Here is a 57,671-nt window from a genome sequence, read left to right as displayed (position 1 = left end):
GACCAGGAAAAAAACGATAAGCGACCCACACTCGTTCTCGACTTCGTCAATCAACGCTATGAAAAGTATGCCCCACCCATGGACCCGGTGGTCGCCGCCGCTTGCATCGCCTTCGGCTTCGTCTACATTCACCCATTCATGGATGGCAACGGACGCATTCACCGCTACCTGATTCACGACACCTTGGCGAAAGCCGGGTTTACCCCGCGCGGCATCGTCCTGCCGGTATCCGCCGTGATCCTGGCCAACCTGGACGACTACATCGAGACGTTGGAACACTTCTCCAAGCCCCTGAATCGGTTCACCGACTACAACCCGGACACGCCAGACAGCCCGGCCACCGGCAACGACCCGGTGTATTTCCGCTACCCAGACCTGACCCGACAAACAGAATTCCTCTATCGCGCCCTGGAGCGGACTGTCGAACACGACCTTCAACAGGAAATCGACTTCCTGCTGGGCTTCGATCACGCCTGCCGGGCATTGAACGGACTACTGGATTGGCCGGATCACAGCCTGGAACTGTTTGTGCGGGTGGTCCGGAAAAACGACGGATTGCTTTCAGCCAACAAGCGAAAAAGTCATTTTGAATGGATGACAGAGGAAGAGATTTCTGAAGCAGAAAAGCTTGTCCGCGAAGCCTTCTCTCCGGATTCTGATTAAATAAAATTCAGTTAACGTGTAGCGACTTCGAGCAATGCCCTTACTCAGCCTTTAAGGGCACCCTTTTCCATTCGCTGAAACATGTCCCGGGATCCCAGCTCGGTCGGCCAGCTCCTGCGCCGTGATCTTTCGCGCCCTGCGGGCAACGCGAATCAGACCAGCCAACCAGCCGACAGCATGGAAATCCCCCATGATTCCTCCACCCAATCCCTTTATCATGGCCGACTTTATAGATGATTGATCTCCCGGAGGAACTGTGAGCGCGGACCTGAGCCAACATACGCCGATGATGCAGCAATACCTGCGTATCAAGGCCGAGCAGCCGGATCAGCTGGTGTTCTACCGCATGGGGGATTTCTACGAGTTGTTCTTAGGCGATGCCCAGAAAGCCGCCCGCCTGCTGGACATTACCCTGACCCAGCGCGGCCAGAGTGCCGGCAAACCCATTCCCATGGCGGGGATTCCCTACCATGCGGCGGAGAACTACCTGGCCAGGCTGGTTAAGCTGGGAGAATCCGTGGCGATTGCCGAGCAGATTGGTGACCCTGCATTGGCCAAGGGGCCGGTGGAACGCAAGGTGGTGCGCATCGTCACCCCCGGCACGGTCAGTGACGAAGCACTGCTGGAAGAACGTCGCGATAATCTGTTGTGCGCCGTCTTCGACCACAACAACCAGTACGGTTGCGCCAGCCTGGATCTGGCTGCCGGGCGCTTTGTAGTCACTCAGGTGGAAGGCGCCGAGCAATTACAGGCGCTGCTGGAGCGCTGGTCACCGGCGGAGCTGTTGCTGAGCGAAGAGCATGGCCTGCCAGGCCGGTGGGCCGAACGGCCCGGCACTCGCAAGCGCCCGGGCTGGGAGTTTGATGAGGACGCTGCGCGCCGCCAGTTGTGCCAGCAGTTTCAGGTGCAGGATCTGGCCGGTTTTGGCGAACCGTCGTCGGTGGCCGTGGCCGCCGCTGGCGCCTTGCTGGGTTATGCCAAGGAAACCCAGCGCGGCGAGCTTCCCCATATTACCTCTCTGGCGGTGGAAAGCTTTGACGATGCGGTGGCCATGGATGCGGCCACCCGCCGCAACCTGGAGCTGACGGAAACCCTGGATGGTCAGGAACAGAACACCCTGGCCTGGGTGCTGGACAGCACCGAGACCGCCATGGGCGCGCGCCTGCTCAAGCGCTGGGTGCACCAGCCCCTGCGCAACCGCACCACCCTCACCCAGCGCCAGGACCAGATCGATGCCCTGCGCCAGGGCTGGTGCTTCGAGTCCGCCCGCGATGTGCTCAATGACATCGGTGACATGGAACGGATTCTCGGTCGGGTGGCCCTGCGCTCCGCCCGGCCCCGTGACCTGACACGCCTGCACGCCAGCCTCAAGGCCCTGCCGCCTCTGATCGGCACCTTGCCCGCGGCAGACTGCTTCTACGAATTAATCGAGCGTATCGGCCAGTTTCCCAATCAGGTGGAATTACTGGGCACGGCGGTAATTGAAAACCCGCCCATGCTGATTCGCGACGGCGGCGTGATTGCACCGGGCTATAGCGAAGAGCTGGACGAGCTGCGCTCCATCAGCGAAAACGCCGGCGCCATTCTGGTGGACATTGAAACCCGCGAACGCGAACGCACCCAGCTGTCCACCCTGCGGGTGAAGTACAACCGGGTACATGGCTATTACATCGAGCTTTCACGGCGGGAATCGGACAAGGCGCCAGCGGATTATCAGCGCCGCCAGACACTGAAGAATGCAGAACGCTTTATTACCCCGGAACTGAAAGAGTTCGAAGACAAAGCGCTGTCTGCATCCAGCAAGGCACTGACGCTGGAAAAACGCCTTTACGAAGCCCTGCTGGAAAAAGTGGCCGCCGACCTGCACGCCCTGCAGCGCAGCGCAGCCGCCGTGGCCGAGCTGGATGTGCTGGCGTCTCTGGCCGAGCGCGCCGAAGCGCTTAACTGGGTGCGCCCACAGCTGGTCGACGACGATGCCATTATCGAAATCGTCGATGGCCGCCACCCGGTGGTGGAGCAAGTGCTGGATGACGCTTTCGTGCCCAACAGCCTGCACCTGGATGATGCCCGCCGCATGGTGATCATTACCGGCCCGAACATGGGCGGTAAGTCCACTTACATGCGCCAGACCGCGTTGATCGCCCTGCTCGCCCATCTGGGTAGCTGTGTGCCCGCGGCCAGCGCTCGCATCGGCAGCCTGGACCGGATCTTCACCCGTATCGGCTCCTCCGATGATCTGGCCGGCGGGCGCTCCACCTTTATGGTGGAAATGTCCGAAACCGCCAACATCCTTAACAATGCCACCGCCCAGAGCCTGGTATTGATGGACGAAATCGGCCGGGGCACCAGCACCTTTGATGGCCTGAGCCTGGCTTGGGCCGCTGCCGAACACCTGGCGCGCAACCTCAAGGCATTCACCCTGTTCGCCACCCACTATTTCGAGCTGACCCAGCTCCCGGAGCAACTGCCCGGCATCTATAACGCCCACCTCACCGCCAGCGAGCACGATAACCGCATCGTGTTCCTGCACCGGGTGCAGGAAGGCCCGGCCAGCCGCAGCTATGGCTTGCAGGTGGCCCAGCTGGCCGGGGTGCCACAGAGCGTGATCCATCAGGCAGGGGAAAAGCTGCGCGAGCTGGAAGCCGGTAAACCACTGGCACCCGCAGACCGTTCAACCCCAGCTGCCGCCACACCGTCAGCGGCCCCTGCCCAGGCCAGCCTGTTCGCCGAGCCCAGCGCCGTGGAGCATGCCCTCAAGGAACTGGATCCGGACGATCTGACACCGAAGCAGGCGCTGGAGGCGCTGTACAAGCTGAGAGGACTGCTGTAGCGCTGCAGGAGCGGCTGGCGGTGCGATTTCAAATGTCGAAAAGAACAGGCATTCACCACAGAGGCACGAAAATCATCGCGAAAACCGGTTTTACCTCTGTGTGCTCTGTGCCCTCTGTGGTGAAAACGCTTCTGATCCTGGCCCGGTATCGCGCCTCGAGAGGCGCTCCTACAGAAGATGGCGTGTCCCCGTTGTCTTCTCCGGCCACTGTAGGTTATTACCTTATATCAAGGCTTTGTTTGCCTGCCTTTGGTCATGTCGCTAGACTAGCGCCACCCCAAGCGAGACAGGTCCTGCGCTGCTATAATCGGCAGTCTGACGCTGTACAAAGATCAAGACACCTGGCGAGGACAGGCTATGACGTTCGTAGTAGGTGAGAACTGCATTAACTGCAAGCACACCGATTGTGTAGAAGTATGCCCGGTAGACTGTTTCTACGAAGGCCCCAACTTCCTGGTTATCCACCCGGACGAGTGTATCGACTGTGCACTGTGTGAGCCGGAGTGCCCGGTTAACGCCATTTTCTCCGAGGATGAGCTGCCTGAGGGCGAGCAGGAATTCCTTGAGATCAATGCGGACCTGGCCGAGAAGTGGCCGAACATTACCGAAATGAAAGATGCACCGGACGATGCGGAAGAGTGGGACGGTGTACCCAACAAGCGCGAGAAGCTGGTTAAACAATGGGAAGGCTAAGGCTTTCCCGGCGAACCCGGTAAGCCGTCTACCCCGGCTTTACTTATTCGCAGACAAAGAAAAAGGGCGGCATCCTGCCGCCCTTTTTTGCGTCGAGTCATCCTGACTCTTTTGCGCTCACCGCAACATCCTTGTGTGCTGTCCTTGCTTATCCCTGTGCCCATATCCCTGAACACAAATCCACTATATCAACGGCTCCCGGCCGTTTGGGTAAAATAAATATTAAAAGTCTGCCCAAAAACCACCCAAAATAAATAAAATCCCTGAAAATCAAAAACTTATATTTATTTTTTCGCTTCAGAAGCACCAAAAGCGACAGAAAAAGACTGCTTTTTCCTACAGCTTTGTAAGAGATCTCTTACAAGTCAGCGCCGCCCTTCACCCGATTCATGAACAACAGCCTCTTAAACGAAACATGAGGATGCCAAAACGCGCCCATGCTTTTACATTTTCTCACCCGTTTTTACAGCACCGCCAAGCGGTTACGGTTAGGATTGTGTCCATGAAGTGAAGGGTCTCAGGCCCTTGAGCACTTCAATCAGTATCCCCCCAAGGCGCTAGAAATAGCGCTCACAACCCCCCTCTTCCACCCCCCAAATTCGGAAGAGGGTTTTTTTTGTCTGAAATTTGCTAAACCGCGGGCAAATCAGATCTGGCGCAAGGCGTCACAGGCCTGGTCGAAGGCATCACGCAGCCGTGCCAGCAAGTCGGAAACCTGTCCCAACTCTCCTTCCCTGGCCAGACTCTCCAGCTGCATGCACAGGTCGAAAACCCGCACCGCACCCAGATTACCGCTGCTTCCCTTGAAGCTATGTGCCTGGCGGCACAGAGTTTCCTTATCGCCCGCGGTATACGCGGCCTCCAGTGCCTGAAGACGTTGTTCTCCATCGCGGTGAAAGGAACCGACCAGCATGGGGAAATCCTGGCCCATTACGTCCTGTAGTTCTGTAACGACCTCATCGTCGAGAATCGCTGAATCTTGCATACCGGCTCCGTCTTCCTTTACGGGGGTAACCCTAACCATTAATCATGAAATCTTATGTGGAATATCTCGAAAATCCAGAAAAAATTAGTAGCGGGGCGTCAAATGAGACTTTGCGTGCTCGAGAGATCTGAAACCTGCAGGGAGCTATTCCGCCTGGAGCACGGGCAACAAACCGCAGGACTGCGCGCGTATCACGTCATCACGGGTATCCACGTCCCATAGGACCGGTAGACGAACCACCCGTTCCGCAGGAAAACAAGCCACACTGTCGGCCAGGGCCTGTTCGCCGCCGAAACGAACACCCCGGAAACGCTGGGGGTGCCATAGAGCCTGCCGGGAGCTGCCGATCAACACATAGCCGCCATCTTCGCTGGGACCAAATACCACCGGCGCCTTGTCCAGCCCCTGCAGGGCCTGCTCAAAGTAGTCCTGGTCCAGTACCGCACAGTCACTGCCAACCAGTAACACCTGATCGGCCTGCGCCAGGCCGCTATTCAGGGCCTGGGCCATTTTTTGCCCCAGGTCTTCGCCCTGTTGCAGGTGGCAGGACCAGCCATTGCGCTCCGCCAGTGCCTCCAGCTCCGTATCGGCTTGATCCAGCCAAAGCTGCACCCGACCTGGAAAATCACAGGCCGCGGCAATGGTGCGAGTCAGCAGCAATCGGTACAGCGTGAGGGCACCCGCTTCGCCGAAATGGGGGATCAGTCGGGTTTTCACCCGGCCGGCCTGCAGTGCCCGGGCAAAGACGATCAACAACGGCTGCGACGGGCCTTCAGTGCTCGCCATAATAATCCCGGTACAGTTCCTCTGGCTGGACACCACGCCAATAGCGGTAGCGCAGGGACCACATCAGCCAGATGGTCGGCCAGGCCCCCTTGACCTCCCAGCGACGACTACTGGTAGTCAGCGCCGGGCGCAAACAACAGGGTCGTCCCTGCTGCTGCTTCAGCCGCCGGCTCAGGGCAATGTCTTCCATCAAGGGTTGGTCTGGGTAGCCTTCCAGTGCAGTAAAGATATCGCGGCGCACAAAGATGCCCTGGTCGCCGGTGGCAATGCCGGAAAATCGGGAGCGCAGATTGATCATGGCGCCGATGACCCGGAACAGAAAACGCTGGCCACTCAGGCGCACATCAAAACGGCCCCATCGGGCATCCGTCGGCAAACGCGTCAGTTGCTGCCGGTGGGAGCCATCAAGCTGGCTATCCGCATGGACAAACCACAGCCAGTCGCCACTGGCCTGGCGGGCGCCGGCGTTCATTTGCCGAGCACGACCCGGGGCACTGAGAACCACCCGATCTGCCAGCTCACGGGCAATCTCCACACTGCCATCTGTACTGCCGCCATCCACCACCACCAACTCATCACCCGCTTGCAGGGCATCACGGAGCATGGCCAGGGTAGCGGCCAGATTACCGGCTTCGTTACGCACCGGCACGATCACACTGACAGTGGAATCGCTCACCCCAGGGCACCGCTGCAACTACTGCCGGCACCGGCGGTACAGCCGAAACAATGGTCCGCTACGTAGATGGGCTCGCCTTCCAGATCGTGATCCAGTAGCCCGGACAAGTGCGGGTGGCCCTCATGGTGCCCCAGGGGCATATCCAGCATCTGGTTGAAGTCACAATCGTACAGGTAGCCCTGATAATCCACGCTCACCGTGGCCCGGCACATCACCGCCGGCAGGGTGTCGCGGTTGAAGCTGTCGCGCAGCAGCTGCATGTAATCGTTGAACTGGTTATGGGCCAACAGCACCGCACCGAAACGACTGATAGGCATATTGGTGATGGTCAGCAGACTGTTAAAACGCAGCCCGAAGCGTTCATCCAGTTCACGCTTGTAGTCCGCTTCCAGCACCGCCTGGGGTGGTGGCAGGGACGGCCCGGTGGGGTTATAGACCAGATCCAGCAACAGCCCGTCACTGCCATAGCCCTTGGCATTAAGCCGGCGAATGGCCTCGATACTGCCCTGGTACACACCCTTGCCGCGCTGCGCGTTCACATTCTCTTCCAGATAACAGGGCAGTGATGCCACCACATGCACCCGATTATCAGCCAGAAACTGCGGCAAATCTTCGTAACCCGGCTCCAGCAGAATGGTGAGATTGCAGCGGTCGATGACTTCCACATCCATAGCCCTGGCCTGTTCCACCAGGTAGCGGAAATGGGGATTCATCTCCGGCGCACCGCCGGTAAGATCCAGCACCCGGATGTCGCGAAGCCGAATCACCTCAAGCACCATGTCCACGGTTTCCCGGTCCATCAATTCAGTGCGCGTGGGGCCCGCGTTCACATGGCAGTGAACGCAACTCAGATTGCACAGATACCCCAGGTTCACCTGCAATATGGAAGTGGCATGGCGGCGCAGCGGCGGGAAGTCGGTGCTGCTGCGTACCAGTAAATCGTGGGTGTCCTGCATACGTCACCTGTTTCAGTTTCCTCAATGCTAGCAATTGGATGCAGGCTTGTCGCAAAGGTTACGTGAAAGCTGCAAGCAAGATGGTGGCGGCCCACGGTCGTTAAGCAAGTATCGGGAGTATTTTTTTGCGGCAACGCCATCGCAAGGAAACAGAGACAGGGGCCAGCATGGTTTGAGTGGGCAATTCAGTTTGCCGAATTGCCCACACACTTCTCGTACCCTGAATCGCCTGAAAATTAGCCGCTCGCATGGTGGAAACTGGCACCGCGATCAAAAGTCCTTACAATCATCACTTCTTCAGCCCGGTAGCTCAGTTGGGTGAGGTCGGGAGTTTCCAAAGCGTGCTTTGGCCGAACGAACGCGAAGCGGATACCGCCGCTTTGCCGGTGCCCGCAGGGCGAGAAAGCGCCGACAAAATAGTCGCTTGCTCCCGGAAACTGGCACCGCGACTAAAAGTCCTTACAATCGTCACTTCTTCAGCCCCGGTAGCTCAGTTGGATAGAGCAAGCGCCTCCTAAGCGCTAGGTCACAGGTTCGACTCCTGTTCGGGGCGCCATTTCTTTTCTGTATCCGTGTTACATCGCCACGTCTTGTCCTGCCAGCAAGCTGCACCTTGAAAAATGAACCATATTCAATAACACTTGCCGCCCCACGCTCAGGAGGCGCCATGGCTGCTCAGGACCCGAACACCGCACTCAGCCGCTCGCTGGTCTTTCTGATGGCGGCCACCACCGGCCTGGTGGTAGCGAGCAACTACTACGCTCAGCCATTGCTGCATACCATTGCCGACCGACTGGACCTGTCCTACGCCGGGGCCGGGATTATCGTCACCACCGCCCAGGCCAGTTATGCGGCGGGGCTGATTCTGCTGGTGCCGCTCGGCGATCTGCTCGAGCGCCGCCGGCTGATTGTCACCATGATGCTGTGTGCCACCGCCGGTCTGCTGGTCAGTGCCAGCGCCACCTCCCTGCCCATACTGTTGGTCGGCACCGCCATTACCGGCGCCTTTTCCGTGGTGGCCCAGGTGCTGGTGCCCTTTGCAGCCACCCTGTCGCCGGTGGCCAACCGGGGCAAGGTGGTGGGCACGGTGATGAGCGGACTGCTGCTGGGCATTCTGCTGGCACGCACCGTGGCTGGCGCCCTATCGACACTGGGCGACTGGCATACGGTGTACCGGGTGGCGGCGGCCCTGATGTTGGTGAACACCCTGGCGCTGTGGCGCCTGTTGCCCCGTTACCGGCAGGACACCCGTCTGCACTATGGGCAGCTGATCGGCTCCATTGCCGGGCTGTTTGTGCGTTACCCGCTGTTCCGTCGCCGCGCCTTGCTCGGTTTTCTGATCTTTGCCATGTTCAGCGTGCTGTGGACCTCGCTGGCCTTCCTGCTGTCTGCACAGCCCTGGACCTTCAACGATGCCACCATCGGCCTGTTTGGCCTGGCCGGTGCCGCCGGCGCCCTGGCAGCCCGCCCCGCCGGCGGCATGACCGACCGGGGATACGGTGGCCGGTTGACCATAATCGGCGTGTTCGCCTTGCTGCTGTCCTGGGGGCTGCTCGGGTTGGGCGGTTTTTCCCTGATTTCCCTGGTGGCCGGTATCGTGCTGTTGGATCTGGCGTTGCAGGCGGTTCACATCACCAATATGAATCTTATCCTGGTGCTGGATGAGAGCGCCCGCAACCGCCTCAACTCCGGCTACATGTTTCTGTACTTCCTGGGCGGCGCCGGCGGCTCGCTGGCGTCGGCGGCGGCCTACGATCACTTCGGCTGGAACGGCGTGGTGGCACTGGGCGCAGGCCTGGGACTGGTCGCCCTACTCTACGGCTGGCGAATTCTGGCAACGGAATCCGTCAGCGCCACCGCTGCGGAAAGTGGATAGCTCAGGGCAGGAGAAAAACGCCCACGGCGTCATCAGACCTTCTTTTACATATCAGTGATTTACCCGATGGAGCGGCTGCTCTAGATTGAAGATTCCATTCGGGTACAAGAAGGATCTTGCTGATGAAAATCCTGGGACTGCTACAACTTGCCCTGGCGATCTATGCCATTGTGATGATCATTCAGTCCGGCGCGGAAACCCTGCACAAGGTGCTGTGGGTGCTGCTGGTGCTGGTATTACCGCTTGTCGGGCTGATTATCTGGGGGCTGATGGGGCCGGGCTCGCCGCTGAAGCGTTAGCAACCTCCTGCGACTGCTTTTCCTGTGGCTTCTGCCAGGTCTCCGGGGTCTGGTAGTAGCCGTGGGAGATCCCCTGGAAACGCGGCAGGTTCACCACCCGGCGCAGTCGACGCAGTGAGAAATAGGGAATATCCCGCAAAATGATATTGGCCAGCCAGGCCGGCACCGCGCCACCCGGGTCCAGTATCACCTCAATGGTTACCTTCACCTCGCCCGGCGACAAGGGCTCGAACCGGTAATAGCCTTCCATCTGCGGCATGCGCACATAATCAGGCTGCTCGGGAAATACCGGCGGATTCAACGAAAACGGCATCACCAGATCGTAGCTGTCCGGCTCCTGGAAGAACGTCACACGCAAAGGCGCATCCCGATCCTTCACCGGCCATGGCAGGCGAGTGGTGACATAGACGTCACGCTGATACGGGGAGGCCCGGTGCAGGTCGCGAATTTCAGAGACCATGTGCATAAAAGACGCCACTGCCCCGTAGTCGTCCATCAGAGCACCAATGGCATTAAAGTCCGCCACCGGTACCACGCCCACACCACGAAAGGTTTTCAGCCGGGAGCTGTCGTCATCCTGGCGATAGACCTGGATATCATCCCGGTCCGTGACCAGCACCCATTTTGACGAGTCGGCCGTGGACAGGGCTGAGCCGCCCAGCAGGATCAGGCCGAGTAAAAGTCGTTTTATTATCATTCTGTTTTCCTGACGCATCCCCATCGCCGCACCCGAGACAGTCCGGCGAGTGATCACTTTATAACCTGCCTGACAGCGCCAGACCTGCCTGACGGAGAAAAATGTGACACAGACAACCCGAAAATGCGACTTGTCGCACAGCCGGTGCGCTCGAATCCCCGCTGACCGGTACGTCATGGCGGCAACCGACGTCACGGGTTCAGATCAAAGATAGGGTTCCATCAGATGCGAGAGGGCGTTGCGCAAACGACGCCAGGGGGCCATGTCGCGGAAATGCTCCGACTCCATGCGGGTAGACAGCAGGATATGGCGATCCAGCATCTTATCCACCCGGGTGGTGAGGGTGGCGCTGTAACACTCCAGATCAAATTCGAAATTCAGGCGCAGGCTGCGGGCATCCCAGTTACCGGACCCGAGCATCAGCCAGTGCTGATCCACCGTCATTATCTTGCTGTGATCGAACGGCGGTGGCGACAGGTAGAGCTCGGCGCCCTCCCCCACCAGCCAGCGCAACGCATGCAGACTCGCCCAGTTCACCATGCGCAGATTGCTCTTGCGGGGTATCACGATCTGCACTCGCACGCCCTTCAAAATAGCCATCTGCAAGGTAGCCATGAGAGTCAGATCCGGCACGAAATAGGGAGTGACAATCCGGATACGGTGCTCGGCACTGCCAATGGCGGCCAGCAGGGTGAGCCGGCGTTTATCAAAATCCGCATCCGGGCCAGCGCTGATGCCCCGCGCCTGTACCTCCCCGACCAGGGCCGGGCCGCGATAACTGGTTTCCAGCACTTCCCCGCAGGTGAATACCCAGTCGGCCGCGAAACTGCGCAGCAACTGGCCCACCACCGGCCCTTCTACCCGAGCATGCAGATCCGTGGTACGGGCCGGTTTGTGCAAATAACCGGCGCGTATATTCATGCCCCCGGTAAAGCCCAAGGAGCGATCCACGATCATGATCTTGCGGTGGTTTCGCAGGTTGATATAGGGCATGCGCCAGGGCGCCAGGGAGTAGAGAAAACGCTGCACCGGCACCCCGCGACGGCGCAGACGCCAGACCACGGACGGCAGGGAATAGTGGGCGCCCATGCCATCAATCAGCACCCTCACCTTGACGCCCCGTTTGACTGCAGCCGCCAGGGCATCCACCAGCGGCTTGCCGGCAGCGTCATTGCCAAAAATATAGGTCACCAGATAGATGCTCTCACTGGCGCCGTTAATCGCGTCCAGCATGGCCTGATAGGTCTGCGGCGCATCCAGCAGTGCCAGCTCGTTGCCATCCGTGAGCGGCAAATGGGTCAGGCGCCCTACCAGCCGGCTGAGCACCTGCAGGTGCGGCACCGTAGGCACCGCTTCTGCCGCCACCCGCCAGCCATCATCACTGTCGATCAGCCCGCCGGTGAGCTGTCGGGCGCGACGCTGGATACGGTTGACCCCCAACATGAAATACAGTACCGCGCCGACCACCGGCACCAGCCACACCAGCCCGGTCCAGGCCGCTGCCGCCCGCGCATCGCGCTTGTTCTGGGCCACATGGGCAGTCACATAGATCGCCAGGGAAAGACTGATGGCAGCGGCAATATAGGGCCAGAACGGCTCCAGCACTGCCAGCCCCTGCTGATAACGGCTTTTCCAGAATGTCAGATCCAAAGGTTTTCCGCTCCTTGCCTACCCTTGGCCTGGCAACCCAAACCGCCCCAGGCCGACAATAATGGATCAACATAGCATATCCCCTACAGCCCCGTGGATTGCCACAAAAACCAGTCAGATCAACGGCTTTGCGCTTTGCAGCCCAAGTCACTAAAATACGCCCTCTTTTTTTGGGACAACCACAGCCGCCACGCGCTGTACGTCCTCCCCGACAAGGCTGGGAGACGTGGGTCCCGGGTCCTCAGCGCCGACCATGATCGGCGCACGTTAACGGGCATTAGGCCCAACTCAGCGTCAGCTGCCGCTGGCCATCTGTAGTACCGAATACAAATCCCGCTGGTGTAGGCAACCAGTGTACCGGTATTGGCGATTCCGTCGTCATGCCGGCGCATGATGAGGAGCGATACCATGCCCGAAACCAATGCCGTCATTCCGCTGCATCAGAGCACGGAACCGCAGTTTGATGAACCGCGCCGTTTTAAGGTATTCACCGCGCGTCAGCTCGACAAGATCGAGCCACTCAAACGGCTGGACGACGAGACCCGCTTTGCCATGGAAGTCGTTGCCAATGTGCTGCCTTTCCGGGTCAACGAATACGTCATCGACGAACTGATCGACTGGGACAAGGTGCCCAACGATCCCATCTACCAGCTCACCTTCCCGCAGAAAGGTATGCTGGCCCCGGAACACTTCGACAAGGTGGCCGAGGCCATGCGCGGTGGCGACAAGGCGGAAATCAAGGCCGCCATCGCCGAGGTTCGTGAAGCCCTGAACCCACACCCCGCTGGGCAGATGGAACACAACATGCCGGAAGTGGACGGCGAGAAGATCGACGGCGTCCAGCACAAGTACAACGAAACCGTGCTGTTCTTCCCCAGCCAGGGGCAGGTGTGCCACAGCTACTGCACCTTCTGCTTCCGCTGGGCCCAGTTCATTGGTGACAACGATCTGAAGATTGCCACCAAGGAGGCCGGCCAGCTCAAGAAGTACATCCAGGCGCACCCGGAAATCACCGATGTGTTGATCACCGGCGGCGACCCGCTGGTGATGAAGACCAAGAACCTGCGCGCCCATATCGAACCGCTGCTGGAACTGGAACAGATCCGCACCATTCGCATCGGTTCCAAGGCGCTGACCTTCTGGCCGCAGCGTGTCGTGTCCGACGACGATGCCCAGGACCTGCTGGACCTGTTTCAGGAAGTGCAGACCAGTGGCAAACACCTGGCACTGATGGCGCATTACAACCACTGGCAGGAACTGGAAACGGACATCGCCCGGGAAGCCGTGCGCCGTGTGCGTGCCACCGGCGCCGTGATCCGTGCTCAGGGGCCGCTGTTGGCCCACATCAACGACAACGCCGACGACTGGGCTCGCCTGTGGCAGACCCAGGTAGAGCTGGGCATCATCCCCTACTACATGTTTGTGGAACGGGACACCGGTGCACGTCGTTACTTTGAAGTGCCGCTGGCCAAGGCCTGGAACATCTACCGCGATGCCATGAAACAGGTATCCGGTATCGCCCGTACCGCCCGTGGCCCGAGCATGTCCAGCCACCCAGGCAAGGTGGAAATCCAGGGCGTCACTGAAATCAACGGCGAGAAAGTGTTTGCCCTGCGCTTCATCCAGGGGCGTAACCATGACTGGGTACAGCGCCCCTTCTTCGCCAAGTACAACGAAGAGGCCACCTGGCTCAACCATCTGGAACCGGCCTTCGGCGAAGACAAGTTCTTCTTCGAAGACGAGCTGGCGGAAATGGAAAGCGAGTGAATCCAGTGAATAGTTAACAATAAACAGTTAACAGCTCGCGAAACTGGCTTTCCTGTTTTGCAACGCAAGAGGCCGCGCCCGATGTCCGGGCGCGGCCTCTTGCGTTTACAACAGCACGACACTCCAACCGCGTCGCTATTCACTGTTAACTCTTAACTGTTCACTGCGTGTGGACCGGCACCAACCCGATCAGCAAGGAAGGCGCCAAGGTAGCCGGCACAACCGAGACCGTGACCGACGGGCTGGGCAATGAAGCCGAACTGACCTACAACGCAGACGGCTCCATCACCGTGGTGGCCGCCCAGGAAAGCTACACCCTGATCAAGCAGGGTGATCAGGTCATCAAAGTGCAGGACGACAAACGCGAAGTGCTTGGCTCCGTGATGATGTAACCCTAGCCCAAGCGACATCGCAGAGGGCATGAAAACCCGGGTTGCGAGTTACGAGTCGCGAGAAGCGAAATGCAAAACCGATTTTGTCTTCTCGCTTCTCGCTTCTCGCTTCTCGCTTCTCGCTTCTCGTAACTCGTAACTCGTAACTCGTAACTCGTAACTCGTAACTCGTAACCACAAGTGACCTTCCATTCCACCGCTACAACAACCGCGACAAGGTCACCAGTGCCTGCTCCACCCGGTTATCCCACTTCACCGCGCAGTTCAGCCGCAAACAGTTGGCGAATTTTCCGGAGGCGGAAAACAGCGAGCCCGGAGCAAAACTCACCCCGGCTTCCAGCGCTTTTTCCATCAGCTCGGTGGTATCCACTTCCCCCGGCAACTCCACCCACAACACGAACCCACCCGCAGGCCGGCTCACCCGGGTCTGTTGCGGAAACAACTGCGTCACCCGCTCGGTCATTCTTGCCACACCCCGGGCGTGCTCACCGCACAGCTGACGCAGGAACCGGTCGTAATGGCCACGCTCCAGATAACGGGCCAGCACCAGCTGTGATGGCGTGGCCACCGATACCGTATTGATGAATTGCAGATACTGGGCCTTTTCCCGATGACGCTCCGGGGTCACCAACCAGCCCACCCGCAAACCCGCAGACAGGGTTTTCGACGAGGACGAGCAGTAATACACCAGACCATTGCGATCCCAGCTTTTCACTGGCCGTGGTCGCGGCCCGCTCAGCGGCAAATCCCCGTAGATATCATCTTCTACCAGCGGCACCTTGTGCTTTGACAACAGTGCCAGTAGCGCCTGTTTGCGCGTATCGGAAAGCTGCACCCCGAGTGGGTTGGAAAAATTCGACACCACCACGCAGGCCGATACTTTCCAGCGATCCAGCGCCAGGGTCAGGGCCTCCAGGGAAATCCCCTCCTCGGGATCGGTGGGGATTTCCAATGCCTTGAGGCCCAGCGAATCGATCACCTGCAACAGGCCATAATAGGTCGGCGACTCAATCGCCACGGTGTCGCCGGGTTGGGTGGTCAGCTTGAGCGCGATGGCCACGGATTCCTGGCAGCTATTGGTAATCAGCACATCTTCCGGGCTGACCTCGCACTGCAACCCCGCCAGCCGCCGGGCAACCTGGGTACACAACTCCGGGGCCCCGGGCGGGAAAGCGTAGCCAACGCAGCGCCGGCGTTCCTCACGCAGCACGCTGTGAAACATCCTTTCCATGGTTGCCACCGGCATATACTCCGGCGCCGGCACCGCCGCCCCCAGGTTCACCACCGACGGGTTATTCACATTCTGCAGTATCTGCAGCACCCGCTCCTGACCGGTAATCCGGCGTGGGCGCCGGCTTGCCGTGGTCACCCGGGGAGCCTCGCGCACCACCGGCGGCTGTCGTACGTAGTAACCGGATCGGGGGCGCGCTTCCAGCACGCCGCGCTGCTCCAGTTCCCGACAGGCATTCACCGCCGTGGACACACTGACCTGCTGCTGCTCCGCCAGCACCCGCACCCCGGGCAGACGACTGCCCACCGGATACACCTGATCACGAATCAGGACCTGCAGGCGGTCAGCCAGACTTTGATACAAGGTCATGGGAAGGAATCCGATACAGTTTTTAGCATAACAAACGGTACAGATTACCATTCTTACAATCTGTACCGCTTCAATTTAATATTGTTATATCTGTATCGATAAAGCCTGTCCACCTAGTCTACCCAGAGGCTCCTTCGCGTCATGCACAAAACCTGGGGTAACGGACATGCACATCGCCATACTGACCTTTCAAGGCTTCAACGAACTGGACTCTCTGGTAGCACTAGCCGTGCTAAACCGCATTCGAAAATCGGATTGGCACGTCACGCTTTGCAGCCCTGAACGCAGTGTCACCTCAATGAATGGCGTGACGGTGCAGGGGCAATCAACACTCGACCAAATCCCTGGTGCTGACGCAGTCATCGTCGGCAGTGGCGTCAAAACGCGCGAGATCGCCAACGACCCAGCCATCATCTCGACATTGCGCCTGGACCCTACCCGACAGCTGATCGCCGCACAGTGCTCTGGCGCGCTAATTCTCGCCCGGCTCGGTCTGCTCGCCAACGTGCCGGCCTGCACCGACCTCACCAGTAAACCCTGGGTTCAGGACGCTGGCGTGGAGGTACTCGACCAGCCTTTTTACGCCTCCGGCAACATCGCCACCGCAGGGGGCTGCCTCGCATCGCCCTATCTTGCCGCCTGGATTATCGCCCGCACCGAGGGCGAAGACGCTGCAAGAAACGCACTGCACTACGTTGCTCCGGTTGGCGAAAAAGATGAGTACGTTGCCAGGGCCATAAACAACATCGCACCGTATTTGCCGAAAAAAAATACCGCCCCGGAACCCACTTGCGAGAAAGGACTATCATCATGGTAACGGAACAGTTGGTGGCACTTATCGGCTTTGTCGCCGTGATGACCGGCACCCCCGGCCCCAACAACCTGATGCTTATGGCGTCCGGTGCCAACGCAGGTTTCCGCCGCTCCCTGCCCCACATTCTGGGCATCGCCATCGGCTGTCAGGTAATACTGCTATGCGTAGCGCTGGGACTCGGCCAGCTACTCACCCGCTTCCCGCAAGCCGTCACCGCACTGCGCGTGGGCGGTGCCTTGTACCTGCTTTATCTGGCCTGGCAGCTGGTTCGCACCCGCAACCTGAAAAGTGATCGCTACAACGCCAAACCGCTGACCTTCATACAGGCCGCCCTGTTTCAGTGGGTCAATCCCAAGGCATGGATGATGATTCTCACTGGTGTGGCCACCTTTACCCAGCCACAGAACTTTACCCTTAGCGCGGCAATCGTTGCTGGTACCTTTCTGATCGTCGGGTTGCCGCTGATCAGTAGCTGGAACCTGTTTGGTGCGGCCCTGAAAAACTGGCTGCAGGAAGGGCAACGCCTTCGAGGGTTCAACCGTGCCATGGCTATTCTGCTAGTGGCGTCCCTGTATCCCACCTTCGGTATCCAGCCCAGCCTGGCCGGCGAAGCCGAATCCAGACCCGCGCAGGAAAAGCCGCAAGCACCCCCGAAGCGGGAACGCCTGAACTGGTGGATGAGTGTGCTGTAACGGGGAAAACGAATAATCAATATCGAGTCGCGAGGTTCGAGAAGCGAAAGTCAAAATCCATAACGGTCCCGGTTTTCGCAACTCGCGTCTTTCAACGCTCCCTTGTCGTGCCGGCCCTTCCTCCATCCCCCCGTCTCCCTTAGTCTTACCCCTTGGTATTCAACCCCAGGGATTTTTCATGCAAAACGGGCTGATGGTGCTGCACGGCAACCGTCTGGAAACTCTCACCGAGCTGGTGGCCGACTGGCTGCAGCGCGAGCCGCTGTCACCACTGGAAACGGAAACCTTTCTGGTGCAGTCCAACGGCATGGCCCAGTGGCTGAAACTGCAACTGGCGGATGCGTTGGGGATCAGCGCCGGCTTCCAGTTCCAGATGCCGGCCCGGTTCCTGTGGGGGGCCTACCGCACCGTGCTCGGCGAAGACCAAGTACCGCGTACTTCACCATTCGACAAATCCCGCTTGCTATGGCGGCTGTACCGGCTGCTGCCAGCCTTGCTCAATCACGAGCACTTCGGTCCCCTGCGCCACTTTCTGGCCGACGATGTGGATGGCCGCAAACGTCACCAGCTGGCCGAACGACTGGCAGATCTGTTCGATGCCTACCAAATGTATCGGGCAGACTGGCTGGCGGATTGGGAAAGCGGTAACGATCGCCTGCGCAAAGCGCAGGATCGCGACGCCTTTGACGATTTCCCCACCAGCCAGTTATGGCAGGCACATCTGTGGCGCGCCCTGCTGGCGGACATGGATGACAACAAACAAGGCCTCAGCCGCAGCGCCATCCACTGGGATTTCATGGCCGCACTCACTCTACAACAGGAACAGGGCACGCCACCGCCAGGCCTGCCACGCCGGCTGATCATCTTCGGCATCAGCGCGCTGCCCCAACAGGCCCTGGAAGCCTTGGCCGCGCTCAGCCAGCACTGCCAGATTCTGATGCTGGTTCAGAACCCCTGCCAGCATTACTGGGCGGATATCGTCGAAGACAAACAGCTACTGCGCCGCCAGCTGGACAACCGCAAACGCCACCTGACCGCCCTGCCGGAAAACCGCGTTAACCCGCTGCTCGCCGCCTGGGGCAAACAGGGGCGGGACTTTATTGGCCTGCTCTACGACCATGACGACCCGGACAGTTATCGCAGCGCCTTCCAGAACCAGATCGATCTGTTTGAGCCCATCCACGGGCAAAGCCTGCTGCAACAGTTGCAGCAGGACATTCTCGATCTGGAACCTCTCCCAGCACCGGACCAGCGTCCGCCCCTGGAAGTGGACAGCTCCCTGCATTTTCGCATCGGCCACAGCGCCCAGCGGGAAGTGGAAATTCTCCAGGATGAACTGCTGGATCGTTTCAGTAACGACCCAAGCCTGCAGCCGCGCGATGTAATCGTGATGGTGCCGGACATTGAAGCCTATGCGCCGCACATCGATGCCGTGTTCGGTCGGCTGGAACGGGACGACCCGCGCTATCTGCCCTACACCCTCAGCGACCGCAGTGCCGGTGCCGCCTCCCCCCTGGCTCAGGCAGTGGAATCCCTGCTGCACCTACCCCAGTGGCGCTTCACCGCCACCGACATTCTCGACCTGCTGGATGTGCCCGCCGTGCGCGAACGCTTCGGCATCGACGAAGGCGACCTGCCGCAACTGGCCCGCTGGATCGACCAGGCGCGCATTCGCTGGGGCCTCAACAGCCAGCAACGCAAGACCCTGGACGTGCCCGGTTTCGAACAGAACAGCTGGGCCTTCGGCCTGAAACGGATGCTGGCCGGCTACCTGCTCGGCGACGGCCCGGCCTGGATGGGCATCGAACCCCTGGACGAAGTAGCCGGCCTGGGCGCAGAGCTGGCCGGGCGACTGTCCCGTCTCCTCGACACCCTGGAACATCACTGGCAGCAAAGCCGTGAGGACGTCAGCGCCAGGGAGTGGCAACAACGCTTCACCCAGTTACTGGATGATCTATTCGCCCCGGTGGACGAAACGGACCAAACCCTGGATGCGGGCCTGCGCGACGCCCTTAACGACTGGCTGGCCGCCTGCGCCGAAGCCGACTTCGACAGCCCCTTGCCACTCACCGTGGCCCGCCGCCCCCTGCTCGATGCCCTCAACGCGGAAAGCCTGTCGCAACGGTTCATGGCCGGGCGTATCAACGTCTGCACCCTGATGCCCATGCGTGCCATCCCCTTCCGCCATGTCTGCCTGCTAGGCATGAAGGACGGCGACTACCCGCGTCAGCAGCAGCCCATGGATTTCGATTTGATGCGCCAGTGGGGTAACTATCGTCCCGGCGACCGATCCCGCCGCGACGACGATCGTTACCTGTTTCTGGAAGCCCTACTCAGTGCCCGCGACAGCCTCTACATCAGCTGGACCGGCCGCAACGTGCGCGACAACAGCGAACGTCCGCCCTCGGTGCTGGTGGCGCAACTGCGCGACCATATCAACCAGCGCTGGCACGCCGACCAGGGCGAACCGGTGGATGCCCTCACCGTGGCCCACCCGCTGCAACCGTTCAGCGCCCGCTACTTCTTCCACCCTGAGCAGGATGCAGCCAACGACATCCAGCTAAACGAGTCCCTACACACCTATGCCAACGAATGGCGCGCCCTCCACGATGGCCTGGCGCACAAGGTCAGCAATGACCAACCCCTGCCGCCACTGGAAAACGATGAGCCGATTACCTGCGCCGCTCTAGGCCGCTTTCTCAAGCAACCGGTGGCGCATTTTTTCGAGCAACGCCTAAAGGCCCGCCTGAAACAGCAACGCCAGGTACTGGACGACAGCGAACCCTTTTCCTTCGATGGCCTGCAACGTTTCCAGTTACAGGACCAGTTGCTCAGTGAAGCCCTGCGCGCCGGTCCCGAGCATGCTGGCGACGCCATGGCCCACACTCTGGATCGCCTGGCCGGCAGCGGCGATCTGCCCCTGGCACCCTTTGACGAAGGCAGCCGCGACAGCCTGCTGATGCCCCTGTCGCAGCCACTGGAGCAGTACTTTGCCCTGCTGGCCGAGTGCGGCGCCCCGCAACCGCAACAGGAAATCCGCCTTAACGCCGGCCCGCTGCAGATCGAAGACTGGCTCACCGACCTGCGTGGCTCCGTAGCGAATAGCCAGCGCCTGGTGCTGCACACCGGCAAGCTGAAGGAGCGCTTCGACAAACTCACCCGGGACTGGACCCTGCATCTGGCCGCCTGCGCCGCCGGGCATCCGCTGACCACGCATATCCAGGGTCAGGATGGCCGCATCACTCTGCCGCACCTGAACCGCAGCGACGCTCAGCACTGCCTGGACCAACTGGGCCATGCCTGGCAACAGGCCCTGTGCGAACCGTTACCCATCGCCTGCGCCACCGCCTTCGCCTGGCTGAAAGGGGAGGAAAAAGACAACGGCGACAACGAGGCCCGCAAGGTGTTCGAATCCGGTTTCATGCACACCGGCGAACAGGACAAGGAACCGGCCATTGCCCGCGCCTGGGCCAACTTCGATGACATGCTGGCTTTCCGACACGGCGACGACAGCGCCTTCGCCTACTGGACCGAGCAACTCTATGCCCCGCTCTATCAACATGCGCAATGGAGAGAACATGGTGATAGTTAGCCTTTTATTACTTACGTTTCGGCGTTCTTTTGGCACAGAGTCCGGGCGAATTGAGCCTTCTGTGCTTACGCTGCTTCGTAGCTTCACCCTCTCCCTGTCCCTTACTCGCTCTGCTCGCCCTTTCGGGCCAGCCTGCGGCTGTTCTGCGTTGCACTGGTCCCCTCAAGGGAGAGGGGACCGTTCAGAAAGACCTGGAGTAACGTCCGTGTTCTCAGTCCTGAGAAGCGCTCTCTATTGGGTCCCCTCTCCCCTTGCGGGAGAGGGACAGGGAGAGGGGGGCATTGCATGACCGATACTCGTCCGCTCCCGATCACCTTTCCGCTGCACGGCACCCGGCTGATCGAAGCCAGCGCCGGCACTGGCAAGACCTTTACCCTGGCCGCGCTTTATCTGCGTCTGGTGCTCGGTCATGGCGACGACAATGCCTTCTCGCGCCCGCTGCTGCCGCCGGAAATTCTGGTGGTGACCTTCACCGAAGCGGCCACGGAAGAACTGCGCGAACGAATCCGCGACCGCCTGGCCGATGCCGCGCGCGTCTTTGCCGATGCCAATGCCGACGCCGACGACCCGGTGCTGGCCGAATTGCTCCATGACTACAGCGACCCGGACGACCGGGCCCGTTGCGCCCAGCGTCTGGATGCCGCCGCCCAGTGGATGGACGAAGCCGCCATCTACACCATCCACGGCTTCTGTAATCGCATGCTCAAACAGCATGCCTTCGATTCCGGCAGCCTGTTCAGCCTGGAATTGCAGGAAGACGCCAGCGACGAACAGCAGATGGCAGCGCGGGATTACTGGCGCTCGGTGATTGCCACTTTCCCGGTCAGCGCCGCCAATGCCCTGCAAAGCGACAACCTGGGCAACCCGGACGCCCTGCTGGACGCCTGCCGCCCTCTGCTCGGTTTGAAAGAAGCCGACCCGGAGGCACTCCCGCAAAGCGTCAAACACTGGCTCACACAAACCGGCCCGCAAGCCGACAAGGATCAACAAGCCCGCCAGCAACTGGCCGACGAACTGCCGGACTTTCTCGAATGGGTGCGCGCCGCCCGCGACAATAAATGGCTTAACGGCAATAGCTACCGCACCACCAGCCTGCCCGGCATGTTGCAGACCCTGCAGCGCTACGCCAACGGCGAACGACTCAACGACAAGGCCTACGACACCCTGGCGAAGTTTTCCCATGAAGGCATGAAGCTCACCAAGGCCGGCCTGGATCACCGCCCGGACTTTGCCTTCTGCCAGCAGCTGGATGCAGTCATGGAAGGCCGGGCAAACACGCAATTGCCCCGCACCGATCTGCTAGCCCATGCCGCCGCCTGGATCGACCGGCGCGTGGACCAGGTCCGTCGCCAGACCGCCACCATGGGCTTCGACGACATGCTCAGCCGCCTGCACGATGCCTTGAAAGGCGGCAACGGCGAACGCCTGGCCCAGGTTATCCGTGACCAGTTTCCAGTGGCGCTGATTGACGAATTCCAGGATACCGACCCCACCCAGTACGGGATTTTTTCCGCACTTTACGAAGGGCAAAAAGACACTGGCTGGTTCATGATCGGTGACCCCAAGCAGGCCATCTATGCCTTCCGTGGCGCCGACGTTTTCACCTACCTGAAAGCCCGTCGGGCCACCGCAGGCAACCACTACACCCTGGATAAAAACTTCCGCAGCGCCGACGCCATGGTCAACGCGGTGAACCATCTGTTCACCTACAGCCAGAATACCTTTGGCGATGTGTTCATGATGGACAACGCCATTCCCTTTGAAGCGGTTAAGGCCAACGGCCGCAAGGACATTCTGTTAGTCGATAAGAAAGAAAAGTCCGGCATTACCCTGTGGGTGGACGAACAGGAAAAACCGGTGAGCGCAGGCCAATACCGGGACGAGCAGGCGGCACGCTGCGCCAGTGAAATTGCCCATCTACTGAACGGTGCCGTCAACGGCGTCACCGGTTTCCAGAAAGCCGACACCTTCCGGCCCCTGCATCCCAACGATATTGCCATCCTGGTACGCGATCGCACCGAAGCCAAAGCCATCCGCGATGCACTGATGGAACGCCGAGTACGCAGCGTTTATCTGTCCGATCAGGATTCCGTGTTTGCCCAGTCCGAAGCCCATGACCTGCTGCTGATCCTGCACGCCTGCGCCACCCCGGAATCCGATACCCGCGTGCGTAGCGCTCTGGCCTGCGCAGTGCTGGACCTGGCCTACGCGGAACTGGATGCCCTCAATCAGGATGAAGTGCGCTGGGAAGAAACCGTGGAGCAGTTTCACGGTTATCGCCAGCAATGGCAGACCCAGGGCGTGCTGCCCATGTTGCGCAGCCTGCTGATGGATTTTCATGTACCCGCCCGCCTCAGCCAGAGCCTGGACGGCGAACGCGCCCTGACCAACCTGCTGCACCTGGCCGAACTGTTGCAGCAGGCCGCCACCCAATTGGATGGCGAACAGTCATTGATCCGTTATCTGGAAGACACGGTTGAGCAAGGCCGCGGCAGCAGCAAGGAAAGTATCCTGCGCCTGGAAAGTGACGACGACCGGGTCAAAGTGATCACTATCCACAAATCCAAGGGGCTGGAATACCCGCTGGTGTACCTGCCCTTTATCTGCAGCTTCCGCCCGGCGGACAAGAACAAGCCGCCGCTGCGCTACCACGAGAACGATCATCTCAATGTGTCGCTGGAACCGGACGACAACGTGGAGAACAAGGCGGATCACGAACGGCTCGCCGAAGACATGCGCCTGCTCTATGTGGCCCTGACCCGCGCCTGCCACACCTGCACCCTGGGGCTGGCCCCCTACATCAAGGGCCGAGGCAAACAGAACCAGTTAGAGAAAAGCGCCATCGGCCGTTTGCTGTTCGGCACTGGTGTGGCCAACGACGGCCTGCGTACCGCGCTGACTCCGGTGGCCAACGATGCGGTCAACATCATTCAGGCACCAGACAGCAACGCGGAATGCTATCAACCCAAAGCCGAAGCGCGGAACCTGCGTACGCCGCTGATTCCTGTGGCGCGACAACGGCAACCCTGGTGGATTGCCAGCTACAGTGCGCTCAAACAGGTACAGGAAACCCTGGCCCCGGCGGACCCGCGCGGCGATCAACTGGCCGAGCAGCAGGACGACACTGTTATCGATAACGCCGAACCGCTGCCGGATACCATCCACGCTTTTCCCCGTGGCGCCGCACCCGGCACCCTGCTCCACGATGTACTCGAGCAGGCCGCCAACCAGCGCTTCACTGAGACCCTGGCCGACCCCGCCGAGTTTGAAACCAGCGTGGACGAAAAACTGCAGGCCCGGGGCTGGCAGGAGTACACCGAGGTGATCCGTCACTGGTGGAAGCAGGCGGTCACCACTGCCCTGCCGCTGAAACACGACCAGATCGCCCTCAATACCCTGCACACCTATGTGCCGGAACTGGAATTTCTGTTCCCCGCCCACCAGGTGAAAGTGGCAGAGATGGACACCCTGATCCGCCAGCACATTCACCCACAGCATCCGCGCCCGCGACTGGAAGCCGATACCCTCAACGGCATGCTCAAGGGCTTTATCGATCTGGTGTTCGAACACGACGGCAAATACTACGTGCTCGACTACAAATCCAATTGGCTGGGCGTGGATGACAGCGCCTACACCCTGGACGCCATGACCGATGCGGTGCTGGAAAAACGCTATGAAGTGCAATACGTCCTTTACCTGCTGGCCCTGCACCGCCTGCTGAAAAGCCGCCTGCCGGACTATGATCCCGACCAGCACCTGGGCGGCGCCGTCTATGTGTTCCTGCGCGGCTTGCAAGGCCCAGCGGCAGGAACGGTGTTTGATCGACCGGATACAGGGTTGATTGAAACGCTGGATGCGATGTTTGGGGGAAAGATATGAGCTATGAGCTGCGAGCCACTAGCTGCGAGACGCGTGACAGGCAATCTTTTAGGAGTAGGTCGTGCTCGCGAAACAACATTGCTGAATCACTACAGCCCCCTTTGTTCTATGGCCTCTTTTTTCTCAGGTTTTCATCTGGCAGCTCGCAGCTAGTAGCTCGAAGCTGCCCTTCCCGGAGGGCTTCTCATGCAATCTGACCTGTTCTCCGCCCTCACCTGGGAAGACGCTCTTATCCTGCTGCGCGACAACAATCTGCTGCGCGATCTGGACGTGGCCATTGCCCGCTTCCTCAACCAGCAATGCCCACAGGCAAGCTACGAAGTGCTTCTGCTCGCCGCCTTCACCAGCAACCAACAGGCCAGCGGCCACCTTTGTCTGGATCTGAAAAACCGGGAACTGGCCACCCAGCTGTGGGGTACCAGCCCACCGCCGGAGCTGGTCACCCTACTGTCCGGCAAGCCCGACGACTGGCTGCATGATCTGCAACAGAGTCCACTGGTCAGTCAGAATGGCAGCACGCCGCTGGTGCTGGACGGTAGCCGCCTTTACCTGCGCCGCAACTGGGCCCGGGAAGTGTCTGTCGCCGAGGCCATCGGCCAGCGACTGGCCACTGTCAGCCCGCTGCCCGACGAGGGCCTGCGCGACGCCCTGGCCCGATTATTCCCCGGCGCCGACGGTCAGACCGACTGGCAACAGGTGGCCTGCGCCCTGGCCAGCCGCAGCGGTATCGGCATCATCACCGGCGGCCCCGGCACCGGCAAAACCACCACCGTGGTACGCCTGCTGGGGCTGCTGCAAAGCCTGGCCATGGCGAGCAACCAGCGCCTGCGTATTCGTCTCGCCGCGCCCACCGGCAAGGCGGCGGCGCGGCTCACCGAATCCATCGGCGAACAGGTGCAACAACTCGACGTGCAAACCGCGGTACGCGATGCCATCCCCACGGAAGTCACCACCCTGCACCGCCTGCTCGGCACCCGCCCGGACAGCCGTCACTTCCGTCACCACGCTGACAATCCGCTCCACGCGGATCTGGTGGTGGTGGACGAAGCCAGCATGATCGACATGGACATGATGGCCAGCCTGCTGGAAGCCCTGAGTCCGCACACCCGGCTGATTCTTCTCGGCGACAAGGACCAGCTGGCCAGCGTGGAAGCCGGCGCAGTGATGGGCGATTTGTGTCGCCATGCTCACCAAGGTCGCTATCAGCAAGGCACCATCGATTTCGTCAAAGACACCTGCGGCGCCGACATCAGCGATTACCGGGAAACCGAGCAAACCCCGGGCAACGCCCTGGCCCAGCAGACCGCCATGCTGCGTACCAACTGGCGCTCCAAGGACAGCCCCGGCATCGGCGAACTGGCCCGAGCGGTGAACGAGGAAAACCTGCCGCAGGTACGCAAGGCGTTTCAACAATACGGCGACAGTCTGCATCGGCACCCCCTGCGCAGCGATGGCCAGCAACTGGAAACCCTGCTGCTCAACGGCAGTGGCGATCACCCGGGTTTACGTGCGCTCTTTCAAGCGGTGGCAACGCCACCGGCACAACGGCAACAGTTCGATGCCTGGGCCACCGGACTGCTCAAGCAGCTCACCCATCAGCAACTGCTTAGCGGTCTGCGCAGCGGGCCGTTTGGGGTGGAACAACTGAACCAGCGCATCACTCGCCACCTGCAACAACAGGACCTGGCTCCAGAACGGGAATGGTATCCGGGCCGGCCGGTGATGATGACCCGCAACGATTATCAGCTGGGGTTAATGAACGGCGATGTGGGGCTGACCCTTCCATTACTTGAGGAAAAAAAGCGGGAAGACCGTAATGGCAAACAGGCGTTGCTGCTGCGCGTCGCCTTCCAGTTGCCGGACGGTCGCATCAAGTGGGTATTGCCCAGCCGCCTGGACGGGGTGGAAACCGTCTATGCCATGACGGTGCACAAGTCCCAGGGCTCGGAATTCCGGCATACCCTGCTGGTGCTACCGGACGCCCCCCATCCGCTACTCACCCGGGAACTGATCTACACCGCCGTCACCCGCGCCCGTGACCGTTTCACCCTGCTGGAATTCGGCAAACCGGCGGTGCTAGACAGCGCCGTCAAGAAACGCACCTGGCGGGCATCGGGGTTGGCAGAGCGGCTTTTTAAATAGATTGTAGGAGCTATGCTTGCATGGCGAACCGCGAAGCGGGGGGGCTGATAACATCAGACGTCGCTAGTGCCTTTGGCGAAATCGGGAGAATATTGCGCCGTTTTTTTCCTCGCTAAGGCTCGGTTCGCATGTCGTAGATCCCCTGGGGGGACAAGCATAGCTCCTACGAAAAAATCGCTTAGTGGAAAAGTGGGAAGTAAAATTCACCAACGACCATAAAAAAACGGGATGCCGAAGCATCCCGTTTTTTGTTTCCCGAATCGCGCGGTTATTTGAACTGCGCTTCTTTCTCTTCGGTTTCCACGATGATATCCGCACGGCGGTTCTTGGCGCGGCCTTCGCGGGTACTGTTGTCCGCTACCGGCTTGCTCTCACCAAAGCCTTCCGTGCTGATCCGCTCACCGCTGACTTTGAAATCTTTCATCAGACGGTCCTTCACGGACTGGGCACGACGCTCGGACAAGCCTTGGTTGTACTCCGCCGGGCCGGTGCTGTCAGCATGGCCTTCCACACGGATATGGCCTTGCTCACCGCCGTTCAGTCGCTCAGCCACGCCACGGATTTCATCAGAGAATTGACCCTGAATGGTGTCGCGGTCGAAGCCAAAGTAGATCACCGAGGTTTCTCGCTGCTCCAGGCTTTCATAAACCTGACAGCCATCCGCATCGACAACCGCACCAGACGCGGTGTTCGGGCAACGATCGCGGTCGTCATTGACGCCGTCACCATCGCTGTCACCGGTTACCACTTCCGCCGGGGTTGCCGGCACCACTTCCTCTTCGGCACTGTCATCGCTGTCGTTGCTGATACCGAACGCCAGGTTCAGGCCCGCATAGACTTGGCCTTCCCAGTACTCGCGGTCAGTGCTGTAAGCCTGGCGGGTACCCAGATCCAGAATCACATGCTTGAAGAACGCGCGCTGAACACCCAGCTCGACACCGGTCATCAACTCATCGTTTTCATCACTGTTGGTGTTGTTCAGGCTTTCGATCAGCTGCTCGCCCACATTGATACCCGCGTAGGGTTCAAAGCCGAGAATGCCGGTATCGTTGAAATGATAACGACCACTGACGAAATAGTTGGTCATGTCCAGACGACGACCGGAGTCGTATTTGCTCTCCGCATCGCCTTCCACTTCGTCATACCACCCCTGGACAGACCAGTTGGGGTGAAAACGCCAGCCGAGCTGACCGCCATAAAAAGGGACATCATCCAGGCCATCGGAGCCATTACCGATCACATCGTTGTCGTAAAAATTGTAATAGCTGGCATGGCCACCAATATAGCCATAACGATCCGGAACATTTTCTCCGGCCATGGCGAGGGGGGAGATAAACAGCGGAATAGCCGCAGTAACGCGCAAAATAGTTTTCATGGCAGAGATCCTTTCCTGTTGCCCAGTAATTCTGTGGATTTAACCACCGGGACAAGGAACAAACAGCCACTATGCCGCGCTGACATGCGCAAATTTACTGAAATTTAACGACTCCCAGACCAAGGGTTTACATATAATTAAGTAATAACTATCAGTTGGAACGAAAGCTCCAATACTCTTCCTATAGAAATTTATTTTTATAAAAAACAGTGTGCCGGAATAGGTTTTTCGACACCTCTTCACGCCCTTTCGGTCGGGTGGATCAACTGCAGGTATTATCCACCAGCCCAGATCGACTCAAAATCCATCATAGTCACTTTGGTGGATTACACCTGCGGCTAATCCACCCAACGTCGACCCATCATTATTTGGTGACCCACTGGCCGTCCGGGGTTCTTACATAATCACCGGCATCGGTTTTATCGATGGCTTTCTGGCCGGCCAGGCGTGCGACCTGATCCAGGGTAATACCGTTCTGTTTGGCGATACGTTCATAGGCATCACGGCGTTTCTGGTTGATATCTGCCACCAGCTCCACCGCAGCCGGGGTCGCCTTGACCACACCCAGATAACCGTCCGGTTGTTCACCCACCATGCCCTGGCTTTTCGCCGCATCCAGATCCAGCGCAAACGCTGCCATGCTCAGCAGCAAGGTCAGGGTGGCAATCATGGTTTTTACTATCTTCATCGTTCCTACTCCTAAAACAGGTCGCTGTCTTCACTGAACAACTGATCGATATCTTTTTCCACCTTGAGGCGGATTTCATGATCGATCTTCACGTTCAGGTTGATGGTGATGGGCTCTTCCGGTGCTTTGAGTGCCACCGTCGGTGTGCAGGCGGGTAAAGTTACCGCCACCAGCAACAAACCCGGCGCGAGTGTTTTCATTGTGCTCTCTCCGTGCGCAGTTTCTCGGTGATGTCATCGCCAATGCGCAGGCTGCGCATCAGCACCAGCATGTTTTCCCGATGAGTATAGTTAAACACCACCGGCAGATTATTTCTTTGCGGATTGATGCCTTTAATGGTCACCGCTGCCTCCAGCCAACCGTCTTTGTCCATATTCATCCGGGCCTGGAAATCCGGGATGGTCAACACACTGAGACTTTCCAGGGCCAGTTTCACAGCCTGGTTGGAACTGGCCATGGACTGCACACTGGACGAGGGAGGAATACGCAATGACAGGGTTTCCTCATTGGCCAACCGTGCGCCTTCCACCACCAGAAAATCCCTGCCCAGTTGCAGGGGCACATAGCCACCAACGCGCCCATCCAGAAACACCGCCGGGGGTTTCTGCAGGGCAGCCACCTGCTCCAGATCAATACGGGTAATCACCACCGGCTGAGGGCGGGGTGACGGCCAGTCCAGTGCCGGCGCCCGCAGGGAACCACCGAGCAGATCGGCCTTGATATCGGAGAGCTGCCAGCGGGCCAGATCGCTGTCCACCCGCAGGGACAGGCCGGTGATCGGCGTGCCGATATCCAGAACCTTGGCCGTTACCGGTCCCTGACTCTTTAGAGACACCGCGCCATCACGATAGTGCCCTTCCATGGTTCCCTGAATACCCCGAGCCGTTACGCTGCCCCAGTCCACCCCGGTATCCGCCAGACTGAGCGTTCCCCGGGCAGACACGGTATCGCGCCACTGCCAGTTCCCCTTGCCGCTCAGGGTGCCCTGCTGTGGCGTCATCGCCAGGCCTTGCCCCATGGCCGGCATCAGCTGGCTGTCGAGGTGAAAACTGCCATGGAGAGCCTCCCCGCTCAGGGACGCGTCCGCCGTAAATTCGCTTTGCCAGTCGACAATCGTCAGCGTCGCCGTGGCCTTTTTGCCGGACAATCGCGCGCTGCCTTCCACCACCGGCAACCGCCAGCGGGCTGCCAGCAACCCGCCACTGTGCATTTTCACTCGCCCATTGGCTCCGGCGCTGCTCACCGTTACCGGCCCCCTGGCCGTCACAGTGAGCGGGCGCAGCAGCACCTGTTTCACCAGCCCTTCGCTAATGGTCAATCGACTGCCATCCGCCAGCACCACGGCACTATCTTTCAGGCGCCATGGCACCTGCAGGGAGGCATCGCCGCCCCGGTCATAGTCAGGGATAGAAGAAGTGGCAGACAACATGCCCTGCCAACCGTTGTCTGCCTGGCGGAAAGACAGGCTGCCATTGAGTGGATAACCGGCATAGCGACCTTTCACCGTGGCCTTGCCGCCGTAGGGTGCCCGGTGCAGCGAATCCAGCGGCAACCGAAAAGCCAGGTGATCGTCGCCATTACGAGCATCGAGGGTAATCGGCTTTCCCTCCAGCCCATCGCTGGCGGCCTGGCCCTGCCAGTGGCCATCCAGCCGGTACCCTTGCCAACGGCCCTGCAACGCCAACGCTCCCTGCCATTGCCAATGTTTGCCCTGCCACTGGAGCCGGCTGGGGCTGGCTTGCAGGCGCAGGTCTTGATAGCCCAGCACCACCGGCAACGCCGTGGCGCCTTCCAGCGTCATGGGCACGCTCAGAGGTTGCTGCCAACGGGCGGAAAGCTTTTCCGGCAACGTCAGGCTTGCCGGCGACAGGGTCAGCACGCGGTCCTGCCAGTGAAAGTCCACTTGCCCGTCCAGCTGCGGACCCTGCAGCGTCACCTGCCCGGCACCCTGCTCTACAGTGCTGTCATTACTGCTGGCAGAAACATGGACCTGCCCCTGTGGCCCTTGCAGTTGTAACTGTCCCCGAGCTTGCGACAGGGCGATGCCCTGCCCTTGCAACGATAACGGCTCCGGGATTGCCAGTTGCCATTGCCCATTGAGCGTCAACGGCTCCGTCAGGCTCATATCTGCCTGCCACTGCGCACCAGTGAAACTGGCCGTCATTGCCAGATCGGCTTTTTGCAGCTGAGATTGCAGGCCCGCGTCCTGCAGGGTTGCGCTCAGGGCGCCAGCGGGTTGTCCCTGCCACACACCATCGCCTTCAAGCTGCCATGTGCCCTGCCAGTCCGTGAGCCATTCATTCAACCCACCGTTGCCGTGCAACGACCACTGCCCGTCATCACGCTCATATTCCGCCTGCAGATGGCTTGCTGTGCTCTCCACCTTTACCGACCAGTGCTGTTGTTGCTGCCGGGCCGTTACCTGCAACGGTGGTGGCGTTACCTCACCCATGCCAGGCAACAGCAAGGTATCGATGGAAAGAGCAAAAGGGGGCGTCCACGGCAGGGAGTCCGGCATCACAACACTGTCATCGTCCGCGCCGCTGTCACAGGCCGTGACAGTGACCGTGCGCGTGTGGACGGTGAGAGGAAACAGATCGCGCAGAACCAGATCGTCACCGGCCAGGGGCGCACAATCGTCCGGCTGCCAGCGCCAATGGGCCAGGGTCAGGCCGTTGTCCCAGCCCGGTTTGCCCACACGCAGGCCCTGGCTATAAAGCCAGCCCGCGACCACCAGTGCCACAAGCAACACCAGCAGCAACGCATAACCAAGGCCTCGAAAAACAGGCGGAAAAAATCGAACCATAACGGTTAGAGCCAGCGCAGCGACAATGGTTCGATAGTGGTGGCTTGGCGGGGTTCTGGCAACTATCCGTTATTGCTAATAGCCCGGCTGCTGGGCGCTTTCTCGCAAAGCTAGGAGGCGTAGAGCAGCCGAAGGATCTCGCTTTGTAAACAACGGTCAAGTTTTTTGTGGGAAGTCATGCTTGCATGACGAATACGGCGGTAGCTGCAAGCAAAACCCTTCGTGATGCAAGCATCATCTCCCACAAAGAAACCGAACCAAAACCAGCTGTTGGACTCGCAAACCAACATAGAACCACCAGCGGGTAGCACTGGTTATCGGGAAGGCAATCCATCCATCACCGCCTGATGCAGCACCAGCGCCATGGCCGCCACGCGGCTGGTGGCGTCCACGGACAGGGTGGCGCCAGTGATGCCATCCACGTCGCCAGACAAGGTATCGTCATCCCTGAGCGTCATGCCCCGATACTGACGACGAAAAAATGCCTGATGCACTTCGCCGCCGCGGGGTTCCCGGTAGACCAGGATTTCCAGATCCACAATTCCTTCCGGCCCCACGGCCACGCCCACCGTCATGGGCATGTCCTTGCTTTTCTCGTCGATGATCCAGGCGCTGGTATCGTCAGTATGCCAATAGCGCAGGCGCAGGCCCCGGTAGGGGTGACCCAGCACCTTTGTCACTCGCTCGCGCAATTCGCCACGCAAGGGCAGCAACCCCGGTTGCGGTTCCTTGTCGGCGAATACCTGCTGCAGAAAATCCGGCTGACTGAGGTGGCGAATCTGCACCTCATAGGCCGGCAGCGTTGCGGCCAGCCCGAGCATCATCAGCAGTGCCATGACTCTTTTCATCAGTTAACCAACCGCTCCTTGTCCAGCAGCGCCTCGATCAGAAACTGGTTATAGGCCCCCACCCGCTCCCCTTCCAGGCGGGCATTGGCCTCATGATAAAGCGGGTTGCGCTCCAGCGTCTTGGGCAGCATCCACTGCGTCACCTTGGCGCCACTCATGATCCAGGCATTGTTGAACTTCTGCCACCAGCCATATTTCATTTCGAATTCATCACGAATACGCGGCGGCAAATTGGCGGCGGTAACCTGCTCCTGCACCCACAGCGGAAAGATCATCCAGATCGAACGCGGGTCGAACAGATCTTCCTTCAGACGAATGCCGTTTTCTTCCACGGTCAGCTGCGAGCTGGCCCACATGGCGCGGTTGTATGCCATGAAGGCGTTCCAGTCTTTCGGCAACGCCTGCTCCGGCACGCCGAACAGCATGGCGAACAGCTTGGTTTCTTCGTAGAACTGATCCTTCTCTGCCTGGGTCAGTTCGCCTTCCATCTTCTCGTACATGTAGGCCAGGGTTTCCCACAGGGTGGAATGCACCCAGATCATGGCCGATGCTTCGTTGGCCCGGTATTCACTGCCCCGTTTGAAGGCCCCGGAATCCACCGGCACTTCGCCTTCGATTTCTTCGTGGATATCGCGCACCTGATTGGCCGAAGTCATCACCTGAGGCATGCTGCCGAACACCATGGTGCCCACATGCTGGAAGGTGCGACGAGCGCGGCCCAACGGATCATCGCGCACCACCGAGTGTTCGTCGATACTGGCGGTCACCCAGGGGTGGGCCAGTTGCAGCAACAGGGCCCGGCCGGCACCGAAAGCACCGGGCATCGCCTCCCGCGACAGCTTCCACATCATCGAGTCCGGCCCGTACAGGCCCACTCGCGGGTCCGGCACCTTGCCGTGAACTTTTACCAGCTGTCGGCAGAATGCCGCCTTATCCACCCAGCGGGGAATAGGCGGGCTGCCATCGGCGGGGACCAGCAGGCGAACGGCATCCTGTGTCGCATTATCGGTTTCCGGCGCCGCCTCCAGCTCTGCGGCTGGCACAGACTGGCCACAGGGGTTGGTCAGGTAGGCGGTTTCCGCACGCACCATATCCAGCGTGAAGGACCCCTGCTCCCCTTTGAATTTCACTGTCTCTGGCAGCAGGTAATTCTGCACTGCCATATAGTCCTTGTAATCGATATCCCAACCGCCTTCCTCGATGCGATCCACCCGATCCAGGTCTTCCTGGTAGACCACCGCGTCAGCCGTGGCCGGCAGACCCCGCAGCCAGTAGGACAGATTGCCGGCACGAATATGCGCTTGCAGATGCTCGGCCACTTTCATGGCCTCCGCCCCACCGATCACATCCACGGTTTCACTGTCCAGCTCATAGACATTGCCATGAATGACGACCCGGGGTTCGCCCACCGGTTCATCCATGAGAATGGACAGGGCGTACTCCTCGCCGATCTGCCGGAAGGCAAAGTGGCTTTTGCTGACAGTACTGTCCGCCCGCAGAACAAAGCGCCCTTCCACTTGCCACTCGCGCATGTTTTCCGCCGATTCCGGCACGAAGTGGGAGGCCTTGAATGCCGAACAGCCCTGAAGCACCAGCAGCATGCCCAGCAGGATCATCGTGCTATGTTGTCGCGCTTTTACGGTCATGATCGTGACCCTTTATCGTTATTGGTATGGGTAAAAAATATCGCCAGCCTTTCCCGTAGGGTGCACTGAGCCTAAGGCGAACTGCACCACAAAGGCCTTGGATCGGTGCAGTTCGCCTTAGGCTCAGTGCACCCTACGTTTCAAGCTAGGCGGTTTGTCGTAACGCCTTCTTGTCGATCTTGCCCACCGAGGTGAGCGGAATGGCATCCAGGAAGAACACTTCTTTCGGCACCTTGTACGGCGACATGTTTTCCCGGCAGAAGCTGTCCAGTTCCGCCTTCAGATCGGTTTCGTTCTTGTCGCAATCCGCCGTGCGTTCCACGTAAAGCTGCACGATTTCGTTACCGGGCCGATTGCTGTCCGGACGACCCACCACGGCGCACATGCCCACCCAGGGCAGACTCTGCACCTTGCCTTCCACTTCCACGGAAAACACCTTGTAGCCACCGACAATCAACATGTCCTTGCTGCGATCACAGACGCGTACGAAGCCGTCTTCGTCCATGACACCGATATCACCAGTGTGCATCCAGCGCTTGCCGTCGATGTCCTGCAGGGCTTTTTCCGTGGCCTCCGGCATGGCCAGATAGCCCTGCATCACCTGGGGACCAGCCGCGATGATTTCGCCGGGTTCGCCCAGAGGCATTTCTTTACCCGTATCCACATCCACAATGCGCACCTCGGTACCCGGCAGCGGGATACCCACATGACCTTCCTTGAAGTGCGACGCCGGGTTCAGGGTGATTACCGGGCTGGTTTCGGTCATACCGTACACTTCACAAAACTTGCCTTTGCCGATGACACTTTCCAGCCGCTGCACTTCTTCTTTGGCAAACGGCGCCGCGCCGGAAATGGCCATGCGCAGGTCGCTGAAATCCAGGCCCTTGAAGGTCTCGTTGACACACAGCATCTGGTACAGCGCCGGCACTGCCGCCAGCACCGTTGGGGTGCGCGCTTTCATCTCGGCAACGAAGTGATCGATATCACGGGGGTCGGGAATCAGCAGAAACGTGGACGCCGTGCGCAGCGCATTGAACACCACTGCCGCGCCGCCGATATGAAACAGCGGAAACGCGGAAGCCACGGTTTCCTCGCCGATGCGATAGCCGTAAAAGACATTGGCCTGCAGGTTGTTCATGAACAGGTTGCGTGAGGTCAACCTGGCGCCCTTGGGCAGGCCGGTGGTGCCACCGGTGTACTGCAGGTACAGCACCTGGTCCATATCCACCCGCGTGTTCACCGGCTCCACGCTGGCCGGCAGGTGGTCGTGCAGGGAGATCACCTGCACGCCCTCGTGCGTCTCTTCCAGGGCCTCGCCCTGCCCGGTCATCAGATCCATGGGGCCGGACACGATCACCGTGCTCAAGCTATCCACCTTGCCCAGCACCGGCGGCACCGAGGTCTGCCAGAACGGCATCAACGTCAGCAGTATTTTTACCTGCGCATCATTAGCCTGATGGGTAATTTCCGGCGGCGTCATCAGCGGGGAAATGCTGGTGCTGACCATGCCCAGCCGGGCCGCCGCAATAAAGGCCACCACGTACTGGGGCGTGTTGGGCATCTGCAGGCCCAGCACATCGCCGGCGCTGGCTCCCTGAGCGGCAAACAGGCCGGCCATGCGATCAGCCAGATTATCCAGTTGCCGATAGGTGATCGCCTGGCCGAGAAACACCAGTGCTTCCCGTTCCGGAAATTGCTGCGCGAAGTCACGCACGTAGTCGGACAGGGTTTTCTCGGGCAAGTCCGGCAGGGAATGCCAGTCCACACCCAGAGAGGCATAAGTGGACAGCCAGGGGCGGTTATCCGATGTCATAGCGGGCACCTTCCGGAATCGTGCTGAGGTTATAGGCGTGGGGGTGACGCTCGGCGTCGCGGTAAGACTTGCGTGCCATGGGAATCAGCCGCAGCTTTTTCGGTGTCAGGGCGTGGAGAAAGCGATAGACACCACACCACGCACGGAACAGTCGCTGGTCGGTTTTACTCCAGGGGATATGGAATTTTTCCCGGAACTGATGCGGCAAGGTGGCGCGCAGGTTGAAACGCATAAAGCGGCCCATCACTGTCAGGATAAGACGCCAGGCCCCATCGGGAATGCGACTGCCCGGCGGCTTGGGGATTTCCAGATAATGTTCCGGGCGCATCAGGTCCTGAACCACCTCGCCCCACTCCAGGCGGTCGCGGATGATGCCGTGGAAATACGCCCAGTAGTCGCTTTCCGTGGCGGGCAGGTCTTGGTCGCGAATGCCCATCATCTTGCCCAGCTGCCGCCACTCCACAAACATGGCGCGACGCTGCTCTGCGGTGGGCGACTTGCCCAGCAATTCGTGCATGCGGATGGTGGCGTCGTAACCGGTGATATGCACCCAGCTATAGGCTTCCGGATCCAGGGCGAAGTACTTGTTGCCGTGCTTGTCCACGCCCTTGATGGTGCGGTGCAGGTCACGCAGCTTGATGCCCATTTCGATGGCTTTCTGCGGGCGCGCATAAACGATGGGCCAAAGCAGTTCGGTGGAACGCTTGGCGCGGCCCCAGGGGTCGGTCTTGTAGACCGAGTGCTCGCCCACCCCGGCGTCGATGATCGGGTGCGCCACCTGCAGCACGAAGGCCTGGGGGAGCATCAGATGAAACCGCCAGGAGCCAAAGTCCTGCCAGGTGTAGGAATCCGGCCCCAGGGGCTGGGGGATCTCGCGCTGTGTTTCGGTGGCCGTCTGTGTCATGGCAAATCCTGTCGATTGCATCCTCAATTGAGACAAATAGAAAAATACGTCTCAATAGGTCGGACAGACAAGAGCATCACACAGATTTCGCGTTTCTGTTTAGACCGTTTCGGTCAGGGCGAGGAAGAAAATGTCAGGGGGTCAGCAGCGGGCGCAGATAGTCATTGGCCCACTGGCGCACACCGGCCTCGTCGGCCGGGTTCATCACGCCATCCGGCGACAGCACCATGGACTGGGTCAGGCGCAGCATCAGCTCGGCCAAAGCCTCGGAAGATTGCTTGCGGATCGCGCCCTTCTCCTGCTCCTGATCCAGCATGCCGGCCATATATAACCGGAAAAACCCCATCATCTGCCACAGACGCTGGGTGAGAATCGGCAGAATGGTTTCCGGCTCGGAGGTAAGCAACCGCTGCAACAGCGGATGGTGATGGGCCCGGGTCACCGCCAGCACAAAGGATTCCAGCACCCGTTCCACGCCGTTGTCGATCTGTGCCAGTTCCTCTTCGATCCTGGCCAGCTGTAGCTGGCACTCACGCAGGATCACCACCTGGATCAACTGGTCCTTGTCGGCAAAACGGCGGTAGGCCGTGGCACGGCCAATACCCGCCTTGCTGGCCACATCTTCCATGGTGGTGCGGCGCAGGCCGAATTCCACGAACAGGGCCAGACCCGCATCGAGAATTTTCTCGTAGGTCTTGTCGCCTTCCGGCACCTGCAGGTTTTTCAGCAAGGTTTTCGACGCGGCCGCGTTACGTGACATTCAGACTCCCAGTGTGTCCCCGGTGGTGTTCATGGCTTATACCCCATGGCCACCGTGGTCGGCAAATTCATCGGCCCCGGTTGCTCCGTAGATGGTTTGTTCAAAATCCTTTTTTACCACAGAGGGCACAGAGTTCACTGAGGATGAACAGGCTTTCCTTTGCTGTGGGCGCCGGTCTGCGAATAGCGGTTTGCGCGGTTCGCTTGCGAGCAAGCTCCTACAACATGGCTAGAGCTGGTGTCAGAAGAAACCTTTTTTCTCAGTGTTCTCTGTGCCCTCTGTGGTCAAAATCCATTTACGCCGACCGGGCGATGGCCATCAGGTGCACATCCGAATTGCCGAACAGGCCATCCGCCGCCGTTACCCGCTTCACATAATGGCCCACGCCCAGCTCATCGGTCATGCCCATGCCGCCGTGAATCTGGATCGCTTCCTGGGCGATCTTGCGCCCGGCCCGGCCCAGCTGGGCCTTCATGGCATGCACAGCCTTGCCGGCATCATGGTGGCCTTCCACGGTTTTCAGGGTGGCGGCCAACAGCAGTGAGCGGGTCTGCTCCATGGCGATGAACATGTCCACCATACGGAACTGCAGCACCTGGAACTTGCCGATGGGCACGCCGAACTGCTGGCGGGTCTTGCTGTATTCCACCGTCTCGTTGAGCAACACGGACAGACTGCCCACGGACTCCGCCGACAGGGCCAGCAGGCCGTCATTAAGCACATCCCGGGCGATGGCATAGCCGCCGTTCAGTTCGCCAATGCGGGCAGCCTCCGGCAACGTGACCTGATGGAAACGGATCTCTGCCCCCTGGCGACCGTCCACGGTACGGTGTGGCACACGCTCCACGCCCGCCGCGTTGGCATCCACCAGAAACAGGCTCAGGCCATCCTGGTCACCGGGCTCACCGCCGGTGCGTGCCAGCACCACCAGCTGATCCGCCTGGTCACCATTCATGACGCAGCACTTGGTGCCGTTCAGCACCACCTCACTGCCTTGCACGTCCGCCTTCATGGCGGTGTTTTCCAGGGTGAATACCCGCTGGTACTCTTCCGCGGCAAAGGCCACCTGCAGCTTGCCTTCCAGCAAGGCCGGAATGGTTTGCGCCTGCTGGGCCGCGCTGGCCCGGCGCAGAAAGCCGCCGCCCAACACCACGGTGGCGATATAGGGCGCCATGATCAGGCCCTCACCCAGGGCTTCCAGCAACACCATGGTTTCCAGCGGCCCCATGCCCAAGCCGCCATGCTCTTCCTCAAACGGCACGGCCAGCCAGCCCAGATCGGCAAACTGCTGCCAGGTGGCCGCATCCAGTGGCATCAGTTTTTTATTCTGGCGATGTTTTTCCACATCACTGTTGTCGCGCACAAACCGCTTGGCGCTGTCCGCCAGCATTTGCTGTTCTTCACTCAACTGAAAATTCATCGTTGCTCTCCATTCCCGGGCAGCTGCCGGTTCTCACCGTTCAAGCCTTCACCATGCAAGCATGGTTTCCCACAAAACCTGACACCGCCGAGAGAGCTTGTGGGAAGTCATGCTCGCATGACGAATCCCGGCCCCTCGGTCACCCTCAAAGCCCCAACACGGCCTTGGCGATAATCCCGCGCTGCACTTCATTGGAGCCGCCATAAATGGAGCAGGCCCGCGAGTTCAGATAATGGGGCATGGCAGTGAGTGCATACTCCGGCCCGATCACAGGCTGTTCCTGGCCCGGCACCAGAGCCTGGGGCTGCCAGATGACACTCTGGCTACCCAGGGTTTCTATGCGCAACTCGGTAACGTTCTGCAGCAGCTCGGTGCCCAAGATCTTGCTCATGGACGACAGCGCGCCCGGGTCCTTACCCGCCGACAGGGCGGACTTGATACGCATCTCGGTGAATTCCAGTGCCAGCACATCCGCTTCCAGAGCGGCAAACTTGTGCTGCCATACCGGGTCTTTCGCCAGCGGGCCAAAGGCGGTCTGCTGCTTCTCGGCCATCAAGCGGATCTTTTCCAGCATCACGTTCAGGCCCGGCGCATATTCCTGGCCACCGCGCTCGAAGGTGAGCAGGTACTTGGCCACGGTCCAGCCATCATCTTCCTTACCCACCCGGTTCTTCTGCGGCACGCGCACATTGTCGAAGAACACCTGGCACTGCTCGCTGACTTCATCCAGGCCGACGATGGGCTCGATGGTGATACCCGGCAGATCCATGTCCAGCAGCAGAAAGGTGATGCCCTGCTGCGGTTTGCCATCGCGGTTGGTGCGCACCAACGCGAACATCTTGTTGGCGTAGTGGGCGTAGGTGGTCCAGATCTTGGTGCCGTTGAGGATGTAGTCGTCGCCATCCTTCTCGGCGAAGGTCTTCAGGGAGGCCAGGTCGGAACCGGCGCCGGGCTCGGAATAACCCTGGCACCAGAAGTGCTCGCCACTGAGAATCTTCGGCAGATACTCTTTCTGCTGTTCCTCGGTGCCACAGCCGATCAGGCAGGGGCCACACATGTGCAGGCCCATGGGAATCAGCGGCGGGGTTTCGGCCCGCACCAGTTCTTCAGCAAAGATGGCCCGCTGGGTCACGCTCCAGCCGGTGCCACCGAATTCCTTCGGCCAGTGCGGCGCCGCCCAGCCCTTGTCGTTGAGAATGCGCTGCCAAGCCATGGCTTCCTTCACCGGCGCAAACACCGAGGTCACCATCCTGCCCGCTTCCCGGATCTCCGGGGTCAGGCTCTCCTCCAGAAAGGTGCGCACCTCATCGCGAAACGCCTTCTCCTGCTCCGGCACCTGCAGATCCATACCCTACTCCGCTGTTATCAGACTCAGTGGAACCAGTGTACGGCAGGCCCAATGAGACAATAATGACGATTCGTATCATGCCTCTGGCGCAAAGCGTCAAAGGTCCGCCCCTGCTCCACTCCGTCTCCAAGCTACCTCAAGCCGTTGGAGCCTTGTTCACAAGGCGAAGCTTGATGCCGGCACGGGCTTTCGCCTTGTGAACAAGGCTCCAACAAACCAACTCAGCTATACTGCTCCGATATTCCATGCAGACAGGCAACACCCGCTTATGAGCATCAACTGGTTCCCCGGCCACATGAACAAAGCCACCCGCGAGATCCGCGAGATCCTGCCAAAGGTGGATCTGATCATCGAAATCGTCGACGCCCGCCTGCCCTACAGCAGCTCCAACCCGGTGATCGAGAATTTCCGTGCCGACAAGCCCTGTCTGAAACTGCTCAGCAAAAGCGATCTGGCCGACCCGGCCATCACCCAGCAATGGCTCGAGCACCTGCAAAAAGACCCCACCGTCCGCGCCCTGGCCATCACCACCCACCAGCCGGAACCGATGCGCAAACTGGCCGATATCTGCCAGCAGATGTTCCACAAAAAGCGGGATCGGGCCACCACCATCACCGCCCTGATCACCGGCATCCCCAACGTGGGAAAATCCACCTTCATCAACACCCTGGCCGGCCGCCAGGTGGCCAGAGCCGGCAACGAGCCGGCAGTGACCCAACGCCAGCAACGCATCGAACTGGGCGGCGGCCTGATCCTGATCGATTCCCCCGGCATCCTCTGGCCGAAAATCGAGAACCGTAACAGCGGCTACCGCCTGGCCCTCTCCGGCGCCATCAAGGCCACCGCCATGCAGGAAGACGACGTAGCCCTGTTCGCCGCCGAATACTTCATGCAGGCCTACCCGCAACAGATGAAAGAACGCTTCAAACTCGATGACCTGCCCGAAGAAGGCGTGCCCTTCCTGGAAACCATCGGCAAACAACGCGGCTGCCTGGGCAGCGGCGGCCACGTGGACTTCGACCGCGCCGCCACCCTGCTGATCAGCGAATACCGCGGCGGCAGACTCGGCCAGCTCACCCTGGAAACCCCGGCCATGGCGGAGAAGGAGCATGTGAAGGTGGCGGAGATCCGCAGACTGAAAGAAGAGGAGAAGGAGGCGAAGAAGAAGGCAAGGAAGGCGGCGTATAAGGCGAAGGGGCTGAAATAGGTTGCTGCCACCACGAAGGCCTTCCGCTTCAACCAATGCGACAACTACTAACTAATGGTCATCGTCGACGAAGCCTTCATGCACATGGACGAAAGCCGCTCCAAGAGTGTCATCAACTACTTGACCAAAACCCTGGGGCTACAACTCATCTTCATCATGCCCACCAGCAAGCCTGGTCCCTTCCTGGACCTGATCAGCAACCAGTTCGTGTTCAGCAAAATCCCCAGCCTGGTAACCGTGGGCGAAATCAACACCCGGGTACTAGTGGACAGACAACAACTCAACCAGGAACGAATCAGCGAATTGTGGGAGCAACAAAGAAGAGTGATCCGCAAGCAGGTCGCGCTGGATTTCATGGATGAGCTCAGCCCATGGCCATGCCCATCTGGCTCAAGGACGAGCCGTGGCTGTCTAAGTGGTTAGGCTGGTTTCTGGATAAGCTTTATAAACTTGAAAAAGCAAAGTATTAAACATGAAACAGCATCTTTCCCCCCACAATAATCTCAAAATCGGGGCTCTAGCGGGCCTTCTTCACCCATGCCAGCTCTAGCTTTCATCGAGCCATTTCTGCGTCACAAGGGGGGGGAGCCTGAGCCCTGGAAGCTCGGGATTGAGGCACTATCCGCCTCTCTGCGCTAACGAGAGAGAAGGTTGGGGTTGATGCCCAGCTCAAGCACCATTTGGCGGTAACTCACGCCGGGGTGGGGAGTCTGCTTTGCCGCTTCACGCTTGAATTCGAGGCTATACTTCTTTCGATTGCTCATAAACACTCCTTGGGCGCAGTGTGCCTCTTTTTAGAAGAGTCGGCAGTAATAAGGGCTAAACCCGGTCAGAAAATTTTCAATCAGGTATATTTCTTAGTTTCCACTTTCCAGACCGTCCAGAGCCAACACGCTGAAAAATGTCCCTTTTCCCTTGATAAGCCTCAACATCAGAAGAGTGATAATAAATAGTTCTTCTTACGGTAGAGTGCCACTTGGCAGATAATGACCTCATAGTATTCTTGCTAATATAATCGTAAAGCTCTCTTAGGGAAGCCTCCCCGCCAAGATCTTCAAATGCACCAACAACCTCATTGAGCCAATTTTCGTATTCCCCCTCAATAATTTCCAACTCCGTTTTAGATGATTCAGAAAGCTTAGATCCAAGAAATTTTTTGTAGGTATTTTCAAACTCGCTCAGAGTAAAGATATATATCGAAAAACCCGTTCTTTTATTGAACTCAGCAGCCAGATCCGGACGAATCTTCCTAGACTCTACCCAGTCATCCTTTTGATCCGACGTAATAAATATTATATTTTTCTCATTTTTAGCCGCCCAGGAAATAAGGTGCTCCCATATAATTAGATCGCCATATTTTGATTCAATTGGATCGCCAAAAAAATTAACGAAGTCGGATTTGGCATCATCAGCGAATCCGGGCGGTATCTTGCAGGAATACCTAACAGCGCCATTTTCAATTATTTTTCTTAAATCCTCGCCAGAAAATGGGCTTGACACTTTCCCGGAAAACATTTTTGAAAATCGTCCATACAGTGAATTAAAACTTGAGTTTCTTTTTATATCACTCGTTTTTGCCTCAATTGATTTATGAATTTCTTCTAGCGACTCTCTAACCTCTTTTGACAACTCATCGAAAGGAGTACTATATCCACCAGCTCTAGCATTTCCGTTTAAGCTTTTCTTGAATGACGAGAACTTTTGTTTAATATCGTTAATTTTTACCTCGGAATCTTTTTTAGCCATCTCCTTATTTTTGCTCACCTCGAAGGCCACATAATGTGTAACAAAATGGCCAACTCTGCGCTCAATCTTTTCAAACAAACTCAAAACCTCTTCTCTAGAATTGTCAGAAAGACGATATAAATCTAGTATCGTACTAGTGTCGTAACTAACTGAAAAACCATCCTTAAGATCAATATCTTTTCCATAATCCTCGCGATAGGTTTGGAAAATTCTATCCATCGACAATCTCCCAGAACGCCAGATCTTTAATCTTGGACACTTTCTTTTTTCCATCCACAGATAAGCTATGGTGCTTCTCTAACTTACGGATTTGTCCTATAAAGTATTCTTCATCATTCTTCGTCTGGGTGTTGAATATTGCTTTAATCTCCTGAGACTTGATATTCGCCACCTGATGAATCACCCAAGACAGAATCAGGGTCGAGTAGTCATTATCTCCGGTTTTGAAGTGTGTCAATTCTTGCGTCGACAAAATCGTCCCCACTCCGAACTCACGACCTTCTTTAAGAATCTTCTTTAAGCTCTCGAAGTCTTGCGACATAAAGTTATCCGCTTCGTCTACGAGAATCATTTTGGATATTTGGCGATAATCTCCATCAAGCTTTGAGCTGCCCTGTTGATGCATCTGGGTATAGAAGAGATCGAGCGTAAGAGCGACCACAAGATTCTGAATGCTCGGGTCGTATCCGGATAGATTGATTACTGTCACGCCGTCGACCAAATCATAGAGTGACTTCGTTTTACTGCTATCTGGCTCAAAAATTTCAAAGCCAATCAGATCATCTAGAGCCGCATATAGTGAGTCCTGCTCAATTTTTTCCTGAGCCTGAAATTCTGCCCACACGTCTGCAAGGGTCGGCGGCAGCCTGCTCCACGTGCTCTTATCATGAGGCAGAATACCTGCTGCTTCATAAGCATCCATTACCAAAGTTCGCGCTTTGTTTTGCTGCTTAGCCCCCAATCCAAATGCTTTAGACATAGTTGTTCTGAAGAGATTCGCCGTATGCATTGGCAGCATCGGCCTATCTCCGAATATGGCTAGTGGATTGAACGGCAGATGGTAAAGGTCATAGACCTTAGCTCCTGTTGCATCAACAAAATCTTCTTTAATGTAATCAGCTTTGTAATCGAAGATCAGAATGCCAATAGGAGTACCACAAACGTTGTTATGCTGATTACGAACCAACTGAGTAATCACAGACTTAGTAAACTGGGTCTTTCCAGTACCCATGGTGCCGATGATACCGGTGTTTGTATTAAACAACTTTTCGGTATTCGTAGGTTCCCAAAGAACCGGTTGATTATTGGATACATCCGCACCAAACTGAATAACTAAAGGCTTTGTTGGCCCATTAGATGCGTATCCGGAATTTGTAGATGAAGGCTCCCCCACTTCCTGATACTCAATATCTGGCTCAGAATAAGAAGTACTCACCCAAACTTTAGGTTCAGGTTTATCAGCCCCCTTCAGTTTTCCTTGATCGATGGATACAACACTAACAGAATCACCAAGAATATACTTATCCGGTACAGCCAACAGCCGACCGGCCTGAAGCTCATCTTTCAGCTTCTCGTATGGCTCATGCACTAAGCCAGGGAGCTTACTCATGGGGATATCAATTTCGAGAACCCCGTCGATCTCTTCGTAGCGTTCAGTGACACAAGAATCTGTATTCAGATGCGCAACGACGATCCCTGCAGGGTAGTTATTCAGTTGTGCTAATTCGTAAGTGCCTTCCAACCACTCTTCCCGTGCGGACAACAGCGCGTCAAAATAGTCATCGCTGAATACTTTATAGAGCTGATACTTCTCCACTTGTAGTAGGACCTGGCGGATAAACAAACCACGATACAAGCGGCCCGCCAAATTTTTCTGACCTAGCAACTCCTCCATGTACGCTTTTAGCTCACGAGCCTGCTTTCGGGCTTTTTCAAAATTCGGGCGCGCCCCGGCCTTAGACTCCACCGGTAGCAGGTATAGCTTGCCGTCTTTAAAGCCGGCAAATAGAACATCATCAGAAATCGCGCCCTGTTTAATACTGAAATTATGCCGGGAGAAATCTGAGTCGCTCATTGCCAGACCAATATTACCCGCAACCCTGATCATCTCGGCAACGGACAAGGGTACCCAGCAGATATCAGACTTAGACAACATCGCAGAAACAGCTTTGTATGAAGCAATAACACCTTCTTTGCCGAGCTTCTCTTTGTGAGGATCGTTAACCATTTGCAAGAGCCACTCGCCGTTGAAGGCGTTGAACTCACGAATTAGGCTCTCACCCGACACTCCAAGCACACTGCGATACAGCTGTGATTGCTTAGTTACTGTAATGGCATCATACCCAGCGGAACTGGTGTATTGATCTGAATAATGAATCAGTATGACGTCATCTGTCTTAGCGAAGAAGTCCAGAGTCACTTTCGGATCAACGATCGTGACCCAGACAGAGCTATCGTAAGACTTATCCAACAGGCGTTTAACCGAGTCACTCACAGCAAGGCTTATGGCCGAGTGCTCGTGATAGGAATCACTACTCAAGCGCGAAGGACGCCACATCGCCCCGAATAAGCGCGCAATTTTGAGGTGCGGCCTTTCTGTACAATCAACACCCTTCAGACCAAACGCTGTAAAGTAAGCATCGTTCTCGCTTCGGGATGATTCACCATTCAATAAGCCACCACATGCAATGCCAGAAAGATGCTCATCAATGTTGTTATCCCGCGCATCCACAACTTGATTGTTCTTAAAGAATGTCAGGTGCGCATATGCTTGATGTTCGTTTTTACTATTTAGAAATTTACTAAAGGTCAGACGGGTACGCAGGACATCGACAATAGTGTCGGTATTCCGCTTGGCCTTACCTTTGTCGAGGCCGTATCTATCCTTAATATCGTCATAGGTTGCCATCTCGGCGAAAATATCAAATTCTGTTTCAATCTCTTCGTCGTCATACAGGTTTACATGAATGTAACGACCTTCTTCTAGATGCTCCATATAGTAGGCCAGCAGGCCCCGAAATAACTCATGATTCTCAGCATTATTAACCGAATTAATCAGCATTGGCGCTGAGGAGACGGTATCGAAAAGCCTTGAAAAGGTCTCGGTAAATTCTTCGATTTTGTGTCTAACTAATTTACTTATGTAATCAAAGCTACTGTCTTCACGAGGCACTATCTCGAGCCAGAAAGCATTTTCATCGACTGTTTGTGTATAGCTGTACTTCTGGTCTATATCAAACAGGTGCGGTATTAAACCACGGGCATTCAAACGCTTAAGAGTCACGTCGGGAAGAGCGCGAAAGCTTAGGTCATCGCCGTCTGCTTCTATGCTCTCTATGAGATAGAGATAGTAAGAAAGAATCAGGGGATGAAAGGGCGTCAGGAAGCTCTTAACTAGACCCTCTTCAGTATCACGAATACTCGCGGTACCCAGCTTCATTAAAAACTTAGTACAAGACGATAAGGTCTTACCTCGCTCGACTGATTCGAGACACTCGAGATAATCCGCCACGTAATTCTTGGCAAGCTTCACCAGCGAAGGGCCCCACCCTTCCAGTGAAGGCAATGTGCGACGCTTACCTGCTTTGAAGTAGTGAAGAAACGCCATGTAGCTTTGGTACAGGCTTTTTAGCTCAGCAAAGCCTTCCATAAGGGACGCTTCCTCTCCTTTTTCTTTTGAAGCATCCCAACACACTAATTCTGATGCAATGATTTCCCACTCGGCATCAAGTAACTGCTTGCGCAGGAATAGCTGCTGAACTTCTTGGTTGTCTACGACAACAGCACCCTTCGTCTCTTTATATACGCCATAGTAATCGTCATTAAACATATGACGGGTGCGCCCTGTATCCATAAGAAGCGGTAGTGTAAGAGATTCCTTTGCTGATTCCCCCTCTATCTGAACAGGAAGTTCAGTCTCCCCACTTTTCAGAGTAAATCGAACCTCATCAGATTCATCGTAGATCTGCTGATAATCGATCTTTCCTACTGAAATAACGTCGATAATCTCATCATTATTGTTTAATGTGACCGACGTATCTAAGTTCGGATTAGCCTCCAATACCTGAACATCTGACTGAATGATGAGTGATTGGCCACGACCAGTCGCTTTTATCAGATACTTGTTAATGATGTCGTCGAAGTAGAACTTCTCCGCCGGCAGCACAAGGCATTGGAATTTGAACTGCTCGCTGGAAATCTCTCGCCTTGTCCTCACGGAAAAGAACAACGGCTCCTGTGTCAGCTCACCTGAAATTGTGAGGGTCGTATTGTTGCCACGGGGTTTGTGGCTGAGCTCTAGGAGCTTAGCCACCCTCTTAGGCTGTATATCAAACTCGCTCTTTTCAGTTCTAGCACCTGCGAACTTAATATCCATCTGGAAGGTATTATGATCTACGGGAACCTCTAAGAGAATGTTCTGATCCCGCTGTCCAGCTGTGGTTTCCTTCTTACTCCGGCGCTGAATATTTCCGCTAGCAGTAGCAACATCGACAAATTCTAAAGCTTGTTTTTTCTGCTTTTGGATTTCTGTGACAAATTCATCATAAGTTAGACTCTTCCAGTCTTCACTATTTATAAAGTTATCCTTTATGAACTTTTCACCAAACCTGTTTAATCTATCTTCAAGCTCGGTAGGGTGATGCTCAAGCTCAAATTCAATTTCAGATCTGAGTTTTCGATTTTCTTCTAAGCGACGCTCTATCTGTCGTGGATTAGAGGGCGTCGCCCCTCCTTCCCATGAACTTGTCAAATGCGGATCGTTAAACAAGCCTAGCTCATCAAACCTAAGATCACCGTCAATCATTGATTCGTAAAGGCTTCTATATCCGAAAATACTGGCACCATCGGACGCGACAATTTTGGCTTGCAAATCGAGAAGGCACTTAGACGTTTGCCTGTTGGTCATACTGTCGTCGATCAGGCCTTCAAGAAGGTCTCTGATCTTGGAAACTGACCAAATAGCTCCTTGTTGAGCCAGGTCAAATGTACTGTTCGTAATAGTATCGAGCGCACTGTTGTGTACCATAACTAGCGCTCTCTCATGATCTACAACAGCATCTCTGAGTTTCGCCAAATAGTTATCGCTATAGCAACCTTCCTCTACCATTTTTTCCTCTGCGTGCCCAGCGATTAGCACCTGAATGCCGTTTACGTTCAGATAACTAAGAAGTGTCTCTTCGTCTTGGACAAAACCATCGGCAGCATCTCGCAATGCTGCCAATAAGCGCACGGTGTTCTCAGGGTCTGTTGAACGAAACTGAAAGCGATCACCTGGCTTGATCCTTTCCGCCAACCAAGTTTTTAGGTGACTTACAAGAAAACCTTCAAATTGTTTTTCGGACATATACTGCATCCCCACTGTCGCTCATCCGCTCAAGATTCCCTACTCGTTCGTAAAATTCTATTAACGCTTGCTGAGACTGCTGATCAAACCAAACCCCTCGACGCTTAAACTCTTCAATTAACTGCTGATACTGAAGCTTTTCTTTGTTTCCCACTGCCAAATTCGTCAGCAATAACAGGTAGTCCTGATTCATAATCAGGACTCGTCCACCACGTTTACGGTTTTGGATAAAATGACGAGCTACTTCAGTTTCGAAAGATGCAACTACTTTTCTGTTTACCGTCAATTGACTAGAACGTGGCTGGCTAAATATTTCATTTGCTGTTGAGACTATAGCCTTGAATACATCTTCCGGTGTGCTTAGTTCTCCACTCCAAGGTTTCCGCCCCCGAGTCGCACGATAGCGTTCAAGAAAAGACGTTAATCCCCTTTGAAGTTCACTCTTCTCTTTCTCCGGCACCCCCTCAACATACTGATAATGTTTCCATAACGGATACCGAGTAGCTTCTTTATTATCAGGTTGATTTAGGTACTCCAGCGCAGATAAAACTGGAAAAAGGTCGTGTACATAATCGACCAGAGAGCTCAAAGCCTCACGAACATAGGTACGCTCACTACTGGCTCGCTCAGTATCCATGATGAAATAAAGTGGCTTGCTGGTTGGCTCAGTACGCCAGCCACGAAGATTCATCGCCAACTGTGAGCTATATAGAAAATTGTACAATCCCACAAAAGACTTCAAATTCTGCATCATGTACTCAGGGTATTGACACAGCAGCGATATGTCTTCAGCGAAAACTTCGCCCATGAAAGGAAGATAGTCTTCTGTTGCATCCGATGAAGGGAGCTCGCAAACACACGATTCGAATTCCACGATCAATTCCGCCTCAAGAAAGTTTAGGTTTTCAGGAGACTTCGGCGTTACTTCGGATCTAGAAAGGAGCATATTCCCCAGTACCGTACCGACATGCCGGGTATTGCCAGCTGATGCACTACCCGCCTTGAATAACATGAATTCGGGCGAGACCTGGAAGAGGCCCTTCGCATCACTATCGAAGTACATATGCTGCAAAAGGGTTTCAAACTCTTCATCCGCGATCTTTTTCGATAATCTCTCCATGCTCTTCTCGGCATACTTACCAAGCGAGACCCCTTTCTTTAACTCTTTGCGCCAAGCGACAGACAGCAACTCACCCGCAATCGCCATAACATCAGGGTCGCTAATGCTTTCTCCACGTTGCTGGCGAAACGTGAGGAAGTGATTCACGAAATTTCGGTCTTTAATCGCTACAGAAGCTACATTTTGCAAATTTTTTATCAAACTCATTGGCTGGCCTCCACTACAAACTCATCGTCCTCAAGTCGAAGAGACCAATCACCGTCTTCCCTATGAAAATATAAAGTTTCATTTTTTGAAGCTATTCGTGTTATTTCCTCAACAACCTCCTCAAGAATAACCACTGTGTTCTTATCGTGCCTATTAGGTCTATAACCCGCGAGGATTCGCTCTGTCAGCTCCAGAAAGGAGACAGTAATTGGAAATGGTTCTACAGATTGATCGTCAACTTTAATGGCAACTTTAAAACTATGTATCTGACCAGAATCAAATTCCCCGAGCGCCTTTGAGTCCATACCGATACCAACTTTTGCCGATATCGTCACACCGTTACGCTCAGCAATGTAAAATCCGTCACCTACCAGATTTGGGACTAGCCTATTCGCAAACCTGACAAGACTTGCGATTAGAGTTTTATTGTAAAAATCTCTCAGCTTCTTCTTATCCGACAACGAATAATGTAACTGCCAGATATTAATATAGTCTTCAAGCAAAACATCCTCGAAGTCCAAAGAGAATCTCTTGTGATAATTATTACCTAAATCCACACCCTGAAGAACATAGAATGCCCGCACCCAACTACTCGGCGACATTTCCTTGGCGCCATAACGGTTCTGATACTCAACCTTGAAATCGTCAAACTCTTTATCACCAATTCCAAGTGAACACTGCACAATGAATTCATCTATTTTCTGAGATCGCCGCAAACAAGGGTCAATATTTGACAAACTTTCTGATAGCCCGCCAGCGTTTGAAGAGAACAGGTTATCAAAAAGTATGGAATCCCCCATGATTAGATTATGAACAAAGTCAAGAATGGCGCGGGCAGAAAAGAATTGATCATATTTTAATCGAACATAAAGCAACGCTTTCACTATTACTTTTTGAACACTTTCTTCCTGTAGTATCCGATAATTCTGGTATTCGATACGCTGATGATCTTGCTCATCACTCAAATAGGCTAAATATAAAGGGTTGTCCTTTTCCCTAGCCGCCACTTTGGCAAGAATCTCAGAAATAAAATTCGACCCGACCTGACCTTCTTTCAAACTGAATTTTGGATAATCCTCAAAACTCAGAAAGTGATAGCCACCAAAAACCCTTTCACCTTTAATAAACCGGCCAATAGCCTTTTTGATTCCCACATGACGATCTGCGCCAGCATTCTGAAAGTTGAACATCATCCCAATGTTAATGCCCACAATCAGCGGTTTATCAGATACCTCATGCTCGTCAAAAAGCTGATTAAGCGCATCTACCGCATTTTGGTCAGGCTTGAAACTATGGGTAGCATCAAGATGAAACCGATATTGGTTTGAATATTTTTCGTAGTGACGCCGGAGGATTTCGGACTTTCCATCTCCGCTTGATCCGCAGAGAAAAAGGATGCTATTTGGAGATAATTTAGATCCTAGAGCTTCAATAAATTGCTTTTCAATATCTGTTTCTACATACAAATATGACCGAAGCCGTTCTATTTCGTCTGATGATTTTTTTAGGGTTGATACCGCTTGCGCAGAGGATCTAGCCAAGATTCCCACAAGATCTTGAAAATTCATAAACCGTCCTTGATGACTGCCATATAGGCACTACACACTTGTTAAGCCGCTCGCTCTCATTTTTATTTTGAACTCAGCCATGTCACGTACCACAAGAACACCTAGTGTGTTGGTGGATGCTCATCCAGGCCTGAAGCTTAAGCAACAAAGCCTATGTTTTGGCTGACAGGAAATTAAGTAACAGCACATAGCCCTCTTATTTTGTGTCAGCCTCTCCATCTCGTCTTGAATCTGAAAGCTCCAGGCCCGTAGTGGACGTTTATTGAAATAAAATTTAACTTCCTGTATATTTTGACTTCCATCCTTCGTATGGTACGCTCAATGAACTTGGATTTTTCACACACATTTCCTGCCGCTCGTGGAGTTCAGGCAGGGCGTCCCTGCTATGTCGCTATGTGCCCTATGCGCCTAGTCCCCAAAATTTTCGTGTTCGATGAAGCAGAAGTCCCTCCCGAGCTACGCGCTCAGCGGACGTTAAATAGATCTAGGATCCCAGAGATATCAACATATCTTACTGAAAACCTTAGAGATTACACGTTGTCAGCAATTACAGCATCCGTTAATGGACAGGTCAGCTTTGAGCCCTCATCGGATACTGGTCTAGGGCAAAACTTAGGCATGCTATCAATACCTATGGACGCTCAGATTTAAATCAATGACGGACAGCATAGACGTGCCGCAATCGAATATGCCATACAAGAAAACCCTGAGCTAGGGTATGACAATATCCCTGTTTTATTTTTCATTGATGAAGGACTAGAACGCAGCCAACAGATGTTTGCCGATCTCAATAAACATTCTGTTCGTCCCAGCGATTCTATTAGCACGCTTTATGACCGTCGTGACACTCTTTCTGAGCTTGCCCGAATAATGGTCAAGGACGTTAAAGCCTTCTCCCGACTAACAGAGATGGAAAAATCAAGCATTTCAAATCGTAGCACCAAGCTTTTCACACTTAGCGCTATTAAAAACGCTTCCAAGTCTCTCCTGTCTAAAGGAAAGGGCGACCAGATAGACGACATTGAGACAGCCCTGGCCTCAGCATACTGGAATGAAGTTGCGGCCAACATGCCAGATTGGCAGCTTGCTTTAGAAAAGAAGACTTCGACGTCGGAACTTCGGGAACAATATATACATTCCCACGGCGTTATGCTTCAAGCCATGGGCAACATTGGTTCCGATCTCCTAGTTCGCCCCAAGAAACATTGGGCAACCGCCCTTAAAGGCCTAAGCAAGATCGACTGGGCTCGTGCCAATAATGCTTGGGAAGGCAGAGCCATGCACCATGGCCGCATCAGCAAAGCCCGCGCAAGCGTCATACTAACGGGTAACTACATCAAACAGCAGCTGGGTATTGCACTCACGCCCACAGAACAGGAATACGAGGAGTCGCTCAAGAAATGAGCTCCGAGGAACAGTTTCTTTACCCAACACACCTAGACATGATCAAGGAACTCTCCCTTGGGAACCGCCCGCTGGCGGATCTCGTGAGAGAAATCCAGTCTATCTACGCACTGACGATCGCCCATGGATTATTGGATTCAGTGGAGGCAAGGATTCCACTTGTGTCTTGTCACTGGTTTATATTGCGATTCAACAGCTTCCCAAGGCCAAGCGGCATAAGCATATCTACGTCGTTTCGTCCGACACCCTAGTCGAAACACCTGTCGTGGTGGATATGATCAAGCAGGTAATGGACCGGATTAATGCTGCTGCCACAGAAGAGGAGCTCCCCTTTTCGGCCCACCCTGTTGTTCCCAAGACAGACCAAACTTTCTGGGTTAATTTGATTGGGAAAGGGTATCCTGCGCCAAATCAGACCTTCCGCTGGTGCACCGAACGGATGAAGATTGATCCGGTCAGTGAATTCATTCTCGACAAAGTAACCAAATTTGGTGAAGCCGTCGTAGTTCTTGGTTCCAGAAGCCAGGAAAGCAACTCCCGGGCCCAGGTGATTGCCAAGCACAAGATTGACGGCTCCGCACTGAGCAGGCACAGCTCGCTACCCAATGCCTATACCTATATGCCGATAGAAAGCTGGTCGGCAGACGAGGTCTGGGAATACTTAATGAGTGCCTCCTGCCCATGGGGTGGCACCAATCGTGAGTTACTAGAACTTTACAAAGGCTCAAACCAAGGCGAGTGCCCTCTTGTTATCGATAAAAGTACACCATCCTGTGGAAATAGCCGCTTCGGCTGCTGGACTTGCACCGTAGTGACGGACGACAAGGCGCTTCATGGCCTGATTGAATCCGGCGCTGACTGGATGAGGCCGCTTCTTGATTTTCGAAACAAGCTTTATCAGTCCCGACAACCAGAAAATTCGAAGGAATACAGAAACTTCAAAAGACGCACCGGGCGAGTCTCATACAATACCGGCGACATTAAGGATGACACAATCCAGGAAGTGCGCCATGTGCCCGGTCCGTATTGGTTAAGTACCAGAAAAGAATTCTTGCGTGAGCTTCTGGAGATCGAAAAAACGATTAATGATAATGGCCGAGAAATCGAGCTAATTACCCGACCTGAACTTCATGTGATCCGGCAAGAGTGGCTCCGTGACCCCAATGAACCGGATTGGGAGGATGCACTTCCTGGGATTTATCGAGAAATCTATGGCGAAGACTTGGACTGGATCGAAAACGATGCAGGTGCCTTTACCAAGGCCGACAGCGCGATTCTTGAAGAGCTTTCTAAACGATATGAAATTCCGGCCGCTTTGATTAGAAAACTACTGGAAGCGGAGCTCGAGGTGTCCGGCCTCGGCAAGAGAAGAGGCATCCTCCAGCAGCTTGAATCCATCCTTCGACAGGATTGGGAGGGACTGGATGAGATCAACGAGCGCAACGAGGGACTTCGCAAACTTGGTCGCAGCCATGTAGACGAAGTCCAAAGAGAATTTTCTGAGTTTTTGTCCTAATGCTTATAAAAGAGCTGGTTCTAAACAACTTCCGCGTATACTCAGGCGAAAACCGTTTTGATCTCGCGCCGCGCAGAAGATACGGTAGAACCCGTCCAATCATATTATTTGGCGGTCTGAATGGCGCTGGAAAAACCAGCATCCTGTCTGGTGTGCGTCTTGCTCTATACGGCCGGGCCTCACTCGGGCCTTCTGTATCCCATATAAAGTACGAGGAGTACCTGAAAGACTCGATTCACCGCAATCGAAGTACAGGCCGCTCTGGTAACGAGGCTGCAGTCGAGCTTTCATTTTCTTACGCGAAACTTGGTGTCGATAGCGAATTCCATGTTCGTCGCACATGGCGTAGCACCGCAAAAAGCGTAAAAGAAAGTCTTCAGATATCCGAAAACGGAAAACCAATTAAGGGTCTTAGTTACGAGCAAGCCCAGAATTTTCTCAATGAGCTAATTCCGATTGGCGTATCAGATCTGTTTTTCTTTGACGGCGAAAAGATTGCAGAACTCGCCGATGACACAGGCGGTCGTTCCCTTGAAAAGTCAATTAAAAAACTACTGGGATTGGACGTGGTAGAGCGGCTTTCGGGTGATTTGACTGTACTCAACCGGAATATAGCTCGAAAATCCTCCAAAAAAGAGATTGAGAATAAGATAAAAGACGAACAGAAAGCCCTTGACGGGCACCGGAACAGGATTGAAGAGCTAAGAAATGAAATTTCTTCTCTCGGAGCAAAACGTTCAGAGGTAGCACTGCAGGAAAAGCAGATACAGAAAATATTGGAAGACCGAGGTGGTCACTTTTCAGTATCTAGGAAAGACATCGAGGAGAAAATCGATTTTCTTAATAATAAACGTCAAGATATCACTGCGAGCATCCTTTTATATCTTGGCGACGCCGCGCCGCTGGCGCTTAGCGATGTGTTTACAGCGAGACTTGAAAAACAAATAGAGAGCGACCTTGAGACACTTTCAAAAAAACAGGCGATTGAGAACGGGGCCGCCTACCGAAAGAGCTTGAAAAAAACGCTAAAAGGAAAAATTGAGACTGAGGCTCTAAAAAAAGTCGATGCTGCATTTTCCATGCTTTTGGAAGAAGCGAATTCCGCGCAATCGGAACCCATGCACGACATGACGCCGGCACAAGCCAGCCTGATTCATTCCAGCCTTCGTCAGGGTGCTGACCAGGCGGCCCAGATGCGGAAGCTGTTTTCTGATCTTGAGAATATCGAGCAACAACTTGATGAGCTCGGGGCAGCGTTAGCCAGGGCTCCAGATGACAGCCTGATCCAGACAGACTTCGAAAATCTCCAGCTGGCTCAGAGAGAACTTGGTGGTGTGGATGCTCAACTTGAGAGTTTTCGAGCTCAAGCTCGGGAGGAAGCCGGCAAGGCTGTAGAGACAGCGCGGCGTCTGGACAAACTATATGTGGAGGCTGCCCGCTCTAGCGATCAACATCGTGTTCTGGATTACATCGGCAACGCGAATGAGCTACTTTCAGAGTTCGTAGACCGCACCGCAAAAGAGAAAATAAAGGACTTGGAAAAGCAGTTCACGGAATGCTTCTCTAGGCTTGCTCGCAAAGATGACCTAAATCTCCATATCAAGGTTGACCCGGAGACCTTTAACGTACATCTGATTACCGCTGATGGGCTTCAAGCTGCCAAAGATGAACTTTCCGCGGGGGAAAAGCAGATCTTCGCTATATCCATTCTCGAGGCTTTGGCGAAGACGTCAGGACGGCAATTGCCAATGATTGTTGATACGCCTCTTGGCAGGCTTGATTCAAAACACAGAGGAAAGCTGATTGATGGCTATTTCCCCAGTGCGAGCCACCAAATGGTGATTCTATCAACGGATACGGAAGTCGACGAATCATTCTATAAAGCCCTCTCACCTGAAATATCAAGGGCCTATAAGCTTGAATACGATTCCAAAGCCGGTGCCACCAAGGCGTTCGAAGGCTACTTCTGGCAAACCAAGAAAGCGGGATAATAGCTATGCTCCCAACCAGAATTCAGTTAGGCAAAAAGACCTGGGACCGCCTGCAATACCTGCAAACCCAGACGCGAATAACGCCTAACATTACCGCACGAGTTGCAATTTGTATGGCGTTACGGGACATCCGCACGGCTACAATCAACACTTCAAAGCCTGAGCAAACGCACACAATTAACCGAGACGTTCTGTTTGGTGAGCACGACCGGACTTATGAAGCCATGATTCGGCAATTCCTCCACGAACAGAGTGTGGATGCAGATATTCAGGCAGTGATTCGGTCATTAATCGACAACGGTCTACACAAGCTTGGGCATCTGAAGAAGTTCTCCGATTTGAAATCGGTTTTTGATAGCACTGCCGCTTAAATCACCAGAGTGAACACAGGGACACTTGCCAGGTGCCGCTCTAGTGCACCTGGCAGGATCAGATCCAGATACTGTTGAGAGCTTATAGTTCGCTCCAGTAATCCGCCCTGTCCGCTTTGACCCACCGCACACCGCCTCTCGGGTCGTTCACATCGCCGTCATAGCGAGGAATCAGATGGCAGTGCATATGCGGCACGGTCTGCCCCGCAGCTTCGCCGCAGTTCATACCGATGTTGTACCCCGCCGGAGCGTAGTGTTTATCCAGGTAGGTTTTGGCCTGATTGATCAGATGGTTAATTGCGGCCTGCTCCTGATCCGTCAGGCTGAACCAATCGTTGGTATGTCTTTTGGGAATGATCAATAAATGACCTGGAGAAACGGGGAATTTGTCCTCTCGGACATAGGCCAATTCGTTATTTATTTCTGTGCCATCTCCTAAAGCTACTGGCACAGCACAAAATGGACAATCCGGCATCAAACTCCCCTTTTTCTTTGCCCAAGTATTCCTTACCTGAAAGCTATTCATTTTTATGTGCTACACATCTCACACCACATAAACGCTACGAGGTTTCCCTTACATTATTTGTCGTACATTGCTGC

The 57,671-nt window shown here is 56.0% G+C and carries 40 protein-coding genes, 1 tRNA gene and 2 pseudogenes (1 of these 43 running past the window's edge); 19 read left to right on the top strand and 24 right to left on the bottom strand.

Annotated elements, in window-relative coordinates; translation table 11 throughout:
- From ACFE0K_RS01350 to fdxA, 3 genes are all read left to right on the top strand, one after another.
- A protein-coding gene (locus tag ACFE0K_RS01350; RefSeq protein WP_434534346.1) for a Fic family protein crosses the window boundary here: on the top strand, positions 1-663 show its 3' portion. It extends 927 nt beyond the left edge of the window; only the last 663 of its 1,590 coding nucleotides appear in the window; its start codon lies beyond the left edge, outside the window; the stop codon is at positions 661-663.
- Positions 664-919: 256 nt separating this feature from the next.
- The gene (gene mutS / locus ACFE0K_RS01345; protein WP_434534345.1) at positions 920-3,493 is read left to right on the top strand and encodes a DNA mismatch repair protein MutS; all 2,574 of its coding nucleotides are present in this window, start codon (positions 920-922) and stop codon (positions 3,491-3,493) included.
- A gap of 357 nt (positions 3,494-3,850) precedes the next feature.
- Positions 3,851-4,186: a ferredoxin FdxA gene (gene fdxA, locus ACFE0K_RS01340; protein ID WP_434534344.1), complete on the top strand. Its 336-nt coding sequence runs from the start codon at positions 3,851-3,853 to the stop codon at positions 4,184-4,186.
- 646 nt (positions 4,187-4,832) lie between these two features.
- On the opposite strand, the gene ACFE0K_RS01335 is transcribed toward fdxA, so the two are convergent.
- The 4 genes from ACFE0K_RS01335 to arsS form a co-directional block, all read right to left on the bottom strand.
- On the bottom strand, positions 4,833-5,171 hold the full coding sequence (locus tag ACFE0K_RS01335) for an Hpt domain-containing protein (protein WP_434534343.1): 339 nt from the start codon (positions 5,169-5,171) through the stop codon (positions 4,833-4,835).
- 144 nt (positions 5,172-5,315) lie between these two features.
- Positions 5,316-5,957: a TIGR04282 family arsenosugar biosynthesis glycosyltransferase gene (locus tag ACFE0K_RS01330; protein ID WP_434534342.1), complete on the bottom strand. Its 642-nt coding sequence runs from the start codon at positions 5,955-5,957 to the stop codon at positions 5,316-5,318.
- Positions 5,944-6,633 (bottom strand): TIGR04283 family arsenosugar biosynthesis glycosyltransferase, encoded by a 690-nt coding sequence (locus ACFE0K_RS01325; RefSeq protein WP_434534341.1) that lies wholly within the window; start codon positions 6,631-6,633, stop codon positions 5,944-5,946. The genes ACFE0K_RS01330 and ACFE0K_RS01325 overlap by 14 nt, the downstream gene beginning before the upstream one ends.
- Positions 6,630-7,589 carry an arsenosugar biosynthesis radical SAM (seleno)protein ArsS gene (arsS, locus tag ACFE0K_RS01320; protein WP_434534340.1) on the bottom strand — a complete coding sequence of 320 codons (960 nt, stop codon included), beginning with the start codon at positions 7,587-7,589 and terminating at the stop codon, positions 6,630-6,632. Before arsS ends, ACFE0K_RS01325 begins: the two co-directional genes overlap by 4 nt.
- Positions 7,590-8,068: 479 nt before the next feature.
- Here arsS and ACFE0K_RS01315 point away from each other — a divergent pair.
- The 3 genes from ACFE0K_RS01315 to ACFE0K_RS01305 all read left to right on the top strand — a co-directional run bounded on the left by ACFE0K_RS01315 (position 8,069) and on the right by ACFE0K_RS01305 (position 9,764).
- Positions 8,069-8,145: transfer RNA gene (locus tag ACFE0K_RS01315), tRNA-Arg, on the top strand.
- A 111-nt stretch (positions 8,146-8,256) separates the two neighbouring features.
- Positions 8,257-9,465, top strand: a complete 1,209-nt coding sequence (locus ACFE0K_RS01310) for an MFS transporter (RefSeq protein WP_434534339.1) — start codon at positions 8,257-8,259, stop codon at positions 9,463-9,465.
- Between the two features lie 122 nt (positions 9,466-9,587).
- Complete coding sequence (locus ACFE0K_RS01305) at positions 9,588-9,764, top strand: PLDc N-terminal domain-containing protein (protein WP_084573421.1); 177 nt, start codon at positions 9,588-9,590, stop codon at positions 9,762-9,764.
- Here ACFE0K_RS01305 and ACFE0K_RS01300 read toward each other — a convergent pair.
- Positions 9,721-10,461, bottom strand: a complete 741-nt coding sequence (locus ACFE0K_RS01300) for an START domain-containing protein (RefSeq protein ID WP_434534338.1) — start codon at positions 10,459-10,461, stop codon at positions 9,721-9,723. The two genes, ACFE0K_RS01305 and ACFE0K_RS01300, sit on opposite strands and share 44 nt — an antisense overlap.
- Before the next feature lie 204 nt (positions 10,462-10,665).
- Positions 10,666-12,111, bottom strand: coding sequence for a phospholipase D-like domain-containing protein (locus ACFE0K_RS01295; protein WP_434534337.1), 1,446 nt, complete (start codon positions 12,109-12,111; stop codon positions 10,666-10,668).
- Between the two features lie 408 nt (positions 12,112-12,519).
- Between ACFE0K_RS01295 and ACFE0K_RS01290 the strand changes: the two genes are divergently transcribed.
- Together ACFE0K_RS01290 and ACFE0K_RS01285 are read left to right on the top strand one after the other, a co-directional pair.
- A complete protein-coding gene (locus tag ACFE0K_RS01290) occupies positions 12,520-13,878 on the top strand; it encodes a KamA family radical SAM protein (RefSeq protein WP_434534336.1) in 1,359 nt (452 codons plus the stop codon).
- Positions 13,879-14,045: 167 nt separating this feature from the next.
- A complete protein-coding gene (locus ACFE0K_RS01285; RefSeq protein WP_434534335.1) occupies positions 14,046-14,270 on the top strand; it encodes a hypothetical protein in 225 nt (74 codons plus the stop codon).
- Between the two features lie 199 nt (positions 14,271-14,469).
- Here the strand turns inward: ACFE0K_RS01285 and ACFE0K_RS01280 are convergent, their stop codons facing one another.
- On the bottom strand, positions 14,470-15,870 hold the full coding sequence (locus tag ACFE0K_RS01280) for a PLP-dependent aminotransferase family protein (RefSeq protein WP_434534334.1): 1,401 nt from the start codon (positions 15,868-15,870) through the stop codon (positions 14,470-14,472).
- A gap of 166 nt (positions 15,871-16,036) precedes the next feature.
- On the opposite strand from ACFE0K_RS01280, the gene ACFE0K_RS01275 reads away from it, so the two are divergent.
- The 5 genes from ACFE0K_RS01275 (at position 16,037) to recD (ending at position 26,989) form a co-directional block, all read left to right on the top strand.
- A complete protein-coding gene (locus ACFE0K_RS01275; protein ID WP_434534333.1) occupies positions 16,037-16,687 on the top strand; it encodes a DJ-1/PfpI family protein in 651 nt (216 codons plus the stop codon).
- The gene (locus ACFE0K_RS01270; RefSeq protein ID WP_434534332.1) at positions 16,681-17,376 is read left to right on the top strand and encodes a LysE family translocator; all 696 of its coding nucleotides are present in this window, start codon (positions 16,681-16,683) and stop codon (positions 17,374-17,376) included. Before ACFE0K_RS01275 ends, ACFE0K_RS01270 begins: the two co-directional genes overlap by 7 nt.
- Before the next feature lie 178 nt (positions 17,377-17,554).
- A complete protein-coding gene (gene recC / locus ACFE0K_RS01265) occupies positions 17,555-20,968 on the top strand; it encodes an exodeoxyribonuclease V subunit gamma (RefSeq protein ID WP_434534331.1) in 3,414 nt (1,137 codons plus the stop codon).
- 285 nt (positions 20,969-21,253) lie between these two features.
- Positions 21,254-24,847, top strand: coding sequence for an exodeoxyribonuclease V subunit beta (gene recB, locus ACFE0K_RS01260; protein WP_434534330.1), 3,594 nt, complete (start codon positions 21,254-21,256; stop codon positions 24,845-24,847).
- 186 nt (positions 24,848-25,033) lie between these two features.
- A complete protein-coding gene (gene recD, locus ACFE0K_RS01255) occupies positions 25,034-26,989 on the top strand; it encodes an exodeoxyribonuclease V subunit alpha (RefSeq protein ID WP_434534329.1) in 1,956 nt (651 codons plus the stop codon).
- Between the two features lie 268 nt (positions 26,990-27,257).
- Here the strand turns inward: recD and ACFE0K_RS01250 are convergent, their stop codons facing one another.
- From ACFE0K_RS01250 to ACFE0K_RS01200, 11 genes are all read right to left on the bottom strand, one after another.
- Entirely contained in the window at positions 27,258-28,364 is a 1,107-nt protein-coding gene (locus ACFE0K_RS01250; RefSeq protein ID WP_434534328.1) for an OmpA family protein, read from the bottom strand.
- 364 nt (positions 28,365-28,728) lie between these two features.
- Positions 28,729-29,052 (bottom strand): YdbL family protein, encoded by a 324-nt coding sequence (locus ACFE0K_RS01245; protein ID WP_272961655.1) that lies wholly within the window; start codon positions 29,050-29,052, stop codon positions 28,729-28,731.
- An 11-nt stretch (positions 29,053-29,063) separates the two neighbouring features.
- The gene (locus ACFE0K_RS01240; protein ID WP_434534327.1) at positions 29,064-29,252 is read right to left on the bottom strand and encodes a YnbE family lipoprotein; all 189 of its coding nucleotides are present in this window, start codon (positions 29,250-29,252) and stop codon (positions 29,064-29,066) included.
- Positions 29,249-31,858 (bottom strand): intermembrane phospholipid transport protein YdbH family protein, encoded by a 2,610-nt coding sequence (locus ACFE0K_RS01235; protein WP_434534326.1) that lies wholly within the window; start codon positions 31,856-31,858, stop codon positions 29,249-29,251. Before ACFE0K_RS01235 ends, ACFE0K_RS01240 begins: the two co-directional genes overlap by 4 nt.
- A 314-nt stretch (positions 31,859-32,172) precedes the next feature.
- Positions 32,173-32,706 (bottom strand): FMN-binding protein, encoded by a 534-nt coding sequence (locus ACFE0K_RS01230; RefSeq protein ID WP_434534325.1) that lies wholly within the window; start codon positions 32,704-32,706, stop codon positions 32,173-32,175.
- Positions 32,706-34,352 carry a lipoprotein insertase outer membrane protein LolB gene (locus ACFE0K_RS01225; protein ID WP_434534324.1) on the bottom strand — a complete coding sequence of 549 codons (1,647 nt, stop codon included), beginning with the start codon at positions 34,350-34,352 and terminating at the stop codon, positions 32,706-32,708. The genes ACFE0K_RS01230 and ACFE0K_RS01225 overlap by 1 nt, the downstream gene beginning before the upstream one ends.
- Positions 34,353-34,497: 145 nt before the next feature.
- The gene (locus ACFE0K_RS01220) at positions 34,498-36,165 is read right to left on the bottom strand and encodes a class I adenylate-forming enzyme family protein (protein ID WP_434534323.1); all 1,668 of its coding nucleotides are present in this window, start codon (positions 36,163-36,165) and stop codon (positions 34,498-34,500) included.
- Positions 36,152-37,069: an oxygenase MpaB family protein gene (locus ACFE0K_RS01215; RefSeq protein WP_434534322.1), complete on the bottom strand. Its 918-nt coding sequence runs from the start codon at positions 37,067-37,069 to the stop codon at positions 36,152-36,154. The genes ACFE0K_RS01220 and ACFE0K_RS01215 overlap by 14 nt, the downstream gene beginning before the upstream one ends.
- A 133-nt stretch (positions 37,070-37,202) precedes the next feature.
- Positions 37,203-37,829, bottom strand: a complete 627-nt coding sequence (locus ACFE0K_RS01210) for a TetR/AcrR family transcriptional regulator (protein WP_434534321.1) — start codon at positions 37,827-37,829, stop codon at positions 37,203-37,205.
- Between the two features lie 295 nt (positions 37,830-38,124).
- Positions 38,125-39,249 carry an acyl-CoA dehydrogenase family protein gene (locus tag ACFE0K_RS01205; protein ID WP_434534320.1) on the bottom strand — a complete coding sequence of 375 codons (1,125 nt, stop codon included), beginning with the start codon at positions 39,247-39,249 and terminating at the stop codon, positions 38,125-38,127.
- A 145-nt stretch (positions 39,250-39,394) separates the two neighbouring features.
- Positions 39,395-40,597 (bottom strand): acyl-CoA dehydrogenase family protein, encoded by a 1,203-nt coding sequence (locus tag ACFE0K_RS01200; RefSeq protein ID WP_434534319.1) that lies wholly within the window; start codon positions 40,595-40,597, stop codon positions 39,395-39,397.
- A gap of 268 nt (positions 40,598-40,865) precedes the next feature.
- Between ACFE0K_RS01200 and ylqF the strand changes: the two genes are divergently transcribed.
- Together ylqF and ACFE0K_RS01190 are read left to right on the top strand one after the other, a co-directional pair.
- Positions 40,866-41,804 carry a ribosome biogenesis GTPase YlqF gene (gene ylqF / locus ACFE0K_RS01195; protein ID WP_434534318.1) on the top strand — a complete coding sequence of 313 codons (939 nt, stop codon included), beginning with the start codon at positions 40,866-40,868 and terminating at the stop codon, positions 41,802-41,804.
- 54 nt (positions 41,805-41,858) lie between these two features.
- Complete coding sequence (locus ACFE0K_RS01190) at positions 41,859-42,227, top strand: hypothetical protein (protein WP_434534317.1); 369 nt, start codon at positions 41,859-41,861, stop codon at positions 42,225-42,227.
- A 215-nt stretch (positions 42,228-42,442) separates the two neighbouring features.
- Here ACFE0K_RS01190 and ACFE0K_RS01185 read toward each other — a convergent pair.
- From ACFE0K_RS01185 to dptF, 5 genes and pseudogenes are all read right to left on the bottom strand, one after another.
- Positions 42,443-42,568: pseudogene (locus ACFE0K_RS01185) on the bottom strand (transposase); the annotation flags it as partial.
- 76 nt (positions 42,569-42,644) lie between these two features.
- Positions 42,645-43,769 (bottom strand): PIN-like domain-containing protein, encoded by a 1,125-nt coding sequence (locus ACFE0K_RS01180; protein WP_434534316.1) that lies wholly within the window; start codon positions 43,767-43,769, stop codon positions 42,645-42,647.
- A complete protein-coding gene (dptH, locus tag ACFE0K_RS01175; protein ID WP_434534315.1) occupies positions 43,762-48,894 on the bottom strand; it encodes a DNA phosphorothioation-dependent restriction protein DptH in 5,133 nt (1,710 codons plus the stop codon). Before dptH ends, ACFE0K_RS01180 begins: the two co-directional genes overlap by 8 nt.
- A complete protein-coding gene (gene dptG / locus ACFE0K_RS01170; RefSeq protein ID WP_434534314.1) occupies positions 48,875-50,221 on the bottom strand; it encodes a DNA phosphorothioation-dependent restriction protein DptG in 1,347 nt (448 codons plus the stop codon). The genes dptH and dptG overlap by 20 nt, the downstream gene beginning before the upstream one ends.
- Positions 50,218-51,789, bottom strand: a complete 1,572-nt coding sequence (dptF, locus tag ACFE0K_RS01165; protein WP_434534313.1) for a DNA phosphorothioation-dependent restriction protein DptF — start codon at positions 51,787-51,789, stop codon at positions 50,218-50,220. Before dptF ends, dptG begins: the two co-directional genes overlap by 4 nt.
- A 309-nt stretch (positions 51,790-52,098) precedes the next feature.
- Here dptF and dndB point away from each other — a divergent pair.
- The 4 genes and pseudogenes from dndB to ACFE0K_RS01145 all read left to right on the top strand — a co-directional run bounded on the left by dndB (position 52,099) and on the right by ACFE0K_RS01145 (position 57,071).
- Positions 52,099-53,193 (top strand): annotated as a pseudogene (gene dndB / locus ACFE0K_RS01160) (DNA sulfur modification protein DndB).
- Positions 53,144-54,709: a DNA phosphorothioation system sulfurtransferase DndC gene (dndC, locus tag ACFE0K_RS01155; protein ID WP_434534312.1), complete on the top strand. Its 1,566-nt coding sequence runs from the start codon at positions 53,144-53,146 to the stop codon at positions 54,707-54,709. Before dndB ends, dndC begins: the two are co-directional and overlap by 50 nt.
- The gene (dndD, locus tag ACFE0K_RS01150) at positions 54,709-56,700 is read left to right on the top strand and encodes a DNA sulfur modification protein DndD (protein WP_434534311.1); all 1,992 of its coding nucleotides are present in this window, start codon (positions 54,709-54,711) and stop codon (positions 56,698-56,700) included. The genes dndC and dndD overlap by 1 nt, the downstream gene beginning before the upstream one ends.
- A gap of 5 nt (positions 56,701-56,705) precedes the next feature.
- On the top strand, positions 56,706-57,071 hold the full coding sequence (locus tag ACFE0K_RS01145; RefSeq protein WP_434534310.1) for a DndE family protein: 366 nt from the start codon (positions 56,706-56,708) through the stop codon (positions 57,069-57,071).
- Between the two features lie 82 nt (positions 57,072-57,153).
- Here the strand turns inward: ACFE0K_RS01145 and ACFE0K_RS01140 are convergent, their stop codons facing one another.
- Entirely contained in the window at positions 57,154-57,597 is a 444-nt protein-coding gene (locus ACFE0K_RS01140) for an HIT family protein (RefSeq protein WP_434534309.1), read from the bottom strand.
- Positions 57,598-57,671 lie beyond the last annotated feature (74 nt).

Origin of the sequence: Alcanivorax sp. (assembly GCF_051117345.1) — a bacterium.
In the GTDB taxonomy this organism is placed as follows: domain Bacteria; phylum Pseudomonadota; class Gammaproteobacteria; order Pseudomonadales; family Alcanivoracaceae; genus Alcanivorax.
The sequence above is the reverse complement of the archived record's forward strand: the minus strand, read 5'-3'. Positions and strand labels throughout refer to the sequence as shown.

What these genes read in the sequence shown, in the direction of transcription:
- recB (WP_434534330.1), top strand. Translation starts at nt 21,254, where the DNA reads ATGACCGATACTCGTCCGCTCCCGATCACCTTTCCGCTGCACGGCACC.
- ACFE0K_RS01335 (WP_434534343.1), bottom strand. Translation starts at nt 5,171, where the DNA reads ATGCAAGATTCAGCGATTCTCGACGATGAGGTCGTTACAGAACTACAG.
- ACFE0K_RS01225 (WP_434534324.1), bottom strand. Translation starts at nt 34,352, where the DNA reads ATGACCGTAAAAGCGCGACAACATAGCACGATGATCCTGCTGGGCATG.
- dndD (WP_434534311.1), top strand. Translation starts at nt 54,709, where the DNA reads ATGCTTATAAAAGAGCTGGTTCTAAACAACTTCCGCGTATACTCAGGC.
- ACFE0K_RS01205 (WP_434534320.1), bottom strand. Translation starts at nt 39,249, where the DNA reads ATGAATTTTCAGTTGAGTGAAGAACAGCAAATGCTGGCGGACAGCGCC.
- ACFE0K_RS01245 (WP_272961655.1), bottom strand. Translation starts at nt 29,052, where the DNA reads ATGAAGATAGTAAAAACCATGATTGCCACCCTGACCTTGCTGCTGAGC.
- dptH (WP_434534315.1), bottom strand. Translation starts at nt 48,894, where the DNA reads ATGTCCGAAAAACAATTTGAAGGTTTTCTTGTAAGTCACCTAAAAACT.
- dptF (WP_434534313.1), bottom strand. Translation starts at nt 51,789, where the DNA reads ATGAATTTTCAAGATCTTGTGGGAATCTTGGCTAGATCCTCTGCGCAA.
- recC (WP_434534331.1), top strand. Translation starts at nt 17,555, where the DNA reads ATGCAAAACGGGCTGATGGTGCTGCACGGCAACCGTCTGGAAACTCTC.
- ACFE0K_RS01330 (WP_434534342.1), bottom strand. Translation starts at nt 5,957, where the DNA reads ATGGCGAGCACTGAAGGCCCGTCGCAGCCGTTGTTGATCGTCTTTGCC.
- ACFE0K_RS01235 (WP_434534326.1), bottom strand. Translation starts at nt 31,858, where the DNA reads ATGGTTCGATTTTTTCCGCCTGTTTTTCGAGGCCTTGGTTATGCGTTG.
- ACFE0K_RS01210 (WP_434534321.1), bottom strand. Translation starts at nt 37,829, where the DNA reads ATGTCACGTAACGCGGCCGCGTCGAAAACCTTGCTGAAAAACCTGCAG.
- ACFE0K_RS01190 (WP_434534317.1), top strand. Translation starts at nt 41,859, where the DNA reads ATGGTCATCGTCGACGAAGCCTTCATGCACATGGACGAAAGCCGCTCC.
- ACFE0K_RS01310 (WP_434534339.1), top strand. Translation starts at nt 8,257, where the DNA reads ATGGCTGCTCAGGACCCGAACACCGCACTCAGCCGCTCGCTGGTCTTT.
- ACFE0K_RS01220 (WP_434534323.1), bottom strand. Translation starts at nt 36,165, where the DNA reads ATGACATCGGATAACCGCCCCTGGCTGTCCACTTATGCCTCTCTGGGT.
- ACFE0K_RS01300 (WP_434534338.1), bottom strand. Translation starts at nt 10,461, where the DNA reads ATGATAATAAAACGACTTTTACTCGGCCTGATCCTGCTGGGCGGCTCA.
- ACFE0K_RS01240 (WP_434534327.1), bottom strand. Translation starts at nt 29,252, where the DNA reads ATGAAAACACTCGCGCCGGGTTTGTTGCTGGTGGCGGTAACTTTACCC.
- ACFE0K_RS01275 (WP_434534333.1), top strand. Translation starts at nt 16,037, where the DNA reads ATGCACATCGCCATACTGACCTTTCAAGGCTTCAACGAACTGGACTCT.
- ACFE0K_RS01230 (WP_434534325.1), bottom strand. Translation starts at nt 32,706, where the DNA reads ATGAAAAGAGTCATGGCACTGCTGATGATGCTCGGGCTGGCCGCAACG.
- ACFE0K_RS01250 (WP_434534328.1), bottom strand. Translation starts at nt 28,364, where the DNA reads ATGAAAACTATTTTGCGCGTTACTGCGGCTATTCCGCTGTTTATCTCC.
- ACFE0K_RS01215 (WP_434534322.1), bottom strand. Translation starts at nt 37,069, where the DNA reads ATGACACAGACGGCCACCGAAACACAGCGCGAGATCCCCCAGCCCCTG.
- ACFE0K_RS01305 (WP_084573421.1), top strand. Translation starts at nt 9,588, where the DNA reads ATGAAAATCCTGGGACTGCTACAACTTGCCCTGGCGATCTATGCCATT.
- dptG (WP_434534314.1), bottom strand. Translation starts at nt 50,221, where the DNA reads ATGAGTTTGATAAAAAATTTGCAAAATGTAGCTTCTGTAGCGATTAAA.
- ACFE0K_RS01140 (WP_434534309.1), bottom strand. Translation starts at nt 57,597, where the DNA reads ATGAATAGCTTTCAGGTAAGGAATACTTGGGCAAAGAAAAAGGGGAGT.
- fdxA (WP_434534344.1), top strand. Translation starts at nt 3,851, where the DNA reads ATGACGTTCGTAGTAGGTGAGAACTGCATTAACTGCAAGCACACCGAT.
- ACFE0K_RS01280 (WP_434534334.1), bottom strand. Translation starts at nt 15,870, where the DNA reads ATGACCTTGTATCAAAGTCTGGCTGACCGCCTGCAGGTCCTGATTCGT.
- ACFE0K_RS01270 (WP_434534332.1), top strand. Translation starts at nt 16,681, where the DNA reads ATGGTAACGGAACAGTTGGTGGCACTTATCGGCTTTGTCGCCGTGATG.
- ylqF (WP_434534318.1), top strand. Translation starts at nt 40,866, where the DNA reads ATGAGCATCAACTGGTTCCCCGGCCACATGAACAAAGCCACCCGCGAG.
- ACFE0K_RS01145 (WP_434534310.1), top strand. Translation starts at nt 56,706, where the DNA reads ATGCTCCCAACCAGAATTCAGTTAGGCAAAAAGACCTGGGACCGCCTG.
- recD (WP_434534329.1), top strand. Translation starts at nt 25,034, where the DNA reads ATGCAATCTGACCTGTTCTCCGCCCTCACCTGGGAAGACGCTCTTATC.
- ACFE0K_RS01180 (WP_434534316.1), bottom strand. Translation starts at nt 43,769, where the DNA reads ATGGATAGAATTTTCCAAACCTATCGCGAGGATTATGGAAAAGATATT.
- ACFE0K_RS01290 (WP_434534336.1), top strand. Translation starts at nt 12,520, where the DNA reads ATGCCCGAAACCAATGCCGTCATTCCGCTGCATCAGAGCACGGAACCG.
- arsS (WP_434534340.1), bottom strand. Translation starts at nt 7,589, where the DNA reads ATGCAGGACACCCACGATTTACTGGTACGCAGCAGCACCGACTTCCCG.
- ACFE0K_RS01200 (WP_434534319.1), bottom strand. Translation starts at nt 40,597, where the DNA reads ATGGATCTGCAGGTGCCGGAGCAGGAGAAGGCGTTTCGCGATGAGGTG.